The 53,117-nt window shown below is 70.8% G+C and carries 58 protein-coding genes (1 of these 58 running past the window's edge); 25 read left to right on the top strand and 33 right to left on the bottom strand.

Annotated elements, in window-relative coordinates; translation table 11 throughout:
* From murJ to AC2D80_RS15120, 5 genes are all read left to right on the top strand, one after another.
* Positions 1–754, top strand: partial view of a murein biosynthesis integral membrane protein MurJ gene (gene murJ, locus AC2D80_RS15140; RefSeq protein WP_484633870.1) — the 3' portion only. The gene continues 812 nt to the left of window position 1, outside the view; only the last 754 of its 1,566 coding nucleotides appear in the window; the start codon falls outside the window, past its left edge; it ends in the stop codon at positions 752–754.
* A gap of 25 nt (positions 755–779) precedes the next feature.
* Positions 780–1,640 (top strand): SirB1 family protein, encoded by an 861-nt coding sequence (locus tag AC2D80_RS15135; RefSeq protein ID WP_484633869.1) that lies wholly within the window; start codon positions 780–782, stop codon positions 1,638–1,640.
* A gap of 127 nt (positions 1,641–1,767) precedes the next feature.
* The gene (locus tag AC2D80_RS15130) at positions 1,768–2,160 is read left to right on the top strand and encodes a PA2779 family protein (RefSeq protein WP_484633868.1); all 393 of its coding nucleotides are present in this window, start codon (positions 1,768–1,770) and stop codon (positions 2,158–2,160) included.
* On the top strand, positions 2,157–3,107 hold the full coding sequence (locus AC2D80_RS15125; protein ID WP_484633867.1) for a PA2778 family cysteine peptidase: 951 nt from the start codon (positions 2,157–2,159) through the stop codon (positions 3,105–3,107). The genes AC2D80_RS15130 and AC2D80_RS15125 overlap by 4 nt, the downstream gene beginning before the upstream one ends.
* Before the next feature lie 47 nt (positions 3,108–3,154).
* The gene (locus tag AC2D80_RS15120; RefSeq protein WP_484633912.1) at positions 3,155–3,733 is read left to right on the top strand and encodes a Rossmann-fold NAD(P)-binding domain-containing protein; all 579 of its coding nucleotides are present in this window, start codon (positions 3,155–3,157) and stop codon (positions 3,731–3,733) included.
* A 31-nt stretch (positions 3,734–3,764) separates the two neighbouring features.
* On the opposite strand, the gene purM is transcribed toward AC2D80_RS15120, so the two are convergent.
* Positions 3,765–4,802 carry a phosphoribosylformylglycinamidine cyclo-ligase gene (gene purM, locus AC2D80_RS15115; RefSeq protein ID WP_484633866.1) on the bottom strand — a complete coding sequence of 346 codons (1,038 nt, stop codon included), beginning with the start codon at positions 4,800–4,802 and terminating at the stop codon, positions 3,765–3,767.
* A 124-nt stretch (positions 4,803–4,926) separates the two neighbouring features.
* On the opposite strand from purM, the gene AC2D80_RS15110 reads away from it, so the two are divergent.
* The 8 genes from AC2D80_RS15110 to AC2D80_RS15075 all read left to right on the top strand — a co-directional run bounded on the left by AC2D80_RS15110 (position 4,927) and on the right by AC2D80_RS15075 (position 12,708).
* Complete coding sequence (locus AC2D80_RS15110) at positions 4,927–6,057, top strand: AI-2E family transporter (RefSeq protein ID WP_484633865.1); 1,131 nt, start codon at positions 4,927–4,929, stop codon at positions 6,055–6,057.
* Positions 6,054–6,740, top strand: coding sequence for a DnaA regulatory inactivator Hda (gene hda / locus AC2D80_RS15105; protein WP_484633864.1), 687 nt, complete (start codon positions 6,054–6,056; stop codon positions 6,738–6,740). Before AC2D80_RS15110 ends, hda begins: the two co-directional genes overlap by 4 nt.
* Positions 6,737–7,402 (top strand): histidinol-phosphatase, encoded by a 666-nt coding sequence (locus tag AC2D80_RS15100; RefSeq protein ID WP_484633863.1) that lies wholly within the window; start codon positions 6,737–6,739, stop codon positions 7,400–7,402. Before hda ends, AC2D80_RS15100 begins: the two co-directional genes overlap by 4 nt.
* 106 nt (positions 7,403–7,508) lie before the next feature.
* On the top strand, positions 7,509–9,164 hold the full coding sequence (pcnB, locus tag AC2D80_RS15095; protein ID WP_484633862.1) for a polynucleotide adenylyltransferase PcnB: 1,656 nt from the start codon (positions 7,509–7,511) through the stop codon (positions 9,162–9,164).
* Between the two features lie 16 nt (positions 9,165–9,180).
* On the top strand, positions 9,181–9,684 hold the full coding sequence (gene folK, locus AC2D80_RS15090) for a 2-amino-4-hydroxy-6-hydroxymethyldihydropteridine diphosphokinase (RefSeq protein WP_484633861.1): 504 nt from the start codon (positions 9,181–9,183) through the stop codon (positions 9,682–9,684).
* Positions 9,685–9,755: 71 nt separating this feature from the next.
* Positions 9,756–10,436, top strand: a complete 681-nt coding sequence (locus AC2D80_RS15085; protein WP_484633860.1) for an SDR family oxidoreductase — start codon at positions 9,756–9,758, stop codon at positions 10,434–10,436.
* A gap of 129 nt (positions 10,437–10,565) precedes the next feature.
* The gene (locus tag AC2D80_RS15080) at positions 10,566–11,846 is read left to right on the top strand and encodes a hypothetical protein (RefSeq protein WP_484633859.1); all 1,281 of its coding nucleotides are present in this window, start codon (positions 10,566–10,568) and stop codon (positions 11,844–11,846) included.
* A 67-nt stretch (positions 11,847–11,913) separates the two neighbouring features.
* Positions 11,914–12,708 carry a hypothetical protein gene (locus tag AC2D80_RS15075; protein WP_484633858.1) on the top strand — a complete coding sequence of 265 codons (795 nt, stop codon included), beginning with the start codon at positions 11,914–11,916 and terminating at the stop codon, positions 12,706–12,708.
* Positions 12,709–12,773: 65 nt separating this feature from the next.
* Here AC2D80_RS15075 and pdxH read toward each other — a convergent pair whose 3' ends face one another.
* Together pdxH and AC2D80_RS15065 are read right to left on the bottom strand one after the other, a co-directional pair.
* Complete coding sequence (pdxH, locus tag AC2D80_RS15070; protein WP_484633857.1) at positions 12,774–13,415, bottom strand: pyridoxamine 5'-phosphate oxidase; 642 nt, start codon at positions 13,413–13,415, stop codon at positions 12,774–12,776.
* Between the two features lie 9 nt (positions 13,416–13,424).
* Entirely contained in the window at positions 13,425–14,066 is a 642-nt protein-coding gene (locus AC2D80_RS15065) for a gamma-glutamylcyclotransferase (protein ID WP_484633856.1), read from the bottom strand.
* On the opposite strand from AC2D80_RS15065, the gene AC2D80_RS15060 reads away from it, so the two are divergent.
* Positions 14,065–14,565 (top strand): OmpA family protein, encoded by a 501-nt coding sequence (locus AC2D80_RS15060; protein ID WP_484633855.1) that lies wholly within the window; start codon positions 14,065–14,067, stop codon positions 14,563–14,565. The two genes, AC2D80_RS15065 and AC2D80_RS15060, sit on opposite strands and share 2 nt — an antisense overlap.
* A 15-nt stretch (positions 14,566–14,580) precedes the next feature.
* On the opposite strand, the gene AC2D80_RS15055 is transcribed toward AC2D80_RS15060, so the two are convergent.
* From AC2D80_RS15055 to AC2D80_RS15045, 3 genes are all read right to left on the bottom strand, one after another.
* Entirely contained in the window at positions 14,581–15,945 is a 1,365-nt protein-coding gene (locus AC2D80_RS15055; RefSeq protein WP_484633854.1) for an ATP-binding protein, read from the bottom strand.
* On the bottom strand, positions 15,939–16,490 hold the full coding sequence (locus AC2D80_RS15050) for a heme NO-binding domain-containing protein (RefSeq protein ID WP_484633853.1): 552 nt from the start codon (positions 16,488–16,490) through the stop codon (positions 15,939–15,941). The genes AC2D80_RS15055 and AC2D80_RS15050 overlap by 7 nt, the downstream gene beginning before the upstream one ends.
* A 180-nt stretch (positions 16,491–16,670) precedes the next feature.
* Positions 16,671–17,210, bottom strand: coding sequence for a PaaI family thioesterase (locus AC2D80_RS15045; protein ID WP_484633852.1), 540 nt, complete (start codon positions 17,208–17,210; stop codon positions 16,671–16,673).
* Positions 17,211–17,336: 126 nt separating this feature from the next.
* Here AC2D80_RS15045 and AC2D80_RS15040 point away from each other — a divergent pair, with 126 nt between their 5' ends.
* Positions 17,337–17,729: a MarR family winged helix-turn-helix transcriptional regulator gene (locus AC2D80_RS15040; protein WP_484633851.1), complete on the top strand. Its 393-nt coding sequence runs from the start codon at positions 17,337–17,339 to the stop codon at positions 17,727–17,729.
* A gap of 80 nt (positions 17,730–17,809) precedes the next feature.
* On the opposite strand, the gene AC2D80_RS15035 is transcribed toward AC2D80_RS15040, so the two are convergent.
* The 3 genes from AC2D80_RS15035 to AC2D80_RS15025 all read right to left on the bottom strand — a co-directional run bounded on the left by AC2D80_RS15035 (position 17,810) and on the right by AC2D80_RS15025 (position 20,322).
* Positions 17,810–19,288, bottom strand: coding sequence for a sensor histidine kinase (locus tag AC2D80_RS15035; RefSeq protein ID WP_484633850.1), 1,479 nt, complete (start codon positions 19,286–19,288; stop codon positions 17,810–17,812).
* The gene (locus tag AC2D80_RS15030; RefSeq protein WP_484633849.1) at positions 19,285–19,950 is read right to left on the bottom strand and encodes a response regulator; all 666 of its coding nucleotides are present in this window, start codon (positions 19,948–19,950) and stop codon (positions 19,285–19,287) included. Before AC2D80_RS15030 ends, AC2D80_RS15035 begins: the two co-directional genes overlap by 4 nt.
* Positions 19,951–20,052: 102 nt before the next feature.
* The gene (locus AC2D80_RS15025; RefSeq protein WP_484633848.1) at positions 20,053–20,322 is read right to left on the bottom strand and encodes a hypothetical protein; all 270 of its coding nucleotides are present in this window, start codon (positions 20,320–20,322) and stop codon (positions 20,053–20,055) included.
* 205 nt (positions 20,323–20,527) lie between these two features.
* On the opposite strand from AC2D80_RS15025, the gene AC2D80_RS15020 reads away from it, so the two are divergent.
* Positions 20,528–20,911, top strand: coding sequence for a cupin domain-containing protein (locus AC2D80_RS15020; protein ID WP_484633847.1), 384 nt, complete (start codon positions 20,528–20,530; stop codon positions 20,909–20,911).
* A 34-nt stretch (positions 20,912–20,945) separates the two neighbouring features.
* On the opposite strand, the gene AC2D80_RS15015 is transcribed toward AC2D80_RS15020, so the two are convergent.
* Positions 20,946–22,679 carry a DEAD/DEAH box helicase gene (locus AC2D80_RS15015; RefSeq protein WP_484633846.1) on the bottom strand — a complete coding sequence of 578 codons (1,734 nt, stop codon included), beginning with the start codon at positions 22,677–22,679 and terminating at the stop codon, positions 20,946–20,948.
* Positions 22,680–22,933: 254 nt separating this feature from the next.
* On the opposite strand from AC2D80_RS15015, the gene ettA reads away from it, so the two are divergent.
* The 3 genes from ettA (at position 22,934) to AC2D80_RS15000 (ending at position 27,290) form a co-directional block, all read left to right on the top strand.
* The gene (gene ettA / locus AC2D80_RS15010; protein WP_484633845.1) at positions 22,934–24,595 is read left to right on the top strand and encodes an energy-dependent translational throttle protein EttA; all 1,662 of its coding nucleotides are present in this window, start codon (positions 22,934–22,936) and stop codon (positions 24,593–24,595) included.
* The gene (locus AC2D80_RS15005) at positions 24,595–25,137 is read left to right on the top strand and encodes a DUF1415 domain-containing protein (RefSeq protein WP_484633844.1); all 543 of its coding nucleotides are present in this window, start codon (positions 24,595–24,597) and stop codon (positions 25,135–25,137) included. The genes ettA and AC2D80_RS15005 overlap by 1 nt, the downstream gene beginning before the upstream one ends.
* A 101-nt stretch (positions 25,138–25,238) precedes the next feature.
* Complete coding sequence (locus tag AC2D80_RS15000) at positions 25,239–27,290, top strand: DUF1631 family protein (RefSeq protein ID WP_484633843.1); 2,052 nt, start codon at positions 25,239–25,241, stop codon at positions 27,288–27,290.
* 6 nt (positions 27,291–27,296) lie between these two features.
* On the opposite strand, the gene AC2D80_RS14995 is transcribed toward AC2D80_RS15000, so the two are convergent.
* The 14 genes from AC2D80_RS14995 to AC2D80_RS14930 all read right to left on the bottom strand — a co-directional run bounded on the left by AC2D80_RS14995 (position 27,297) and on the right by AC2D80_RS14930 (position 39,946).
* Positions 27,297–28,664: a TAXI family TRAP transporter solute-binding subunit gene (locus AC2D80_RS14995; RefSeq protein WP_484633842.1), complete on the bottom strand. Its 1,368-nt coding sequence runs from the start codon at positions 28,662–28,664 to the stop codon at positions 27,297–27,299.
* 101 nt (positions 28,665–28,765) lie between these two features.
* Complete coding sequence (locus AC2D80_RS14990; RefSeq protein ID WP_484633841.1) at positions 28,766–30,352, bottom strand: methyl-accepting chemotaxis protein; 1,587 nt, start codon at positions 30,350–30,352, stop codon at positions 28,766–28,768.
* Between the two features lie 172 nt (positions 30,353–30,524).
* The gene (locus AC2D80_RS14985) at positions 30,525–30,830 is read right to left on the bottom strand and encodes a copper-binding protein (protein ID WP_484633840.1); all 306 of its coding nucleotides are present in this window, start codon (positions 30,828–30,830) and stop codon (positions 30,525–30,527) included.
* 14 nt (positions 30,831–30,844) lie between these two features.
* Complete coding sequence (locus tag AC2D80_RS14980; RefSeq protein ID WP_484633839.1) at positions 30,845–31,345, bottom strand: DUF411 domain-containing protein; 501 nt, start codon at positions 31,343–31,345, stop codon at positions 30,845–30,847.
* On the bottom strand, positions 31,342–31,893 hold the full coding sequence (locus AC2D80_RS14975) for a cupredoxin domain-containing protein (protein ID WP_484633838.1): 552 nt from the start codon (positions 31,891–31,893) through the stop codon (positions 31,342–31,344). Before AC2D80_RS14975 ends, AC2D80_RS14980 begins: the two co-directional genes overlap by 4 nt.
* 15 nt (positions 31,894–31,908) lie before the next feature.
* A complete protein-coding gene (locus AC2D80_RS14970; RefSeq protein WP_484633837.1) occupies positions 31,909–33,336 on the bottom strand; it encodes a multicopper oxidase family protein in 1,428 nt (475 codons plus the stop codon).
* A 1-nt stretch (position 33,337) separates the two neighbouring features.
* Positions 33,338–34,834, bottom strand: a complete 1,497-nt coding sequence (locus tag AC2D80_RS14965; protein WP_484633836.1) for a hypothetical protein — start codon at positions 34,832–34,834, stop codon at positions 33,338–33,340.
* A gap of 80 nt (positions 34,835–34,914) precedes the next feature.
* Complete coding sequence (locus AC2D80_RS14960; protein WP_484633835.1) at positions 34,915–35,274, bottom strand: hypothetical protein; 360 nt, start codon at positions 35,272–35,274, stop codon at positions 34,915–34,917.
* Positions 35,275–35,329: 55 nt separating this feature from the next.
* The gene (locus AC2D80_RS14955; RefSeq protein ID WP_484633834.1) at positions 35,330–35,599 is read right to left on the bottom strand and encodes a hypothetical protein; all 270 of its coding nucleotides are present in this window, start codon (positions 35,597–35,599) and stop codon (positions 35,330–35,332) included.
* Between the two features lie 10 nt (positions 35,600–35,609).
* On the bottom strand, positions 35,610–36,707 hold the full coding sequence (locus tag AC2D80_RS14950; RefSeq protein ID WP_484633833.1) for a glycerophosphodiester phosphodiesterase: 1,098 nt from the start codon (positions 36,705–36,707) through the stop codon (positions 35,610–35,612).
* Between the two features lie 62 nt (positions 36,708–36,769).
* Positions 36,770–37,507 (bottom strand): amino acid ABC transporter ATP-binding protein, encoded by a 738-nt coding sequence (locus tag AC2D80_RS14945; RefSeq protein ID WP_484633832.1) that lies wholly within the window; start codon positions 37,505–37,507, stop codon positions 36,770–36,772.
* 20 nt (positions 37,508–37,527) lie between these two features.
* Positions 37,528–38,196, bottom strand: a complete 669-nt coding sequence (locus AC2D80_RS14940) for an amino acid ABC transporter permease (protein ID WP_484633831.1) — start codon at positions 38,194–38,196, stop codon at positions 37,528–37,530.
* A gap of 1 nt (position 38,197) precedes the next feature.
* Entirely contained in the window at positions 38,198–38,917 is a 720-nt protein-coding gene (locus AC2D80_RS14935) for an amino acid ABC transporter permease (protein ID WP_484633830.1), read from the bottom strand.
* 129 nt (positions 38,918–39,046) lie between these two features.
* Complete coding sequence (locus AC2D80_RS14930) at positions 39,047–39,946, bottom strand: amino acid ABC transporter substrate-binding protein (RefSeq protein ID WP_484633829.1); 900 nt, start codon at positions 39,944–39,946, stop codon at positions 39,047–39,049.
* A 354-nt stretch (positions 39,947–40,300) separates the two neighbouring features.
* Between AC2D80_RS14930 and AC2D80_RS14925 the strand changes: the two genes are divergently transcribed.
* From AC2D80_RS14925 to acuI, 3 genes are read left to right on the top strand one after another with little or no spacing between them, the layout of a single operon-like run.
* Positions 40,301–42,013 carry a long-chain fatty acid--CoA ligase gene (locus AC2D80_RS14925; RefSeq protein ID WP_484633828.1) on the top strand — a complete coding sequence of 571 codons (1,713 nt, stop codon included), beginning with the start codon at positions 40,301–40,303 and terminating at the stop codon, positions 42,011–42,013.
* Positions 42,014–42,041: 28 nt separating this feature from the next.
* Complete coding sequence (locus AC2D80_RS14920) at positions 42,042–42,293, top strand: hypothetical protein (protein WP_484633827.1); 252 nt, start codon at positions 42,042–42,044, stop codon at positions 42,291–42,293.
* On the top strand, positions 42,290–43,291 hold the full coding sequence (gene acuI, locus AC2D80_RS14915) for an acrylyl-CoA reductase (NADPH) (protein WP_484633826.1): 1,002 nt from the start codon (positions 42,290–42,292) through the stop codon (positions 43,289–43,291). Before AC2D80_RS14920 ends, acuI begins: the two co-directional genes overlap by 4 nt.
* A 29-nt stretch (positions 43,292–43,320) precedes the next feature.
* Here the strand turns inward: acuI and AC2D80_RS14910 are convergent, their stop codons facing one another.
* Positions 43,321–43,827 carry a RidA family protein gene (locus AC2D80_RS14910; protein ID WP_484633825.1) on the bottom strand — a complete coding sequence of 169 codons (507 nt, stop codon included), beginning with the start codon at positions 43,825–43,827 and terminating at the stop codon, positions 43,321–43,323.
* Positions 43,824–44,153 (bottom strand): YnfA family protein, encoded by a 330-nt coding sequence (locus tag AC2D80_RS14905; RefSeq protein ID WP_484633824.1) that lies wholly within the window; start codon positions 44,151–44,153, stop codon positions 43,824–43,826. The genes AC2D80_RS14910 and AC2D80_RS14905 overlap by 4 nt, the downstream gene beginning before the upstream one ends.
* A gap of 113 nt (positions 44,154–44,266) precedes the next feature.
* Between AC2D80_RS14905 and AC2D80_RS14900 the strand changes: the two genes are divergently transcribed.
* Positions 44,267–44,629, top strand: coding sequence for a hypothetical protein (locus AC2D80_RS14900; protein ID WP_484633823.1), 363 nt, complete (start codon positions 44,267–44,269; stop codon positions 44,627–44,629).
* Between the two features lie 41 nt (positions 44,630–44,670).
* On the opposite strand, the gene AC2D80_RS14895 is transcribed toward AC2D80_RS14900, so the two are convergent.
* Entirely contained in the window at positions 44,671–45,471 is an 801-nt protein-coding gene (locus tag AC2D80_RS14895) for a DUF2189 domain-containing protein (RefSeq protein WP_484633822.1), read from the bottom strand.
* 86 nt (positions 45,472–45,557) lie between these two features.
* On the opposite strand from AC2D80_RS14895, the gene AC2D80_RS14890 reads away from it, so the two are divergent.
* Positions 45,558–46,298 carry a 2OG-Fe dioxygenase family protein gene (locus AC2D80_RS14890; protein WP_484633821.1) on the top strand — a complete coding sequence of 247 codons (741 nt, stop codon included), beginning with the start codon at positions 45,558–45,560 and terminating at the stop codon, positions 46,296–46,298.
* 30 nt (positions 46,299–46,328) lie between these two features.
* Here AC2D80_RS14890 and AC2D80_RS14885 read toward each other — a convergent pair whose 3' ends face one another.
* Entirely contained in the window at positions 46,329–46,904 is a 576-nt protein-coding gene (locus tag AC2D80_RS14885; protein ID WP_484633820.1) for a cupin domain-containing protein, read from the bottom strand.
* A 136-nt stretch (positions 46,905–47,040) separates the two neighbouring features.
* On the opposite strand from AC2D80_RS14885, the gene AC2D80_RS14880 reads away from it, so the two are divergent.
* The gene (locus AC2D80_RS14880; protein WP_484633819.1) at positions 47,041–47,568 is read left to right on the top strand and encodes a DUF2889 domain-containing protein; all 528 of its coding nucleotides are present in this window, start codon (positions 47,041–47,043) and stop codon (positions 47,566–47,568) included.
* Positions 47,569–47,580: 12 nt separating this feature from the next.
* Here AC2D80_RS14880 and AC2D80_RS14875 read toward each other — a convergent pair whose 3' ends face one another.
* The 5 genes from AC2D80_RS14875 to AC2D80_RS14855 form a co-directional block, all read right to left on the bottom strand.
* Positions 47,581–47,970, bottom strand: coding sequence for a dihydroneopterin aldolase (locus tag AC2D80_RS14875; RefSeq protein WP_484633818.1), 390 nt, complete (start codon positions 47,968–47,970; stop codon positions 47,581–47,583).
* 3 nt (positions 47,971–47,973) lie between these two features.
* Positions 47,974–49,119, bottom strand: coding sequence for a serine hydrolase domain-containing protein (locus AC2D80_RS14870; protein WP_484633817.1), 1,146 nt, complete (start codon positions 49,117–49,119; stop codon positions 47,974–47,976).
* Positions 49,116–50,144 (bottom strand): methionine synthase, encoded by a 1,029-nt coding sequence (locus AC2D80_RS14865; protein ID WP_484633911.1) that lies wholly within the window; start codon positions 50,142–50,144, stop codon positions 49,116–49,118. Before AC2D80_RS14865 ends, AC2D80_RS14870 begins: the two co-directional genes overlap by 4 nt.
* Before the next feature lie 87 nt (positions 50,145–50,231).
* Positions 50,232–51,677 (bottom strand): VWA domain-containing protein, encoded by a 1,446-nt coding sequence (locus AC2D80_RS14860; protein WP_484633816.1) that lies wholly within the window; start codon positions 51,675–51,677, stop codon positions 50,232–50,234.
* Positions 51,674–53,038 (bottom strand): AAA family ATPase, encoded by a 1,365-nt coding sequence (locus AC2D80_RS14855; RefSeq protein WP_484633815.1) that lies wholly within the window; start codon positions 53,036–53,038, stop codon positions 51,674–51,676. The genes AC2D80_RS14860 and AC2D80_RS14855 overlap by 4 nt, the downstream gene beginning before the upstream one ends.
* Positions 53,039–53,117 lie beyond the last annotated feature (79 nt).

Below are 53,117 nucleotides of genomic sequence, written 5' to 3'. Positions count from 1 at the left end.
CAGCGTCAGCTGGCTCACCTACGCCGACCGGCTGATGGAGTTTCCGACCGCCTTGCTGGGTGTGGCGCTGGGCGTGGTGTTGCTGCCGCAGCTGGCGGCGGCCCAGGCGGCGGGTGACACCGACCGCTACAGCGGCCTGCTCGACTGGGGCCTGCGGCTGGTGGTGCTGCTGGCGGTGCCGGCGGCGGTGGCGCTGCTGACTTTCGCCGCGCCGCTGGTGGCGGTGCTGTACCACTACGGCCGATTCTCGGCCGCCGACGTGCAGCAGACCGCGGTGGCGCTCATGGGCTACGGCGCCGGTCTGCTGGGCCTGATCGCCATCAAGGTGCTCGCGCCGGGGTTCTACGCCCGGCAGGACATCCGCACGCCGGTGAAGATCGCCATCGGCGTGCTCATCCTCACCCAGGTGCTCAATCTCGTCCTGGTGCCGGTGCTGGCCCACGCCGGGCTGGCGCTGGCCATTGGCCTGGGTGCGCTGGTCAATGCCTTGCTGCTGCTGGTCGGTCTGGTGCGCCGCGGCGCGTACCGCCCGGCCCCAGGCTGGGCGCGGTTTGGCCTGCAGGTGCTGGCCGCCAGCGCCTTGCTGGCGGTGTTTCTGATGTGGGCGGCCGCGCAGGTGAACTGGACCGCTTTCGACGGCGGCGCGTTCCTGCGTATCGGCCTGCTGGCGGTGTGCGTGCTGGGCGCGGGGGTGGTGTATTTCGGTGCCTTGCTCCTCAGCGGCTTGCAACTGCGCCAGTTCGTCCGACAATGAGGCTCCGCGCCCACCGCCCGCTGCCATGCCCATCGGCCTGAACTTCTCTGCGCCCAGCCCGCTGGATTACTTCACGTCGCTCGTGCGGGACGACGACAGCCTGCCGCTGTTCGAGGCCGCCGTGGCCGTGGCGCAGGACGAATACCCCGACCTTGATGTCCAGCAGGTTCTGGGCGACGTGGATCAGATGCTCGCCCGCCTGCGCCGGCGCTGCCCGTCCGACGCGGGGCCGTTGCAGCGGCTGCGCGCCCTCAACCAGTTTTTCTTCCGCGACATGGGGTTTGGCGGCAACGTCAACAACTACTACGACCCCGACAACAGCTACCTCAACGCGGTGCTGCGCACCCGCCGCGGCATTCCCATCACGCTGGCGATGTTGTGGCTCGAACTGGCCCACGGCCTGGGGCTCAAGGCCCGCGGCGTGAACTTTCCCGGCCACTTCATGGTGAAGGTCAACCTGCCCAACGGCCAGGTGGTGATCGACCCCTTCACCGGGCAGTCCCTCAGCCGCGAAGATCTGTCCGAGCGGCTGGAGCCCTACAAGCGCCGCAACGGCCTCGTCGATGATTTCGACGTGCCGGTCGGCCTGTATCTGCAGGCCGCCACGCCACGGGACATCCTGGCCCGGCTGCTGCGCAACCTCAAGGAAATTCATCGCACGCAGGAAGACTGGGCGCGCCTGATCGCGGTGCAGGACCGGCTGGTCGTGCTCCTGCCAGACGCCTGGGTCGAGCGCCGCGACCGCGGCCTGGCGTGGGCCGAACTCGGCCAGGCCCGCCGCGCGGTGGACGATCTGGAGGTTTACGTCGCCCACACCGACGACGCGCTGGACCGCGACGCCATCGCCCAGCGGCTGCAGGAACTGCGCCGCGCGCTCAATGGCTGAGTGGCCGCCCAGCCTGCTGGCCGCTGGCGTGTCCCGGTTTTCACCGCCTGTTTCCTCATGTAAGCGCGGTTGACGCCGCGTCCCCGGCTGGCCACCATCCCCGGCTTTTCAACCCCCTCAGCACACCATGAACAAGACCTTCGCCCGCGCCGTGGCCACCGCCCTGATCCCCTGCATGACCCTGGCCAGCGTGCCCCTGACCGCGCAGGCCGGCATCGTCTCCACCGAGCAGGCCATGGTCACGCCCGCGGGCCAGGCCGACCGGGATCGCGTGAGCGCGTTCCTCGCCCGCGACGACGTGCGCGCCGCGCTGGTGCAGCAGGGCGTGAACACCGATGACGCGATCGCCCGCGTGCAGGCCATGTCCGACGCCGAAGTCGCCGAGCTGGCCCAGCGCGTGGACCGCGCCCCGGCCGGGGCTGGCGTGGTCGGCGTGCTGTTCACCGTGTTCCTGATCCTGCTGGTCACCGACATCCTGGGCTTCACCAAGGTCTACCCGTTCACCCGTCCGATCCGATGATCGTCACGCGCCGACGCGCGCTCGCGCTGGGCGCCGGCGCGACGGCCAGCGCGCTGCTGGGCGGCTGCGCCACACCCGCGGCCGTCACGGCCCTGCAGACCGACTGGCCGCCGGGACTGCCGCCCCGCGTGATGCTCGACGGCGTGCCCTTCTTTCCCCAAGACGACCTGCTGTGCGGCCCGGCCACGCTGGCCACGGTGGCTCAGGCCGCCGGTCGCCGCGTCACGCCCGCGGAGCTCACCCCGCAGGTCTATTTGCCCGGGCGACAGGGCTCCCTGCAGACCGAAATGCTGGCCGCCGCCCGGCGGCAGGGGCTGGTGGCCTACCCGATTGCGCCGCGGCTGCCGGTCCTGCTGGCCGAGCTGGCCGATGGGGCGCCGGTGCTGGTGCTGCAGAACCTGGCCCTGCCCATCGCGCCTCAGTGGCACTACGCCGTGGCGGTGGGTTTTGACCGCGACCGCGCCGAGCTGTACCTGCACTCGGGCACCACGCCCCGCCTGCCCACGGCGCTGCGCACATTCGAGTTCACCTGGGCGCGCGCCGAGCATTGGGCGCTGCGCGTCACCGCCCCGTCCCGGGTGCCGGTCACCGCCGAGGCCGACGGGTGGGCCCGTGCCGTGGCTGCGCTGGAGCGCAGCGATGTGGCCGCGGCCGAGGTGGCGTACCGCAGCGGGCTGGCCCGCTGGCCAACGCACCGTTTCCTGCTGCTGGGCGCGGGCAACACCGCCCATGCCCAGGGCCGTCTGACCCAGGCGGCCGACGCCTATGAGCGCACCGTGATCCAGCACCCCGACTTCGCCGACGCCTGGCACAACCTGGCCCAGACCCGCCTTGACCTGCGCCAGCGCGACGCCGCTCGCCGGGCCGCCGCCCGCGCGGTGGCGCTGGGTGGCCCGCGGCAGGCCGACTACCGCGCACTGCTGGCCCGGGCGGAGGCCGCGCGGTGACGCGCCTGTTGATCGCCGGTGCCACCGGCCTGGTCGGCAGCCACGCGATGGCCCTGGCGCTCGCCGACCCGCGGGTCAGCGCGGTGGTGGCCCCCACCCGCCGCGCCCTCGATCCCCGGCCCGGGCTGGTCAACCCGGTCGTGGATTTCGCGCGCTTGCCGCAAGACGCCGACTGGTGGGCGGTGGACGCGGTGGTGTGCACCTTGGGCACCACCCGGCGCCAGGCCGGCTCGGCGGCCGCTTTTGTCCGCGTGGACCACGACTTTCCGCTCGAAGTCGCCTACCTCGCCCGGCGGCACGGTGCCCGTGTCTACGCCTTCAATTCGGCGCTCGGTGCCGACGCGTCATCGCCGGTGCTCTATTCGCGCACCAAGGGCGAAACCGAACGCGACCTGCAGGCCGTGGGCTACCCGTCGCTCACGCTGGTGCGCCCCGGCCTGATCGGCGGCGCGCGCGCCGAGAGCCGGCCGCTGGAGCAGGCCGCGGTGCGGGTGTCGGGTTGGGTGCAGCCGCTGTTGCCGCGGCGCTGGCGGGTCGTACCGGCCGAGCGGATTGCGCGCTGTCTGCTCGACGCCGCCCTGGGCGGTGCACCGGGCGTTCACGTGATTCCGTCCGAAGCCATCTGAGCGGCGTCGGCGCGGCAACTGGTGGGCGGGCTCAGGCCACCACGACCGGCGCGCCGTTGCCACGCGGCGCGATCACACCGATCTCGTGCACCGTCTCGCCCAGCGCGCGCAGCGTGGCGGCGCAGGCGGCGGCCTGGTCGGCGGCGATCACGACCACCATGCCGATACCGTTGTTGAAGGTGCGGTTCATCTCGATGTCATCGATGCCGGCCGTCTTTTGCAGCCAGGCAAACAGCTCGGTCTGCGGCCAGCTGCCCTGGCTCAGGTGGGCCGCCGTGCCCTCGGGCAGCACGCGCGGGATGTTCTCCAGCAGGCCGCCGCCGGTGATGTGGGCCAGCGCCTTGATCGGATGCGCCGCCAGCGCGGCCAGCACGTTTTTCACGTACAGGCGCGTCGGCTTCATGATGGCCTCGCGGAACGGCTGGCCGTCCAGCGTGGCGGGCAGGTTCGCGCCGGCGCGCTCGATGCATTTGCGCACCAGCGAGAAGCCGTTGGAGTGCACCCCGTGCGAGGCCAGCCCCAGCACCACGTCGCCCGCGACCACGTTCTGGCCGGTGAGGATCTTCGACTTTTCGACCGCGCCCACGCAGAAGCCCGCGAGGTCGTACTCGCCCGGCGGATACATGCCGGGCATCTCGGCGGTCTCACCGCCGATCAGCGCGCAGCCGCTGAGTTCGCAGCCCTTGGCGATGCCGCCCACCACGGCCGCGGCCGTGTCCACATCAAGCTTGCCGCAGGCAAAGTAGTCGAGGAAGAACAGCGGTTCGGCGCCCTGCACCAGCACATCGTTGACGCTCATGGCCACCAGGTCGATGCCCACGGTGTCGTGCATGTTCCATTCAAAGGCGAGCTTGAGCTTGGTGCCCACGCCGTCGGTGCCGCTCACCAGCACCGGCTCCTGGTAGCGCTTGGGCACCTCGAACAGCGCGCCAAAGCCACCAATGCCGGCCAGCACGCCTTCGCGCATCGTCTTTTTGGCGAGCGGTTTGATGCGCTCGACCAGCGCGTCTCCGGCGTCGATGTCGACGCCGGCGTCTTTGTACGAGAGGGGGGTGGCGTTGGAGCTCATGGGGGCGGCCCGGGGCGGGCGGTGGGGGCAGGGGAGGGGCGGTCGGATACCCCCGGGGGGGCCGACTAAAATTTGGGCGGATTTTACGGGTTTGCCCTTGACCGGCCCCGTGCCCCCAACCCACATGACATTCACCCCCACCCAGACCCGCGCCGCCGCGTGGGCTGCCATCGCGCTGGCTTTCTGGCTGCTGCTCACGCTGCTGGCCCCGGTCCTCACGCCCTTCGTGCTGGCGCTGGCCATGGCCTACGCCCTGCACCCGCCGGTGGAACGCTGGGCCGCGCGCGGGGTGCCGCGCTGGCTGGGCGCCGGGCTGGCGATCTCGATGCTCATGCTGGTGTTGCTGGCGGTGGTCCTGCTCATCGTGCCCGTGATCACGCGGCAGGTGCCGCTGCTGCGCGAACAGGTGCCGCTGCTGCTCGACCGGGTCAACGAGCACCTGGTGCCGCTGGCGGCCCGGTTTGGCTTTGACCTGCAGATCGACACCGCCGCGGTGCGTGGCTGGCTGCGCAACCTCATCAGTGGACATGAGGGGCAACTCATCGACGGACTGCTGTCCTCGCTGCGCATCGGCGGCAGCGCCCTGGCCGCGCTCGCTGGCAACCTGGTGCTCATGCCCATCGTGGCGTTCTATCTGCTGCTCGACTGGGATGGGCTGGTCGCGCGCCTGAAGCGCCTGATTCCGCCCCGCTTCGCCGCTGGGGTGGACGGTTTCCTCGGCGAGACCGACGAGGTGCTGGGCCAGTACCTGCGCGGCCAGCTGCTGGTGATGGCGGTGCTGGCCGTGTTCTACACGGTGGCGCTGGCGGCGGTGGGGCTGAAGCTCGCGCTGCCCATCGGGGTGTTCACCGGGCTGGCGGTGTTTGTGCCGTACCTCGGGTTTGGTCTGGGTCTGGTGATGGCGCTGATGGCCGCGCTGTTGCAGTTCCAGACGCTGACCGGCGTGTTGCTGGTGGGAGTGGTGTACGCCGTGGGCCAGCTGGTGGAGAGCCTGTACCTCACGCCGCGTCTGCTGGGCGAGCGGATCGGCCTGCACCCGATCGCGGTCATCTTCGCGTTGCTGGCGTTCGGTCACCTGTTCGGCTTTGTCGGGGTGCTGATCGCGCTGCCGGTGAGTGCCGTGCTGCTGGTGGCGGTGCGCCGCGTGCAGGCGCGGTACCTGGCCAGTCGCCTGTACACCGAGGGCGCGTCCGCTGCCCCCGCCGCCGAGGCCGGTCCCACATCCTCCCCGACCGATCCGAAGGCCGACGCATGAAGCAGCTCGCCCTGGACATCGGCCTGGCGCCGCTGCCCACGCTCGACAACTTCGTGCCGGTCGGCAACGAGGCGGCGCTCGATCACCTGCGGCTGTGGACCCGCAACCCCCATCGCTCGCCCGTGCCCACGTTCCTGTGGGGTGAGGGCGGCAGCGGCAAAACGCACCTGCTGCGCGCGGTGCGGGAGGCCTTGCGCGAGGGCGGCGCACGCGTGGGCTGGCTCGACGCCAGCGTGCTCGACCCCGGCGAGTTCGACGAAGGCTGGGAGGCGGTGGTCATGGACGACTGCCACCTCTACACCGCCACGCAGCAGGCAGCGGCCTTCAACTGGTTCGTCAACGCCCAGACACCCGCCAGCGGACCGGCGCGCTGGGTGCTCGCCGCCGCCGCCCAGCCGCCGGCCGATCTGCGCCTGCGCGACGACCTGCGCACCCGGCTGGGCTGGGGGCATGTGTTCCAGCTGCGCGCGCTGGGCGAGACCGAGCGCCGCGCGGTGCTGCGCCGCGCCGCTGACGAGCGCGGCGTGTTCCTCGGCGACGAGGTGATGGACTTCATGCTCAACCGCTTTTCGCGCGACCTCTCCAGCCTCATGCTTCTGCTCGACCAGCTCGACGCGTACGCGCTGCGCACCCAGCGCGCCATCACCATTCCCCTCATCAAGTCCATGCTGGAAAGCGAATGAAGCTGGCCCTGTTCGACCTCGATCACACGCTGATCCCCCTCGACTCCGACCACGCCTGGGGCGAGTTCACCGTGCGTCTGGGCTGGCGCGATGCCGACGCTTTCCGCCGCGCCAACGATGGCTTCTACCAGGCCTACAAGGCCGGCACGCTGGACATCCACACCTATGTGCGCTTCGCCATCGACGCCGTGCGCGAACATGGGCAGGTGGCGGCCGAGACCGCCCACCGCCGCTTCATGGACGAGGTCATCCGGCCGGCCATCACCGAGCGGGCCCGAGCGCTCGTGCGGGCCCACCAGGACGCGGGCGACACCGTGGTGATCGTCACCGCCACCAATGAATTCGTCACGCGCCCGATCGCGCAGGCCTTTGGCGTGGAGCACCTGATTGCCATCGAGCTCGAACGCGACGAGACCGGGCTGCCCACCGGCGCCATCCGTGGCGTCCCGTCCTTCCGCGAGGGCAAGGTCGCGCGTGTGGAACAATGGCTCGCCGGGCGCGGCCTGCGTTGGGCCGACCTGGCGCACAGCGTCTTCTACAGCGACTCGCCCAACGACCTGCCGTTGCTGGAGAAGGTGCACGAACCGGTGGCCACCAACCCCGACGACCGCCTGGGCGAGATCGCCCGCCAGCGCGGCTGGCGCGTCCTCCATCTCTTCTGAGATCGGCCCAGCCGCCTTGAAGCCGATGCCCCGCGGAACCCCGGCGCCTTCCGCCTGAGCCCCCATCACCCTCTGACCGCGGCGCCGCCGCGGTGAAACTGGTCCCATGATCAAGAAACTCATCGACAAACTGCTCGGCAAGAAAACCGCAGACCCGGCCCGGCCGGCCTCGCGGTTCGGCCAGCGCGAGGACGTGCCGGCCAGCGTGCACCGCATCGACCCGCAACTGGTGGACCCGCGGGCGGTGGAGGTGGTGCGCACGCTGCAGCACGCCGGCTTCCAGGCCTACATCGTTGGCGGCGCGGTTCGCGATCTGCTGCTGGGCCTGCGCCCCAAGGACTTCGACGTCGCCACCAACGCCACGCCCGAGCAGGTCAAGGGCCTGTTCCGCCGCGCGTTCATCATCGGCCGGCGGTTCCGCATCGTGCACGTGGTGCACGGCCGCGGCCGCGAGCACGAGGTGATCGAGGTGTCGACCTTCCGCGCCTACCTCGACAGCGCCGATGCCGAGCAGGTGGCGGGCAACGAGCGCACCAGCAAGGGCGAACTCGCCGGGATGAAGCACGCGGTGGACGCCAGCGGGCGGGTGCTGCGCGACAACGTGTGGGGACCCATCGAACACGACGCCGCCCGCCGCGATTTCACCGTCAACGCCATGTACTACGACCCGCAGACGCAGGTCGTCGTCGACTTCCACCACGGCATCCGCGACGCCCAGAAAAAAACGCTGCGCATGATTGGTGACCCGGCCACCCGTTACCGCGAAGACCCGGTGCGGCTGATCCGCGCGGTGCGCTTCGCCGCCAAGCTCAGCGCGCTGGGGTTCTCGCTCGACGCCAAGACCCGTGCGCCGATGCAGGCCGCGCTGCCGCTGCTGGCCGACGTGCCGCAAAGCCGCCTGTTCGACGAGATGCTCAAGCTCCTGCAGACCGGCCACGCGCTGGCCAGCGTGGCGCAGCTCAAGACCACCGGCATGGACCGCGGCATCTACCCGCTGCTGGACGTGATCGTCCAGCGCGCCGACGACCCGCTGGTGCGCGCGGCCCTGCAGGACACCGACCGCCGCGTGGGCGAGGGCAAGCCGGTGGCGCCGAGTTTCCTGCTGGCTTGCGTGCTGTGGCCCGACGTGCGCCAGGGGTGGGAGCAACGGCTGCAGTCCCGCCCGTCCCACAAGCCGGTCCCGCCCTTCGCGGCCTTGCAGGAGGCGGTGGACGAGGCGTTTGACGCCCGCATCGGCGACGTCTCCGGCCGCGGCAAGCTCGGCGCCGACATGCGCGAGATCTGGCTCATGCAGCCGCGCTTTGAGAAGCGCACCGGCAGCTCGGTGTTCAGCCTGCTGGACCAGCCGCGCTTCCGCGCCGGCTTCGATTTCCTGCGCCTGCGCGCCACGTCCGGCGAGATCGACGATGCCCTGGCCAGCTGGTGGGAGACCTTCAGCACCGCCAGCGACGGGCAGCGCCACGAGATGGTCGAGGAGCAGCGTCGCCAGACCCAGGGCCGCGCCAGCGGCGCGCGCCGCGTGCGCCGCGTCGATGCCCCGCCGACGCCAGGCGTGGCCGGCGAGACGCCGACCGACGATCCGCGCTGGCGCTCCGTGGACCCCGCCGCCGGCGACACCGCTGACACCGCCGACGATGGTCCCGAGGGCGGCGAGCCGCCCGCCGCCGACGCCCCCGCGCGCAAACGCCGTCGCCGGCGCCGCAAGCCGGGCGGCGGCTCGGGGGGTGCCGGACCCGACGGCGGAGCCAGCGGCGCGGACTGACCCGCGGACTGGCATGGTGTCAGCGCGCGAACGCCCAGAAGTCACCGCTTACGTGGCGCTGGGCGCCAACCTCGGCGATGCGGCCGCCACGCTGCGCGATGCGCTGCAGCGTCTCAATCGCACGCCCGGCTTGCGATGTCTCAAGGTCTCCGGCCTCTACCGCACGGCGCCCATCGATGCGAGCGGCCCCGACTACCTCAACGCCGTGGCCGAGGTCGGCACCACGCTCACCGCACCGGCCCTGCTCGTCGCCCTGCAGGCCATCGAAACCGCCCACGGCCGCGAACGCCCCTACCGCAACGCCCCGCGCACGCTCGACCTCGACCTGCTGCGCTACGGCGACGCGCGCATCGACTCCCCCCGCCTGACCGTGCCCCACCCGCGGATGATGGAGCGGGCTTTTGTGCTGGTGCCGCTGGCGGAAATCGCGCCCCACCTCGTCGATGCCGCTCGCCTGCAGGCCGTGGCCGATCAGCCGGTGTCCCGCTGCGGCGATGGGCGCCTGCCCCCGCCGGCTTGACGGCCGCCGCGCCCCCGGCGATCCTGCGGCGCACGCCCCACCACGCACGCCCCACCACGCACGCCGCTGCCATGCACGATTTGCTCACCGGACAACGCGTCCTGATCACCCAGGCCGACGACTTCATGGGGCCCGCGCTGTGCGCGGTGTTTGCCGAGCAGGGCGCCACGGTCGTCGCCAGCCGTGAGCCGCTGTCGCCGCGCGGCGCGCCCGAGGCCGTGGTGTCGGCCGCGGGCGACATCGACGTGCTGGTGGCCAACCTGGCCCATCTCGCGCCCAGCACGCCGGCGCCGGCCGTGGACGAGGCCGAGTGGCGCTCGGTGTTCGCGGCGCTGGTCGACCCGCTGCCCCGCCTTCTGGCCGCCGTCGGTCCCCGCATGACAGCGCGCCGGCGCGGCAAGGTGCTGGTGATCGGAAGCGCGGCGGCGCTGCGCGGGATGAAGCGTGCCTCCACCTACAGCGCCGCGCGCGGCGCGCAGCTGGCCTGGGTGCAGGCGGTCGGCGTGGAACTCGCGCCCCACGGCGTGCAGGTCAACGCCATCGCGCAGAACTTTGTCGACAACCCCACCTACTTCCCGCCCGAGGTGCAGGCCAACCCGCGCTTCCAGGAGCGTCTGGCCCGTGAGGTGCCGCTGGGCCGGCTGGTGTCCGCCCGCGAAGACGCCCTGTTCGCGGCCTACCTCTGCAGCCCGGCCGCCGATTGCTTCGTGGGCCAGGTGTTCCCGGTCTGCGGTGGCTGGGTCGGCCGCTGACGCGCGGCCCCGGTCAACCGACTCGCATACCCCGGCCGGTGTCGGCCGCCTTGCCCGCGTCCACTGTGCGGTGGCCGGCGCGCCCGCAACGGGTGGCGCGCGCTGTGTGCCAGACGCCGGGGAGGCTGTGTGCACAAAGACCTGGAATTGGTGTGTGGGGCGTTGGACTCGCTGGCCAAGGTGACGTTGGCGGGCTGGTCGGGGGATCAAACCTTTGCCGACGCGTGGGGGTGGAACTGCCCTTCGCTCACCCGGCACGATCTGGCGGCTCTGCCTGCCGCGCTGGCGCGGGACATCCGTGATGCGGGCCCGGACACGCTGTCGGAAGCCCAGCAGCGACTCGTGCTGGACATCCCGCGACGCTTGCAGTACGTCGGCAGCCACACGGTTCCCAACCTGTGGGGAGGCAACAACGGCGCGGCGGTGGCGGCCTACACCACGACCCTGGCCGCCTTGCGCGAATCGCTGGCGCCTGTGATCGGCTGGCAACGCGCGCCGGATCTCAAGACTTTGCCCGCGGCGCTGGTTCGCAAGTTGCGCACCTTGCAAAGCGAGATCGAGCAGCTGGTGCCCGACAAAGAGCGCCTGGCCAGTCAGGTGGCCGACATCATCGCCGCCCACGAGGCCGCCGAGTCCTTGCCGGTGGACATGGAGCGCTTGAAGGATGCGCGCAAAGACACGGCCGCTGCGTCCGCCGACGCCGCTGCGTCGCGCAAGGCGGCCGAGGCCCATGCCGCCGAAGCAGCCGATCATCTCAAGGACATCCTCGCGCGCCAGACCGAAGCGCAGCGGTTGGTAGCGCAATGCGAAGAGGCTTACCGCATCACCACCACCAAGGGCCTTGCGGCGGCGTTTGACCAGCGGGCAGTTCAACTGACGCAATCGCTTTGGATCTGGGTGTTGGGCTTGATGGCGTCACTGGTGATCGGTGCTCTGCTGGGAGCGGAACGAATCCATCAGTTGTCCTTTCTGCTCGGCAACCCCTCCCCCTCGTGGGGTGCGGTGTGGATGAACCTGCTGTTGTCGCTCGCGGCGGTTGGCGCGCCGGTCTGGTTCGCGTGGATCGCCACGCGGCAGATCGGTCAGCGTTTTCGCCTGGCCGAGGACTACGCCTTCAAGGCCTCGGTGGCCAAGGCGTACGAGGGCTACCGCCGCGAGGCTGCGCGCCTGGACGAGGCGCTGGAGCAGCGCCTGTTCAGCTCCGCGCTGACCCGCCTGGAAGAGGCGCCGCTGCGGCTGGTCGAGTCCGAGACACCCGGCAGCCCGTGGCACGAGTTCGTGCAATCGCCCGCCTTCCAGAAAGCCGCCCAAGCCGTGCCCGAGCTGTGGCAGGCCGCTGGCCGATTTCTGGGGTCGGTTCGCCCCTCGCCGGCGGCCCTTGATCAGCGGGCGTCTGATCGGCCGTCCTGACCAGGCCAGTCGAGTACACGCCCGCCGGTCCTTCCCCGCCCCCACGCCAACCGCACCAGGAGCCACCATGCCATTCAATCTGGACGCCGCCAGCAAATTCCTCACAGTCTGCTCCCTCGCCATCGCTGTCGTTGCGGCCGGCAAGGCGCTTCCGCTCGATGCCGAGCTGAAGAAACTAGCCTCCGAGACGCAGCGGCTCGACAACGAGTTGAAGCTGGCATCGGCCAGGCTGCAGGAGGCCGAAGCGCAGCTCAAGCAAGCCGAGTCCGGCCGAAAGCTCTCCTTTGACCTCTATCAGGAAGTCAAAAAAGTGCTGGAGAAAAAAGAACGATCGGCCCGAGATGAAGAGGCCTTGCGGGTGTTGATCGAGTCGCTGGCGGAGGACCCATTCCGCTACAAGCTGCTTTCCGTCTTGGCCGTGGGCTCGGCCACGGACAGCGTCAAGCAATTGGCGGCCGAAAGCTCGCGCTTCTATCAGGAAGAAGCGGCCCTGGCGTCGCTTGAGAAGTTGACCAGCCGCACCGCTGCCCCTGCAGCGGGTGGGCGATCGCTTACCAACTACGACGTGGACATCTTTTTCTGTGTGCAGAAAAGAGAAACGTCGGAACCCGTGGCCAAGCAGTTGATCGCGCTGAGGCGACTGGACGAGTCGGGCCGGTGGCGGCTGCGCGCCCTGCCTGAGACCATCAACCAGCAGCCCGGTTACGGCGTCCGCTCGACCGAGATCCGCTACAACGCCCCGGACGAGGCGCCTCAGGCACAGGTCTTGGTCGACCGGCTGGCAGGCGCGGGCGTTCAGGCGGCGCTGCGGGTGTCATCGCAGTCGACACCGTGGTATCTCAGCGTCTTCGTCTGTCAGTAAGGCTGGCGCTGCCCGACGACGGCCGCGGACCGCCGGGGTCAAGGTGTCTCGTGTCGGCAGCCGCCTCAGGGCGCCAGCCGCTCCCGCGTCCAGCCCGCACCGTCCTGCGGGGTGTAGCGCAGGCGGTCGTGCAGGCGGCTTTTGCGGCCCTGCCAGAACTCCCACCGGTCGGGCACGAGCCGAAAGCCGCCCCAGTGCGGCGGGCGGGGCGGGTTGAGCAGGAACTGGGCGCCGTATTTGGCGGCGTTGGTCACCAGGACGGTGCGGCTGTCGATGACCTCGCTCTGCGGGCTGGCCCAGGCGCCGATGCGGCTGTCCAGTGGGCGGCTGTGGAAGTAGGCGTCGCTCTCCGCGTCGCTCACCTTCTCCACGCGACCCTCGATGCGCACGACGCGCTCGAGTTCGACCCAGTGGAACTGCAGCGCGGCGAACGGGTTGCCCGCGAGCTCGCGGCCTTTGCGGCTCTGGTAGTTCGTGTACCACACGATGCCGCGCTCGTCGTAGCCCTTGATGAGCACCACGCGCGTGCTCGGCCTGAGATCGGGGCCGACGGTGGCCAGCGTCATGGCGTTGGGCTCGGGGAGGTCGGCGCGAATGGCTTCTTGCAGCCATTGGTCGAACTGGCGCAGCGGGTCGCCGTGGGACGCGTCTTCGCTGAGTTCGGCCTTTTCGTAGCTTTTGCGCAGGTCGGCGATGGAGGAGTTCATGGCGTGAGTCTAGGCGGGCGGAGCGCCGGGATCGGCCAGCCGCAGCAGCCGCCCCAGAGCGCGGTCGTGTATGCCGTGGGCGCGCAGGCCGTCGAAGGTTTGACGGGCGTAGTCGAGTGTCGTGCCGTAGCGGCCGCAAGCCCGGGCGAAGATCGCCCGGTAGTCGTCCACGCTGAGCTCGCCGGTGTGGCTGGGGCTGCGGCGTGAGAGGGTGAAGGCCAGCGCCCGCACGTCGCCCTGCGGCGTGCGGCAGCGCAGCCACTTCGGGTCGTAGACCGGGTTGGGCATTTCGCGCGCCCACAGCGCGGGCATGGCGGCTTCCACCGCGTCGTGAGGCAGGCGCAGGGCGAGTCCGTCGCAGCTGCCGCCGGGCAGCAGCGCGAACACCAGACCCGGGCAATCGGGTGTGCCGCGGTTGACGCGGCTCCACATGCGCAGGCTGCGGTGGTGGCCATGCACACGCGCCGGGCGCCGTTCGGCCGCTTCGAACTCCGGGCGCCACACCAGCGACGCGTAGGCAAACACCCAGAGGTCGGCTCGCGGGCCCTGCGCGCGCCACTCGCGCAGCGTGCGCTCGAGGAGCACGGCGCCATCGCGCTGCGTAGAATCCGGCGGTTTTGCCTTAACACCTTGAACGGAGAACAAGCCCATGGCTTCGCAGGATAACGAACAGGAATTGCGTGTGGTGGCGGCGGTGGTGATCGCGCTGCTGGTGCTGGTGGTGGGCAGCGTGATCGGCTTCGGGGTGCATCGCGCCGGTGCCGAGCGCCCCGCGGCGCCGGCGACGGCGGTGGTGGCGCCCGCCGTGGTGGTGTCCGATGACGCCAGCGTCATCGTCGAGAACGGTGTGGTGAAGTTCTATTTCGCCACCGGCAAGGCGGAGCTGGCCCAGGGCGCGGCGTCGGCGCTGGCCGACCCGATCGCCGCTGCGCTGGGGGGCAAGAAGCTGGCGATCTCTGGCTTCCACGACGCCACCGGCAGCGCCGACGCCAACGCCGAGCTGGCCAAGCAGCGGGCCCTGGCGGTGCGGCAGGTCCTGATGGCCGCGGGCGTGGCCGAGGCCGCCCTGGAATTGCGCAAACCCGAGGTCACCACCGGCAGCGGCAACAACGCCGAAGCGCGCCGCGTCGAAGTGGTCGTGCTGCCCTGATCCCCGATCGCCGGATCACCGCCCGCCGCTGCCGGCGGGCTCCGGCAGCCACACCGCGAGGCGCTGCCGCAAGCCGGTGAGCCGCATGGGCTTGGTCATGAAGTCGTCCATGCCGGCCGCCAGGCACCGGGCCCGGTCGGTGTCGAATGCGTTCGCGGTGAGGGCGACGATCACCGGCTGGCGCTCAAGCCCCAGCGCCCGGATGGCCCGGGTGGCCTCCAGGCCGTCCAGGCCGGGCAGCTGAACGTCCATCAACACCAGGTCCACCGCGGGCCGCGCCGCCACGCGCTCGACCGCCGCGCGCCCGTCGCCGACCGTTTCGGCGAGGTGGCCCAGTTTGGCCAGCATCGCCTCACCCAGCCGCCGGTTGACCGGGTCGTCGTCAACGAGCAGCACCCGCGCCTGTCGGCCTGGCGCCGGCAGCGAGGCGGCGCCGCTGGGGTCGGCGGCGGCGGGGCTGGGCGGGATCGTCGTCACGCCCGGCAGGGGCAGGATCACGGTGAAGCAGGAGCCGGCGCCTTCGGCGCTGGTCGCTGCGATGGAGCCCCCCATGGCCTCGCACAGGCGGTGGCAGATCATCAGCCCCAGGCCACTGCCGCCATGGCGGCGGGCCACCGCCGCGTCCGCCTGGGCATAGGGCTGAAAAAGGCGCTCCAGGACGGCCGCGGTCATGCCGGTGCCGGTGTCGGTGACCGTCAGCCGCAGCCGCGGTGACGCGCCGTCGGTGAGGCGGTCGGCGCGCAGCGTGACCGCGCCGGCCGGGGTGAACTTCAGGGCGTTGGACAGCAGGTTGCCGACCACCTGCCGGAGCCGGTGGCTGTCGCCGCGGGTGAGGTCCGGCACACCGTCATCAATGGACAGCACAAGGTCCAGACCGCGGTTCTCCGCCTGCGGGCGAAACAGCGCCACCGTGTGGGCCAGCGCGTCACGTAGCGCATAGGGTTCGTCGGCCAGCGGCATCTGGCGCGCGTCGAGGCGTGAAAGGTCGAGGATGTCGTTGATCAGCACGAGCAGGCCGTCACCGCTGCGCCGCAGCGTCTCGACATAGCCTCGTTGTTCTGCGGTGAGCGCAGTGGTTGCCAGCAGTTCGGCCGTGCCCAGCACGCCGTGCAGCGGTGTGCGGATTTCATGGCTCATCATGGCAAGAAACTCACCCATCGCCGCGGTCAGCTGGGCCGCCCGTTCGGCCTCCCGCTGCCAGGCGGCGGTCCGTTCCGTCACCTGACGCTCGAGGTCGCGGGCCTGGGCTTGAAGCGCCAGATGGGCGTCAAACAGCGCGCGGCTGCGTTCCTCCAGCAGCCGCTCGGCCTCGGTCCGGGCACGACGCTCGCGCGCCAGTGCGCGGGCCAGCAGGTCGGGGGAGGCGGGGTGGGTCAGCACGAGGGCACCCGCCGGATGTCGAAACGCTGGGCGCCCTCGGGGTCGCCCGCGACCGGCTCGCGCTGCACCGTCAAGTCTTCACCGTGGTGTTCGGCGCAGCCGGCGATCAGTCCTTCAGCCAGCACCTCCATGTGGCGGGCCGAGCGGTAGACGAGCACCAGACGATCGGGCTCCCGGTGCTCGACCTCGAAGCGGGGAAGTTGGGCATCGGGGTACAGACGCAGCACCTCGCGGTGGATCACCGACTCGATGCGCGCCAGGAACTCGAGCGCGCCGCCGCTGGCGGGCAGCAGGCCGCTGTGGGTGGCGGCAAACCGATGGAACAGGTGCCGGCCAAAGGCGCGGAGCAGCTCGGCCACGGGGGTCCCGGTGGCGGCTGAGAGGGCCTGCACGAGCGCGACCATTTCCCCGTGCGGGTAGCTGCCCACCGCCGTATAGGCGCCGCCCGAGGCCGGCCGGGCGCGCTCGATCACGCCCTCGACCATGGCCAGCGAGTGCTGCTGCTCGACCATGTCGAGAAACTCGGTGAAAACGACGCCTTTCATCACTCCGCCTCAGGGCATCGGCCCTTCGCTGGCGGATTGTCCCCCGACGATGGGAAGTCGAAGCCGTGAAATGCGTCGCGCACCGGCCGCATTTCTGACCCGGGGCTGCTGCGCGCCGGTCCTCGCGGCTGGCTGTGCCAGGCTGTTCGTGGGCAGCCCGACGCCAGGTTCAGCGCAGGTTCAGCGCAGGTCAAACACGAGGCAGGTGGTGGTGGCGTGGGCGTAGAGCGTGCCGTCCGGGCCCTCCAGGCGGGCTTCTGCGGTGGCCAGTTGCCGGCCGGCGTGGAGCACCCGGCCATGGGCGCGCACGCGCGGCACCTTCGGCGTGAGCGCCCGCACGATGTTCACGCTGAGTTCGGCCGTGGTGTAGCCCCGGCCCGGGGTCATCCTGGTGTGGACCGCGCAGCCCATGGCCGAGTCGAGCAGGGTGGCGAACCAGCCGCCGTGCACCGTGCCCATCGGGTTGAAGTGCTGGGGGCCCGGGGTGCCCTGAAACACCGCCTCGCCATCGGCCACGCCGACCAAGAGGAAGTCGAGGGTCTGGGCGATGGCCGCGTAAGGCAGTTCGCCCCGCAGCATGGCCTGCATCATCGCGAGACCGTCGAGCCCGGCGATCTGGTCCGGCCGCGCCACGCCGGGGCCAGGGCCGGCCTCCAGCGCGCGGCGGACGGCGGATTCCTCGGTCAACCAGCGATCCAGGGTGTCGGTGGCGGTGGTCATGGGCGTACCTTTCTGAAATAAGTTGCGTATGCAATGAGTGTATATACAATTAAAAAGATGCGCCCTGCTCCCACCGAAACGCCCGCCCCACCCCAGCCACAGGGGTGCACCAACCTCAAGTTGCGCATGCTGGGCCGGCGCGTGGCGGCCGTGTACGACGCTGAGGTCGGCCAGACCGGCCTGAAGGGCACGCAGTACTCGCTGCTGTCCCATGTGGTGCGGCTTGGTCCGGTGCCGGGTGGGGAGCTGGCGCGGCTCATGTCGCTCAGCCCGTCCTCGCTGTCGCGCAGTCTGCGACCGCTGATCGAGGCGGGTTGGGTGCGTCTGGGCACGGGTGCGGACGAGCGCACCCGGCCGGTGGAGGCCACGGAGGCCGGTCGGGCCAAGCGGGCTGAGGCGCAGCGCCGCTGGCGCGTGGCGCAGGAAGCGATCAACCGCCGGCTGGGGCCGGAGCGTGTGATCGCGCTGCATGCGCTGCTCGACGAAGCGATGGTGTGCCTCGACGACACGCCCGGCTGACAGCGGCGATCGACGCGGCGCGCGCGCCGTGCCGCGGCCGTAGATCGCAGAGCCGACGGCCTTCGGGCCGCGGTGCCGCCTCAGGGCGAGCCAGAGGCCGTCGCGGCGGCAGCCGGGTCGGCGGGCGCGACCTCACGGACCGGGCTGGGGGTGGCGGCCGGCGCCGCTTCGGCCTCGGCCGGTGCCAGGGGCCATTCCACCACGACGCTCAGGCCGCCGCCTGGTGTGTCCTGCAGGCGCAGCTGCCCCAACGACTGCGTGACGATGCTGGCCACGATGGCCAGGCCCAGGCCGCTGCCCGTGCTGTCGTCCGGGTTGAGCCGCACGAAGCGCTGCAACACGCGCTCGCGGTCCTCGGCGGGGATGCCGCGGCCGTTGTCGCACACCCGGAGGCGGGCGTGCGAGGCATCGCGTTCGACCCGCACGTCCACCCGGCTGCCGCGCGGGCAATAGCGGGTGGCGTTGTCCACCAGGTTGTCGAGCAGCACGCGAAGCTCCGCCGGATCGGCCCACACCAGGGCCGCTTCGCTGCTGTCCAGGCCAAGGTCGATGTCGCGGGCTTCGGCTTGTGCTGAGAACGCACCGACCACCCGGGCCGCCAGCGTGTCGAGCCGCACCGCGCGGGGCTGGCGCTCGCGCACATCGGGCTCCAGGCGCGCCATCTGCAGCAGCTGGGCCACAAGGTGCGTGGCACGTTCGATGCCTTGGTCGAGCTCGTCGAGCGCCGCGCTGCGCTGGGAGTCGCTGGCGCGGCGCGCCAGCTGGGCCTGCAGCTTGACCGCAGCCAGCGGGGTGTTCAGTTCGTGGGCGGCGTCGGCCAGCAGCTGGCGTTGGGTGGTGAGCAGGCCATCCACCCGCGCCAGCAGTTCGTTGAGCGCCTCGGCCAGGGGTTCGAGCTCCTCGGGCAGGTCGTCGCGGGGCATCGCGCGCAGGTCGCGTGTGTCGCGCCGGCGGATCTCGCGGCCCATGGCATTGAGCGGCGCCAGCGCACTGCCCACGGCCGTGTGGATGATCAGACCGAGCAGCAGCACCAGCAGTCCCAGCGGCGCGAGCAGCCACGGGGCAAGCTCGGCGAAGCTCGCCGCACGGTCTGACGACGTGACGGCGACCTGCACCACCTGGCCGCGCTCGGCCAGCGCATAGACGCGCCAGAGCTCGCCGTCCCACTCCACGATGTGCAGCCCGGGGGTTTGCAGCGGCGGACCAATGCTGTCCAGTGAGCTGTAGACGAGGTTGCCGCCGGGCGTCCAGATCTGACTGACAAACTGTCCGAGGTCTTCGTAGGGCTCCTCGTCGGGTGGGTTTTCCTCCCGTCCCTCGCCGTCGGCGACCGTTTCGCTGCTGTCATTGGCCGCGGCCGGTGGCGGTGCCGCCCGCGGCGGGGTGGTGGGCCGAACGCCGTGGCGCAGCACGGAGTAAGCGATCTGCTGCAGGCCATAGTCCCGCACCCGGTTGAAGCCGTTCCACGCCAGCGTGTAGGTCAACACGCTCACCAGCACCGCGGTCACGATGAGCGCGCCGATCTGCCAGAGCAGCAGGCGCTGCCGGATCGATTTCACGCGCTGGCCTCGACGATCTTGTAGCCCACGCCGCGCACGTTCTTGATCCGCTCCGGGCCGAGTTTTCGCCGGAGGTGGTGCAGATGCACCTCGATGGCGTTGCTGGTGACTTCGGTTTGCCAGCCGTACAGCCGGTTTTCCAGTTGCTCGCGCGACAGCACCACGCCCGGTCGCTCCATCAGCGCGGCCAGCAGGTCAAACTCCCGCGGTGGCAGGCTCAGCGGCTCGCCGCCCAGCGTGACCTCGCGGCGTTGCGGGTCCAGCACGAGGTCGCCGAGGCGCAGCTCGGGTTGGGCGCGCCCCTGGCGCCGGCGCGCCAGCGCGTGCACCCGCGCGATCAGCTCGTCGAGGTCGAAGGGCTTCGTCAGGTAATCGTCGGCGCCCAGGTTCAGGCCGCGCACGCGATCGCCCACCGCGTCGCGGGCCGACACCACCAGCACCGCCACGCTGGAGCCCGACTCGCGCAGCCACTGCAGCAGTTGCAAACCGTCCTCGCGCGGAAGGCCGATGTCGAGCAGCACCACGTCGTGTTGCCCGGTTTCCAGGGCGCGGCGGGCGGCGGTGCCGTCTCGCACCCACACCACGGTGAACCCGGCCATGCGCAAGCCGCGTTCCATGCCTTGGCCCAGCATCAGATCGTCTTCGGCAAGCAGCAGCTTCATGGCAGGGAGAGTGTGCGACAAAAAGAGGCGGCGGGGTCAGGCCCCGCCGGGACGCGGCCGGGGTTCCCGGCCACGCTCAGATTCCAACGACGTCGTGAAAGCTCAGGCTTTCTTTTCTTCTTTTTTGGCCTTCTTGGCTTTCTTCTCGTCCTTGGCCTTCGGTGCCGCGTCCTTCTTGGCGTCGGCGGGGGCGGCTTTCTTCACCTCGGGCGTCGCCGGGGTGGCTGCCACCGCGGGCGTCGCGGGCGCAGCGGCCACGGGTTTCGCGGCCGGGGTGGCCGGCACCGCCGGGGTGGCGGGCGTGGCGGTCTGGGCGAAAGCGGCGCCAGACACGGCGAGGGCAGCGATCAGGGTAGCGAGGCTTTTTTGCATGGTGTTCACTTCCAAGGACAGTGGGTTGGCTTGTCGACCGCGCCATTCGCTGCCGACGGAAGTGATTCTGGGGAGGCAGGCTTAGGGCCGGTTTAACGCTTTCGGTATCGGTTTGTGACCGCGCTGAAGCGCGTCCATCGAGGCCGCGTCCGAGTCCATCGTCGGGTGACGCGACCGCAGCGCACAACGCCGCCACAATCGCGTCATGACCCAACTGACCACGTGTGTGTTGTTCACCGACGCCGACGGTGTGGCGCGCTTTCGCGACGAACCCGTTGCCCTGGACCAAGGCACGCCTCAGGCGCGCCTCTCCGCTGCGCAGGCGGCCCAAAGTCTGGTGTGGCGCGAGAGCCCGGTGGGGTTTCGCAGCGACTTCCATTGCACGACCACGCCGCAATGGCTGTTCGTGCTGCGGGGCGTGATGGAGATTGGGCTGCGGGACGGCAGCAGCCGCCGTTTCGGACCGGGCGAGGGCTTCTTCTCGGCCGATACCGTGCCGGCTGGCGAAGAGTTTGATCCCACCCGCCACGGCCATTGCAGCCGGCAGGTGGGTGATGAGCCGTTGGTGACGGTGTTCGTTCGCGTTTGAACGTCACCGTCGGCGGGGCAGGGCGCCCCGCCGGTCAGATGCGACCGTAATTGGTGCGCAGCGGGTCCACGCCACCGCCACCGCCGCCTGCCCCGCCGCCGCCACCGCGCGGGCCTTTTTTCTTGTGGCGGTTGCCGGTGCGCATGGCGTCGATGCCGGTGCGCAGCGGATCGGGCTGGCCGCCGCTCATGGCCGGACGCGGTTTCGGATCGCGGATGCGCAGGCTGCCGAGGTGGGCGTTCGGCCCGGGCTGGCGCTCGTGGCCTTCACCGTCGAAACGTTCGCCGCGGTCGGCGCGTTCCGGGCGGTCACCACCGCGCGGGCCGGGACGGTCCTGCCGCGGCGGACGCTGGCGCTGCGGACCCTGGCCCGGTTGGCCGCCAGGCGCGCCGTGGCGGGCCTGCGTCGGCTGACCGCGACGGCCCTCGCCCGGCTGGGCAGCACCCACGCCCTGGCCGCCGCGGCGCTCGCCGCCTTCGCCCGCCTTGCGTTCGCGCATGCGCTGCATCATGTCCTGACGCGCGGCCTTGGCCGCGGCCGCCATGACCTCGCGGCTCGGCGGCTTGCCCGCGCCACCCCAGATGGTCTGGCGACCCATGGCGATCGGTTCGGCTTTCTCGCCCGGCTCCGGCATGAACTCGGGAAAGATCTGCACGGCGATCTGCTGCTTGGTGAAGCGCTCGATCTCCATCATGAAGCCTTCTTCGTCCAGGCTCACGAGGTTCACCGCCTGCCCTTCGCGCCCGGCGCGGCCGGTGCGGCCGATGCGGTGGACGTAGTCTTCGCACACGTTGGGGATCTCATAGTTCACCACGTGCGGCAGATCGTCGATGTCGATGCCGCGGGCGGCGATGTCGGTGGCCACCAGCGCGCGGATGTCGCCGCTCTTGAAGCCGGCCAGCGCCTGGGTGCGCGCGCCCTGGCTCTTGTTGCCGTGCAGCGCCATGGCCGTGATGCCGTTCTTGTTCAGGTAGTCGGCCACGTTGTTGGCACCGAACTTGGTGCGGGTGAACACCAGCACCTGGCTCCAGTTGTGCTGCTGGATGATGTGCACCAGCAAGGCTTTTTTCTTGCCGCGGCCCACCGGGTGGATCACCTGGGTGATGCGCTGCACGGTGGTGTTGCGCGGGGTGACCTGAATGTGCTGCGGGTCGCGCAGCAAGCCGCTGGCGAGGTCGCGGATCTCGTCGCTGAAGGTCGCGGAGAACAGCAGGCTCTGCTTGCTGTGCGGCAGCAGCGCGAGGACCTTCTTCACGTCGTGGATGAAGCCCATGTCGAGCATGCGGTCGGCTTCGTCGAGCACCAGCACCTCCACCGTGGACAGGTCGAGAAAGCCCTGGCCCTGCAGGTCGAGCAGGCGGCCTGGCGTGGCCACCAGGATGTCCACGCCGCGCTTCATGGCCTGGATCTGCGGGTTCATGCCCACGCCGCCGAACACGACGGTGGAGGTCAGGCTCAGGTGCTGGCCGTAGACGCGCACCGATTCCTCGACCTGGGCGGCGAGTTCGCGGGTGGGCGTCAGCACAAGCGCGCGGATGCCGATGCCGCCGAAGCGGCTGGCCGGACGCTGGCCTTGCGAGAGGCGGTGCAGCAGGGGCAGGGTGAACGCGGCGGTTTTGCCGGTGCCGGTCTGGGCGCCGGCCAGCAGGTCGCGGCCGGCCAGGACGGCGGGAATCGCCTCGGCCTGAATGGGGGTGGGTTGGGTATAGCCTTGCTCGCGCACGGCTTGCACGATGGCCGGGGCCAGGTTCAGTTCGTCAAAGGTCATGTGAGTGGCGCCCGTCCAGGGCGCTGGGACAGCGGTCGTTCCGGGGCGCCTTCGGGGCGCCGGGCCGGTCAGTCGGGACCGCTGGATTGGGGGATCGGGCGACGCCGTTCCGGGGAACCCGGTAGACACACACCCCCAGCCAAGTGCTGGTGTCGGGCCAACTGAGGTGCACCGACAGGCCGTATTGTGGCATGCCCCGATAATTCGCGGGTTCGGGCCACTCTTCGGCCCCCGTTTTCTCCCCTCGGAACCCCATGGCCCAATACGTTTACACCATGAACCGGGTCGGCAAGATCGTGCCGCCCAAACGCCAGATCCTCAAGGACATCTCCCTGTCCTTCTTCCCCGGCGCCAAGATCGGCGTGCTCGGTCTCAACGGTTCGGGCAAGTCGACCCTGCTGAAGATCATGGCCGGCATCGACAAGGAGATCGAGGGCGAAGCCATCCCGATGCCGGGCATCCGCATCGGCTACCTGCCGCAGGAGCCGCAGCTCGATCCCGAAAAGACGGTGCGCGAGACGGTGGAAGACAGCATGGGCGAGGTGCGGGCCGCCCAGAAGCGCCTGGAAGAGGTGTACGCCGCGTACGCGGAGCCGGACGCCGATTTCGACGCGCTGGCTGCCGAGCAGGCCAAACTGGAAGCCATCATCGCCACCGCCGGCACCGACTCCGAGCACCAGATCGAGATCGCCGCCGACGCCCTTCGTCTGCCGCCGTGGGACGCCAAGATCGGCGTGCTGTCCGGTGGCGAGAAGCGCCGTGTGGCGCTGTGCTGCCTGCTGCTGTCCAAGCCCGACATGCTGCTGCTCGACGAGCCGACCAACCACCTGGACGCCGAATCGGTGGACTGGCTGGAGGTGTTCCTGCAGCGCTTCTCCGGCACCGTGGTGGCCATCACCCACGACCGCTACTTCCTGGACAACGCCGCCGAGTGGATTCTTGAACTCGACCGCGGCCACGGCATCCCCTACAAGGGCAACTACTCCAGCTGGCTGGAACAGAAAGAGGCCCGCCTGGCGCAGGAACAGCGCACCGAGGACGCGCGCCGCAAGGCCATGAAGAAGGAGCTGGAGTGGGTGCGGCAGAACCCCAAGGGACGCCAGGCCAAGAGCAAGGCCCGACTGGCCCGCTTCGAGGAGTTGAGCGACGTCGAGTACCAGAAGCGCAACGAGACGAACGAAATCTTCATCCCGGTGGCTGAGCGCCTGGGCAACGAAGTGATCGAGTTCAAGGGCGTGAGCAAGAGCTACGGCGACCGTCTGCTCATCGACAACCTGAGCTTCAGCGTGCCCGCGGGCGCCATCGTGGGCATCATCGGTCCCAACGGCGCCGGCAAGTCCACGCTGTTCCGCATGATCACCGGCAAAGAGCAGCCCGACAGCGGCACCATCAAGATCGGCCAGACCGTGAAGGTGGCCGCGGTGGACCAGAGCCGCGACGGCCTCGCCGGCGACAAGACGGTCTGGGAAGACATCTCTGGCGGCCTGGACATGATCACGGTGGGCAAGTTCCAGATGGCCAGCCGAGCCTACTGCGGCCGCTTCAACTTCTCCGGCGGCGACCAGCAGAAGCTGGTGAAAAACCTCTCCGGTGGCGAGCGTGGCCGGCTGCACCTGGCCAAGATGCTCAGCGAGGGCGGCAACGTCCTGCTGCTGGACGAACCCTCCAACGACCTCGACGTGGAAACCCTGCGCGCGCTGGAAGAGGCGCTGCTGGAGTTCGCCGGTTCCGCGCTGGTGGTGAGCCACGACCGCTGGTTCCTCGACCGTATCTGCACGCACATCCTCGCGGCCGAAGGCGACAGCCAGTGGACCTTCTTCAACGGCAACTACCAGGAGTACGAAGCCGACAAGAAGGCGCGGTTGGGCGAGGAGGGCGCCGCCCCGAAGCGCACCCGCTTCAAGAGCCTGGCCTGATGAGCGACGAGGAGGTCATCGCGAGCACCCGCACCTGGGTGGAGAAGGCCGTGATTGGCCTGAACCTCTGCCCGTTTGCGCGGGCGGTGTGGGTGCGTGACCAGGTCCGCATCGTGGTGAGTCGCGCCCGCCACATCGACGGCTTTCTCGATGACCTGGACCGCGAGCTGGACTTGCTGGCGAGCACCCCGGCCGAGGAGGTGGACACCACCTTGCTCGTGCACCCTGGCCTGTTTCCGGATTTCCTGGCGTTCAACGATTTCCTGGATGTGGCCGACGAGGTGGTGGCCGAGCACGACCTGGAGGGGGTGATCCAGATCGCGCCCTTTCACCCGGATTTCCAGTTTGAGGGCACGGCGGCCGACGACGTGACCAACTGCACCAACCGGTCCCCGTTTCCCACGCTGCATCTGCTGCGGGAAGACAGCGTCGCGCGCGCCATTGCCAGCCCGGGCGGTGACGCTGACGCGATCGTGGAACGCAACCAGCAGACCCTGCGTGATCTGGGTCACGACGGCTGGCAACGTCTGCTGCGGTCCTGAGAACTGAAGTCCTTTTCAGGACTTATTTCCTCGGTTACTCCGTGGGGTAACCAACACAATCGTCACCAACGTCCCCCCATTGGGGGTCAGCCGCGACGATTGTGAACACCAATGCCCTCTCCCATTCCGCGTTTGACGCCTGCCTGTCCGAGGCCCTGAGCCAGACCCGGCAGTGGCTGCCGCGCTGGCTCGACCACGTGGGCATGGCGCTGCGCGAGCGCGAGCAGGGCGCGGGCAGTGCCGTGGAGCGGCAGGCATTCATTCAGGCGCGCCTGCAGCTCGACCGGCAGCGAGAGGGTTTGCAGCAACGCTATGTGCTCACGCTGTCCGAGTCGGTGCAGGCCGCGCTCGCCTCGGTGGCGCCCAAGGGCGGCGCGCGGGCGGCGGTGAAGTTTGACGAGCTCGAGCTGATGGGGGACGACCAGGTGCAGGAGGCGGTGGAGATCGCCCGGCTGCAGCAGGTGGTTGCGATGGCGCTGGAAGACCAGCAAACCAGCCTCACCTCGCTGCTCTGCGGCGCCCTGGGGCTGTCCACCGTGTCGGCCGACGCCAACCCGTTGCGCGGCGAGACCTTCGTGCAGGCGCTCATGGCCACGATCAAGGGCCTCGGGGTGGAGCCGTCGGTGCGCGCCCGCTGGCTGCAGGCCGGCGCCTCGGCCTTGGGCAAGGAGCTCGCTGGCCTGTTTGCCCATCTGGTGCGCTTCATGAACGAACAGGGCGTACGCCCCGCGGCGCTGCGTGTGACGCAGACCGGCGGCTCGTCGGGCCGTACCCGACTCGGCGAGAGCGACACGCGCACGATGGAGGCGACCGAGTCGCTGCTCACGCTGGACCACCTCCATCAGTTACTGGTGGGCAACCTCGAGTCCGCCGGCAACGGTCAGGGCGGTGACGGCATGGTGCGGAGTCTGGCCACGGAAGTGGTCACGCTGATGCTGGAGAACATCGCCTCCGATGAGCGATTGCTGCGCCCGGTGCGCGACATGATTCTCGGCATGAAGCCGGCCTTGTTGGACGTGGCTCGGGCCGACCCGCGCTTCTTCGCCGACCGCCACAACCCTGCACGTCGGCTGCTCGACGCCATCACCGAGCGCAGCCTGGCTTACACGGGCGAAACCGACGAGGGCTACGCCGCTTTCGCCACCGAACTGCGCGGCATCCAGCGTTACCTGCTGGCCGAGGGCGACGACCGGCCCGCGCGCTTCCCCGACCTGCTGGGCCGCATCCACCGCTTTCAGCACGAGGCGCTCGAACCCGGGCAGTTGCAGGCCCGCGGCCTGGCCGTGCACACGCTGGTCCGCGTGGAGCAGCGGCAGTTGCTGGCCGAGCGCGTGGTGGAGGAGTTCCGCGCGCGCCCCGACTACGCGAAGGCGCCCGGTGTGGTCCGGCGCTTTCTCACCGGGCCATGGGCGCTGGTGGTCGCCGAGGCCCGGCTCACCGACAGCGCTGACGCCGCGGCCACACTGGCCCCCAACGCCAAGTCGCTTCGCTACACCGACATCCTGGGCGACCTGCTCTGGTCGTGTCAGCTGGCGCAGGCCAGCCTGAACCGTCCCCGTCTGGTGAAGATCATCCCGGGGCTCTTGCGCACGCTGCGCGAGGGCCTGGACGACATCGACTACCCGCGCGAGCGGGCGGAGGCCTTCTTTCAGGCGCTGATGGGTCTGCATGAAGCCGCCTACCGCACGCAGCGGCCGACGGCGGCAGCGCCGGCCGACGACGTCGGCAGCCGCCAGAACCCGGAGGACGCCGAGTTGTGGATGCAGGGCGAGGAGGCGCGCGCTGCCGGCTTCGTGCCCAGCGCGGCGATGGCCGTTCCCACCGCGTTTCAGGAAACCCGCCCGATGCTGCGCGAGTGGGCCGAGCCGCCCCAGGCTCAGCGCGCCACCACCGCCGCGGATCTGCGCGTGGGCGCCTGGTTCGACATGTGGCGCGAGGGGCTGACGTTGCGCTGCCAGCTCACCTGGGCCAGCCCACACGGCACGCTGTTCCTGTTCAACACCGCGGACGGCCGCTCGCTGTCGATGACGCTGCGTGGTCTGACGCGTCTGATGGACGACGACAAGCTGCGCGTGATTGCCGACCACAGCGTGGTCGACGAAGCGCTGGACGCCGTGGCCGAGCAGGCGCTGGTGAACTCGGGCAAGGCCTGAGTCCAGTCACCCCCCTGCGGCCACCGCTGGCGCGGCATCGGGGGCCTGGGCGCCACGCCGCTGCAGTCGCTGGCGCACGAGCTGGATGTTGCCGCGCAGCGCGTACAGCTCGTCGGTGTAGCTCAGCGGCACCACCACCTTTTCCACTTTCGCGTCGAGCGCGTCGAGCCGTTCGATCAGTTCGCCAGCGTCCCGTCCGGGCTCCTCGCCCAGGTGTTCGATCTCCCGCAGTTCGGCGTACCACCGAAACACGCGTGAGCGGATGCGGAAGGTGTAGAGCGGCGGCACCACGCGCGACAGCGGCAGCGCGAGTGCCAGCACGAGGCCCAGCGCCAGCCACATGCGCTCGATCAGGTTGGCCAGCCAGAAGGGCAGATGCCGCTGCAGGAAGGGCACGCCCCCGGTGAAGGCGCGGCGCGCTTCGTCGGCGACCGGCAGTTCGGCGTGCTGCAGGTTGGGGTACTCGCGCGAGCGGCTGAACCAGCCTGCGCCACCGTGCAGCGTCACCGCGGTCTGCGCGAACAATTGCAGGACCGCGGGGTGGGTGTCGGCCTGGGCGATCAGCCCCGTGGTGGGGGCCACCAGCCGTGTGCTGCGCGCGGGGATGTTGCGCGCGAGATCCACCACGCCCTGGGGCAGCACCACCGGCGTGAGGTAGGCGAAACGTCGGCTGTAGGCCTCGCTTTGCGGGAAGTCGAGCAGCTTGACGCCCGGGCTCTGCAACAGCATCTGCACGATCAGCGACTCGGGCGCGGAGGCGAAGACCAGCGCGTCGATCTCGCCATTGAGGAAAGCGACGGTGGCCGGCGTCTGGTCAAGCTGGCTCAGGCGCAGGTCGCGCGGGCTCAGCCGGTTGGCGTCGAGCAGGGTGTCGAACAGGCGCGGCACGCCGCTGCCCGCGGTGCCCACGTTGACCCGCCAGCCGCGCAGGTCGGCCAGGGTGTTGACCGTGCCGCTGCGGTGCTGCTCGCGGGCGCGTGCTTCGCGGTAGAACAGCCACAGCGGCTCGACAAACAGGCTCCCGAGCGAGGTCAGCCGCTCCGCGTCGTCGGCCACGATGCCGCCACTGCCGCCCTGCACGAAGCCCAGATCGACCGCGCCATCGCGCAGCAGGCTCAGGTTTTCCGACGATCCCTCGGTGGTCCGCAACTCGACCTCGATGCCCTGCACCTTGAGTGCCTCGGCGTAGCGCTGGCCGAAGGCTTCGTAGGCGCTCTGGGCGGGCCCGGTGGCCAGCACCACGCGCGCCGGCGGCGTCGGCTTGAGCCACCAGTAGGTCAGCACGAGGGCCGCCACGGTGATCAGCACCAGCGGGCTGCCGGAAAGCAGCATCTCGCGCAGCGAGATGAGCGTGTAACGCAGGGTCTTGGGCATGCCGGCACGTTAGCACGCGGCCTGTCTGCCCACCAGACGCCAAGGGCCGGTCGCGTTGCCGCGCCGGCCCGGATGCGGGTGCCGGATCGAACGGACCGGACTCAGGCCGGCTGCAGGCTGCCGCGCCGCTCCAGCCGGAAGATGCGAACCGCCTCGTGCATCACCTGCGCCTGCGCCTGCAGTGAGCTGGCGGCGGCGGCGAGCTCCTCGACCATGGCCGAGTTCTGCTGCGTCACCGAGTCGAGCTGGCCGACCGCCTGGTTGATCTGGGCGATGCCCATGCTCTGTTCCTGGGTCGCGCCGGTGATGTCGCCGATCAGCGCGTTGACCTGTTGCACGGCGGTCACCACGTTGCCCATGGTCTGACCGGCGTTGTGCACCAGGGTGCTGCCCTCGGCGACCTTGCTGGACGATTCATCGATCAGCACCTTGATTTCCTTGGCCGCGGCCAGCGTGCGCTGCGCGAGGTTGCGCACCTCGCCGGCCACCACCGCGAAGCCCCGACCCTGCTCACCGGCGCGGGCGGCTTCCACCGCGGCGTTGAGCGCCAGGATGTTGGTCTGGAAGGAAATGCCGTCGATCACCTGGATGATCTCGCCGATGCGCGCCGAGCTGCGGCTGATGTCGTCCATGGTGTGCACCACACGGCCCATGGCCTCGTTGCCCTGGCGGGCCACGGTGGCCGCCCGTTCGCTCAGCTGCGCGGCCTCGCGGGAGGTGTTGGCGCTTTGCTGCACGGTGCTCGTGAGCTGTTCCATGCTGGCCGCGGTTTCTTCCAGGCTGCTGGCCTGGGCTTCGGTGCGGGAGGAGAGATCCTGGTTGCCGCTGGCGATCTGGTTGCTGGCCACCTGCACACCTTCAACCTCGTGGCGCACGTCCGACACCACCGCCTGCAGGTTCACGTTGAGCTGGTTGAGCGCCTTGTTGAGCTCGCCGAACTCACCCGAGCCGGTGCTCTTGAGTCGCGCCGACAGGTCACCGGCGGCCATCTGGTTGGCGAAGGTGATGGCCTGCTCCAGGGGGGCGACCGCCTGGCGGCGCAGCCAGGCCGAGGCTGCCAGGGACAGCACCACCAGCGCGGCCCCAGCCACACCATGGCCGACCCAGCCTTGACCGGCGGCCAGTTCGCCGATGCCCACGCCGGCCAGGGCCACGCCCAGCGTGGTCAGCGCGATCTGGCGGCCCACCGTCATCCGCAGCCCGCGCTGGAGCGAGCCGACCAGGCCGGTGCGGACCACGCGCCCGCGGTGCAACGCGATGCTGATCTGGCCGGTTTCCCGCTCCTGTCGCATGCGGGCGTACAGGGCCTCGGCGGACTGCACCTGTTCGCGCGTCGGCTTCGTGCGCACGGACATGTAGCCCACGGCGGCGCCGTTTTCCATGATGGGCGTGGCGTTGGCCACCACCCAGTAGTGGTCACCGTTTTTCCGGCGGTTCTTGACCAGGGCCGACCACGGCGAACCGCTCTTGAGCGTCTCCCACATGTCGCGGAAGGCCTCGGGCGGCATGTCGGGGTGCCGCACCAGGTTGTGTGGCTGACCCAGCAGCTCGTCGCGGTCGTAGCCGCTCACCGCAATGAAGGCCGGGTTGCAATAGGTGATGTGGCTTTGCAGGTCGGTCGTCGAGACGAGCGTCACGCCGTCGGGGATCACGTATTCGCGCTGGGTGACGGGCAGGTTGGTGCGCATCGGGTTCTCCTGGTGGGCAGCCCCCGTGGGGCTTCCTTGCAGTATCGGCATTGCCCATGCGCGCTAAAGGGGAAATGTGGCAGGGAAACACCCACCTCATGCTGTCACCAAAGCTTGACGCAGATCAAAACCCGGCGGGCGACGGGGTCGTCCGTCACCCGCCGGCGGTGCGTCAGCGTGCGGCCTCGATGTGGGTCACGGTGTAGGCGCCATTGACCTTGTCGGCGGTGAAACGCACGGCGTCGCCGGGCTTCAGGCCCTCAAGCTGCGCCTTGTCCCGGACCTGGAACACCATGGTCATGGGGGGCATGTCCAGCGACCGGATCTCGCCGTGCTTGAGCGTGATCTTGCCCGCGGCGGGATCGATGCGGCGGACCTCGGCGCTGGCCAGGTCTTGCGGGGCGGGCGTTTGCGCGGCGCTGGTGCCGAATTGCAGGGCCAGCAGGAGCGCCCCCCAAAGTTGTGGTCGGGTCATCATGGGCGGTGCTCCGTTCAGGTGCGGAAATAGGAGGCGTAGACGCGCGACGTGCCGTCGCGCATCACCAGCAGCACGTCGTACGGATCGCGGCGGTTGCCGTACACCTCGCCGTCCATGCCCGGGCTGCCCACCGGCATGCCCGGGACCGCCAGCCCCAGGGCGTTGGGTCGTTCGGTGATCAGGCGGCGGATCTCCCGCGCGTTGACGTGGCCTTCGATCACGTAGCCGGCGATCAGGCCGGTGTGGCAGGAGCCGTACTTCGCCGGCAGGCCCAGCCGCTGACGGATGGCGGTGTTGCCCACGTCGTTGACCTGCACGGTGAAACCGTCGGCACGCAGGTATTCCACCCAGTCGCCGCAGCAACCGCAGTTGGGGTCTTTCCACACCTGCAGCGGCGGCAGCGCGCCGGGGCGCAGGGGCGACTGGGCGAAGGCCGGCGCGAGCGCGGCGCTGCCCAGCAGGGCGGTGGCGGAGGTGGTGGCCAGTCCGGCCAGCCAGTGGCGTCGTTGCATCATGGTGTTGATCCTCGGCGGGGGGTGACGCGCAGCGTGCCGCGCATGCCAGCCTCGAAATGGCCGGCGATCAGGCAGGCGAACTCAAAGTCGCCAGCCCGGTTGAAGGTCCACACGATGTCCCCGGTCTTGCCGGGCTCGACGTGGGCCATGTAGGGCTCGTCGTGCTCCATGCCGGGGTGCTTTTTCATGAGTTCGGCGTGGGCGACGAGTTCCTCGCGGGTGCCGATCACGATCTCGTGCATCACGCCGCCGGCATTCACCGCGCGCAGCCGCAGGGTCTCGCCCTGCGCCACCTCGATGTGGTTCGGCGTGAGCTTCATGTCGTCGGTCATGCGGACCGTGATGGTGCGGCGCACCGCGGCGCTGTCGCCGGCAATGCCCCAGGGCTTCTGCTCTTTCACGACCGGTCCGCTGCCGTGCGGCTTGGCGCCGTGGGCGTGGGCGGGGCGGGCGGTCCAGGCGGTGATCCCGGGGACCAGGGTGAGCGCGGTGAGCGCTGGCAGGGCGAGCAGCGCGTGTCGTCGTGGGGGATGTCGCTGATTCAGCATCGGGGTCTCCTCGGGTCAGTGCTGGTGTCCGCCGGCTGCCGGCTTGGTGGCGCTGCCGGCCGGCGTGGGCGGTGATCCGGATGGGGTGGCGGGCGCGGGCGCCCGGGTCGTGGGCGGGGCGTTGCCCACCTCCACCGGGCGGGCCTGTGTACCGGGTGGCATGGCGTAGTCGCCGGGGTCGCGGTAGTCGTTGGCGCCCAGGCCGGCCCGCACCTTGAGCGTGGTGAACATGCCGCCCATCTCGATCGGGCCGTAGGGGCCGGTGCCGGTCATCATCGGGAAGGTGTTGCGGGGCAGCTCCATCTGCATCTCGCCCATGTCGGCCATGCCGCGCTCACCCATGACCATGTAGTCCGGGTTGGCGCGCATCAGGGGCCGCACCAGCCCGCTGTGGTCCACCCCGATCATGGTGGGCACGCCGTGGCCCATCGCGCCCATGGTGTGGTGGCTCTTGTGGCAATGCATGGCCCAGTCGCCGGGTTCATCGGCGATGAATTCGAGCTGGCGCATCTGCCCCACGGCGATGTCGGTCGTCACTTCCGGCCAGCGCGCGGTGGCCGGTACCGGGCCACCGTCGGTGCCGGTGACCTCGAATTCGATGCCGTGGATGTGGATCGGGTGGTTGGTCATGGTGAGGTTGCCCACGCGCACCCGCACGCGGTCGCCCAGCCGGGCCACCAGCGGGCTGATGCCAGGGAAGACGCGGCTGTTCCACGCCCAGATGTTGAAGTCCAGCATCGTGTTGACCTGCGGCGTCATGGCGCCGGGCTTGATGTCGAACGCGTTGAGCAGGAAGGCGTAGTCGCGCTGCACGTTGGCGATGTGGGGGTGGCGGGCGCGCGGGTGGGTGATCCACAGGCCCATCATGCCCATCGCCATCTGCACCATCTCGTCGGCGTGCGGGTGGTACATGAAGGTGCCCGGGCGCTTGGCAGTGAACTCGTAGACAAAGGTCTTGCCGGCCGGGATCTGCGGCTGGTTGAGACCGCCCACGCCATCCATGCCATTGGGCAGCCGCTGGCCGTGCCAGTGGATCGTGGTGTGTTCGGGCAGGCGGTTGGTGACGAAGATCCGCACCCGGTCGCCTTCGACCACCTCGATGGTGGGCCCCGGGCTCTGGCCGTTGTAGCCCCACATGTTCACGAAGAAGCCGGGCGCCATTTCGCGCACCACCGGCTCGGCCACCAGGTGGAACTCCTTGACGCCGTTGTTCAGGCGCCAGGGCAGGGTCCAGCCGTTGAGCGTGACGACGGGCTGGTAGGGCCGGCCGGCGCCCGTGACGCCGGGTGGCGTCCAGGGAGCCGCGGTGTCGGCGCTGGTCTGTTGGGGCGCTTCGGGCAGCGCGGCCAGCGCCACGCGGCTCACGCCGGCGGCAGCCACGGCCGTGGCGGCGCCCGCGAGCCAGCGGCGCCGGCTGGGGGTGGAGGGAGCGTTGGATTTCATGTCAGTGCGGGGCGCCGCCGGCCGCGGCCGGGCTGCCCAGGGAAGGGGTGGAGGACACAGAGGGGGCGTCGCTGGCGCCGGCCAGCAGCGCCTGCCAGCGGGCTTCGGCGCGCCAGTAGCGGGAGCGGGCGGCCACCGCCGCGTCCAGCGCCGCCAGCCGCTCGCGCGCGCTGGCCAACAGGTCCCAGGTGCTCTGCAGCATGCCGTTGTAGCGCAGCAGCGTTTCCTGCTCCAGCCGCGTTTGCAGTCGGGTGATGACCTCGTCGTGCAGGCGCGCGGTGGCATGGGCATCGTGCAGTTCGGCCCAGGCTTCGCGCGCCACGCGGCGGCGGTTCAGCGCCTCGTCGCGCAGCTCGACCTCGGCCGCCAGCGTGTGCTGCAGGGCGCGGTCGTTGAGCAGCGTGGTGTCGTCGATCGCGGGCGGCCGTGGGGTCGCCTGGGCCGGGTCACGGGCGGCATCGATGGACGCGTCGATGGCGGCGTCGTGGGCGGTGCGCCACGCCGCCAGACGCGCCGGTGGCAGGCCGCGCCGCTCTTGGGCGAGCGCCTGCCGCTTGAGCGCCAGGTGCGGATCGGCGGCGACCGCGTCGGCGAGGGCCCGCGCGCTGTCGTCTGCGGCGGTGGCCCGCGGGGGCAGTGCGGGCAGCTCCGTCGGGAGTTGTGCGGCCAGGGCTTGCAGGTCCGCCGGTTCCCACAGGCCCAGCCGCGCGCCCAGGTCGGCCACGGCCAGATCGGCGGCGCGGCGCGCCGCGGCGGCGGCGGTCCACGCGCTGGCCTCGGCGAGCTGCTCGCGCTGGTGCTGGGCCTCGCTCCAGTTGCCCGCCAGCACCATGCGACGGCCCAGCTCGGCGCCGGTCCGCTGCGCATCCAGCGAGGCGTCGGCCAGCCGCGCGCGGGCTTGCGCGCTCACGGCCTCCACCCAGGCGCTGGCCACGGCACGCCGGTGGGCGGCCCACGCGGCCTGCACCGCGGCCCGGTCGGCGGCACCCAGGCCGGGGCGCAGCAGGAGGTCGGGGCGGGTGCGCAGCGAGGCACGCAGGGCGTCGGCCGCGCTCAGGGTGCCGCGCGGCGCAGTGCGGTCGGCGCTGGCCGCGGGCTCGGGCGGCTCGGCCTTGAGCAGGTCGATGTGGCCGCGCGGGAAGCGGGCGACCCGCTCGTTGGCGGCGCGCCAGATGGCGCGGGCCTCGGCGAGGTCGGCCGGCACCGCCGGGGCCTCGGCCCGCACGGCGGCGGGCAGGGCACTGGGCTGCCAGGCATCGGGCGTCGCCGGGTCGGCGGCCAGCAGCGCGTCCCCGGGCCGTGGCAGCGTGCCGGGGCTGGCGGTCGGGGCCGCCGCGGCGGGGCCCGTGGACGGCTTGGCGCCGTGGGGGTGATGGTGGTGGTGATGGTGTTGGGCTGGGCGCGGCGGGTCGCCGGGTGTGGCCCAGGCGGTGGCGCACAGCAGGCCGGCGGCCCAGGCCGTGGCCCGAAGCGCACGGGCCCCAGAGATGAATGGCATGAAAAACTCCTGAAAACCGGTCGGGGAAGGCGCCCTGCCGCCGGATCGGGCCGGCGGCGGACGCACCACGGGTGCGGAAGTCAGGCGATGGGCGGCTTGTGGCCAGGGCGCGGGTCGAGGCTGGCGAAACGCTCGGCGCCCGCGGCGCGGGCCGATGGCGCGGCCTGCGGATCGGCGCTGCCGGTCACGGCGCTGGCGAGGGCCGGGCCGTTGCACAGGTCGCAGGCCAGGTGGCTGTGGTGGTCGCTGGGCGTGCTGACGTCGGTCGAGGAACCGTGATCAGCGTGCAATGCCTCGTCCGCCGCCGCCGTCACCGCCGTCTCATGGCAGGACGCGGCCGCGGTCTGGGGCGCGGTGAAAGCGCCCAGCGCCATGGCGTCGCCCACCCAGCCGCGCAAGGGCAGCAGGGCCATCATCAGGACGATCAACCAGAAACGCATAGTTCCAATGATACGAAACCGGGGTACGGTGTTCCCGCGGGGCGCCGAACGGGGCTCAGGCCGCCAGCCGCGCGCGGGCCTTGTCGATCCACAGTTGCAGGCTGTCGAGCAGGTCGCGCTGGCTGAACGAGCAGCTCTCCGCGTCGAACAGCGCGCTGGACTCGAGTCGGTCGAGCAGGGGGTGGAGCACCTCGCCGAACCGGGGCGGCAGCCGCGCGGTGAGGTCGGCGCTGTCGCGCAGGCGGGTGGCGACGGCGTAGGCGCCGGTTTCGCCGCGGCGCAGCGCTTGCAGGGCGGATTCCATGTCGTCGAGGGTGAGGCTCATGGCGGTGGCGTCAGCGGGGTGGGGCGGTGTCCGGGCCGGGTGAGGCCGGTCGGCGCGGCAGGGGCACGGCGGGCGGCAGCGGCATGCTGCGCTGGTCCATCACGGCACGCAGTCTGTCGGGGCGGTCGGTGATCAGGCCGTCCACGCCCCAGTCGATCAGGCGCTCCATGTCGGCGGTGTCGTTGACGGTCCACGGGATGACGCGCAGACCCAGCGCGTGCGCGCGGGCGACCAGCGCCGGGCTGAGGTTGGCGTGGTGCGGTGACCAGACCTGCCCGCCGGCGGCAGCGACGAGCGACGGCGCGTCGTCGTGGTCGCCGAGCCGGTGCTGACCGGTCCACGCGCCGCTGCTGAGGTTGTCGGCGTTCGGGCGCTGCACGGTGAGGTGCACGCGCGGCACATCGGGGGCCAGTCGGCGGGCGGCCTGCAGCGTGCGCCAGTCGAAGCTCTGCAGGCTGATGCGGTCGAGCGATTGGTGTTGGCGGGCCACGCGCAGCACCGCGCGGGCGAGCGCCTCCGGGCTCGGCGATTCATCGGGCCGCGTCGGGTTGATCTTGGTCTCCAGGTTGAAGCGCACATGATGCGCCCCCAGCGCCCGCACTTCGCGGAACACGGCCGCCAGCGTGGGAATCCGCTCGCCGTCGACCGGTACCTGGTCGGGAAACTCGCGGGCGTAGCGGCTGCCGGGGTGAATGCGGCCCACGTCGAAGGCGCGGATGTCCCGCGCGGTCAGTTGGGCAAACGGACGCCCGCGCGCCTGCAGCCAGCGCCCGCGCGCGTCGCGGGTGATGTCGGGGTTGGGGGTGGTGTCGTGGGACAGCACCGGCACGCCGTCGGCACTGAGCACCACATCGAGTTCCAGCGTGGTCACGCCGATGGCCAGGGCCTGGCGGATGCCGGCCAGCGTGTTTTCCGGCGCGAGTCCGCGCGCACCGCGGTGGCCTTGCAGGTCAAACGCCAGCGCGGTCACGGCCGCTCCCCCGGCCAGCCAGCCTACCGCCAGCGCACGCAACGCCGCCCACCCGGCGGCGATGGTCGGCGACGGCAGGCGGCTATCGGAGCGGTGGGCCGTCCGGACGGCGGCGTGAAGGATGGAGGGCGGGGTCATGGGCAGCGGCGCATTCTGACAGCGCCGCCTGACGCCGGCCACCCCGTGCCGGCGCGCCGTGCTCAGTGAGCCAGGATCTTCGAGAGGAATTCCCGCGTGCGGGGCTGGCGGTTCTCCGGGTGGGCGAAGAACTCTTCCTTGGAGCAATCCTCCAGGATGCGTCCGCCGACGTCGATGAAGATCACCCGGTTGGCCACCTTGCGGGCGAAGCCCATCTCGTGGGTGACGACCATCATCGTCATGCCTTCCTTGGCCAGCGTGACCATCACGTCCAGCACCTCGCCGACCATTTCCGGGTCGAGCGCGGAAGTGGGTTCGTCGAACAGCATCACCACCGGGTCCATCGACAGCGCGCGCGCGATCGCCACGCGCTGCTGCTGGCCGCCGGATAGCTGACCGGGGAACTTGTCCTTGTGGGCCATCAGGCCCACGCGGTCGAGCATCTTGAGTCCACGTGCCTTGGCCTCGTCGGGCTGGCGGCCCAGCACCTTGATCTGGGCGATGGTGAGGTTCTCGGTCACGCTGAGGTGCGGGAACAGCTCGAAGTGCTGGAACACCATGCCCACGCGGCTGCGCAGCTGCGGCAGGTTGGTCTTGGGATCGTTCACCGCCGTGCCGTTGACGAAGATCTCGCCCTTCTGGATCGGCTCCAGGCCGTTGACGGTCTTGATCAGCGTGGACTTGCCGGACCCCGACGGGCCGCACACCACGACCACATCGCCCTTGTTGATGGACACCGAGCAGTCGTTGAGCACCTGCACCGGCCCGTACCACTTGGAGACGTTCTTGATTTCAATCATGTTGTTCACCGGGAAGACGTTCAGCGAATGATGGCGATGCGGGCCTGCAGGCGTTTGACCACCCAGGACAGCGAGAAGCAGATGACGAAGTACACGACGGCCGCGAGCAGGTACACCTCCTCGGGGCGGCCGTAAATCTTGCCGGCCGTCACGAAGCCCTTGAGCATGTCGTAGGCGCCGATCGCGTACACGAGCGAGGTGTCCTGGAAGAGGATGATCACCTGCGTGAGCAACACGGGCAGCATGTTGCGGAAGGCCTGCGGCAGCACCACCAGACGCATGTTCTGGCCGTAGCTCATGCCCAGCGCCTGGCCGGCAAACACCTGGCCGCGCGGAATCGACTGGATGCCCGCACGCATGATCTCGGCGAAGTAGGCCGCCTCGAACGCGATGAAGGTGATGGCGGCCGACATCTCGGCGCCGATCGGCCGGCCGATGAGGGTGGGCACCAGCAGGTAGAACCACAGAATCACCATCACCAGCGGGATGCTGCGCATGCCGTTGACATAGATCGTGGCCGGCACGGCGAGCAGCGGGTTGCCCGAGAGCCGCATCAGCGCCAGCACCGTGCCGAGCAGGATGCCGCCGATGGTGGCGACGATGGTCAGCTGGATGCTGAACCACAGCCCGCTGAGGACGAATTTGCTGATGACGTCCCAATTGAAGAAGGAAAGGTCGAGGCCGCCCATGTCAGTGGCCTCCCGTGGCACCGGCCGCGATCAGGCCGGGGATGCGCGCGCGCCGTTCGATGAAGGCGAACACGCGGTTGATGGCGAAGGCCGACGCGGCATACAGGGCGGTCACGGCCAGGTAGATCTCGACGCCGCGGGACGTCTCCTCCTGCGCCTGCATGGCGAACATGGTGAGCTCGGCGATCGAGACCGCGAAGGCCACCGACGAGTTCTTCAGCAGGTTCATCGACTCGCTGGTCAGGGGCGGCAGCACGATGCGCAGCGCCATCGGCAGGATCACGTAGCGGTAGGTCTGCGGCGTGGTGAAGCCCATGGCCATCGCGGCATAACGCTGACCGCGCGGCAGCGACTGGATGCCCGCGCGCACCTGCTCGGCGATGCGCGCCGACGTGAAGAAGCCCAGCGCCAGCACCACCAGCATGAAGCCCGAGAGCTGCTGCATCACCGGGAAAATCTTCGGCAGCACGAAGTACCACAGGAAAATCTGCACCAGCAGGGGGATGTTGCGGAACAGTTCGACCCAGGCGTTGCCCAGGCGCACCAGCCAGGGGCTGTTGGGCAGGGTGCGCAGGGTGCCGATCAGGGCGCCCATCACCATCGCCACCACCCAGGCCCCGGCCGCCACCGACAGCGTCCAGCCCCAGGCTTCAAACATCCATTCGAGATACGTGCGGCCGCTGCCGTCGTCGTTGAGAAAAACCTGCCAGTCCCAGTTCATGGGATCACCTCTTGAGTGCGTGATGCAAAAGCGGGCGGACGCCCGGCCGGGTGGGCCGGGCCGCCCTCAAAGGAGAAACCCCGCCGGCGGGGGTGCGCTGCGGGGTTTCCGACACGGGTCAGACCCGGGTCACTTCTTGGCGTATTCCTCAACCGGCTTGTCGTTCGGGGTCGCCCAGGCGGCCTTGGTCGCCTCGGTGGCCGGCAGGCCGACGCGGGTGTTGGACGGCGGGATCGGCTGCACGAACCACTTGTCGTAGAGCTTGGCGATCTCGCCGGACTTCATCATCGCCTTGATGCTGTCGTCCACGGCCTTCTTGAAGGCCGGATCGTCCTTGCGGAACATGATCGCGATCGGCTCGACCGACAGCACCTCACCCACGATCTTGAAGTCCGCCGGGGCCTTGGACTTGGCGATGTTGCCCGCCAGGATCTGGCCGTCCATGACGAAGGCGTCCGCGCGGCCCGACTCCAGCAGCAGGAAGCTCTCGGCGTGGTCCTTGCCAAACACCTCTTCGAAGTTCACGCCACCGGCGCGCTCGTGGCGGCGCAGCAGCTGCACCGAGGTGGTGCCGGTGGTGGTGGCCACTTTCTTGCCGTTGAGCTGGGCGATGGAGGTGATGCCCGAGTTGGCCTTCACCGCGATGCGCACCTCTTCCACGTAGGTGGTCACGGCAAACGCCACGTCGCGCTGGCGGGCGGTGTTGTTGGTGGTGGAGCCGCACTCGATGTCCACGGTGCCGTTCTGCACCAGCGGGATGCGGTTCTGCGAGGTCACCGACACGTACTTGATGTCGAGCTTGGGCAGGGCCAGGCTTTTCTGCACGTCGGCCAGCACGCGCTGGCAGATTTCCACGTGGTAGCCGGCGTACTTGCCGTCGCCCAGCGTGTACGACAGGGCGCCGGAGGAGTCGCGCACGCCCATGGTCACGGCACCGGAGGCCTTGATCTTGGCCAGGGTGTCATTGGCTTGCGCGAAGGCGCCGGTGGCGACGACGGCCAGGGCCAGCGCCAGTGCGGATTTTTTCATTGTGATGCTCCGTAGAACGAGGGTGACAAAACGAAAAGCCGGGAGTGTAGAGGCCCCGGCCAGCGCCTCCGCCCGGTTCGCCGGGGTGGGCCCTGAAGTCAGCGCAGACTGTAGGGGGTACACCAACCGGCGGGATCGGGGTTTTCCTTGCCATTTCATGCAAAAAGAACATGGAGTGATGGCGTGGGCCGAGGTTCCCGGGGTGCGCCGGAGGCACGCAGTTTTTGTGCCACGGTCCCGGCGGCGACAAGGTGATGCTGGCGTTTCGCCCGCCGATCCGTAGGATGGCCCGCACACCCACGCGCCGCGGCGGCGGCGCGCCACCCGACCGCGACAAGACGGAGACAAGACCCCATGAGCACCGCCACGCCCAGCGCGACCCGCGCGCACCACCGCGTCTGGCCCAAGCGCCTGCCCCACCGGCTCACGCCGCCGGCCACCTCGCTGTGGCCCAACCTCGTGGTCAGCGCCATGCGCTACCCCGACAAGCCGGCGCTGGTGTTTTTTGACCGGACGACAACCTACCGCGACCTGCTGGCGCAGGCCGAACGCCTGGCGGCGCACCTGCGCGCCCAGGGCGTCCAAGACGGGGACCGCGTGATCGTGTTCATGCAGAACTGCCCGCAGTGGGTGGTGGCCTGCTACGCGATCTTTCGCGCCAACGCGGTGGTCGTGCCGGTCAACCCGATGAACAAGGCCGACGAGCTCACCCACTACATCACCGACGCCGACGCGCGCGTGGCCATCTGCGCGGCCGATCTCGCGGGCGAGCTGGCGCGGGCCAACGAGCAGGTCCCGGCCGACCAGCGCCTGCGCCACCTCGTGGTCACCCACTACGCCGACGCCATGGGCCCGGCCGCCGAGGTGCCGCCCGCCTGGGCCGACTGGCTTGGCGCCCGCCACGCCGCGCCCGCGCTGCCCGATGGGGCCACGGTGGCCGACTGGACCACCGCGCTGGCCTGCAACGGCCCGCTGCCCGAACACCGCCGCGGCCCGGCCGACCTCGCCGTGCTGCCCTACACCAGCGGCACCACCGGTCTGCCCAAGGGCTGCATGCATCCGCACCGCAGCCTGATGCACAACGCCGTCGCCAGCACGCTGTGGGGCAATGCCACGCCGGAGACCGTGTCGCTGGTGGTGGTGCCGCTGTTCCACATCACCGGCCACGTCACCGGCATGCACGCCGGCCTGTACGCCGGCGGCACCATCGTGCTCATGCCGCGCTGGGATCGCGAACTCGCCGGCCGGCTGATCTCGCGCTGGCGCGTCACCAGCTGGACCAACATCCCCACCATGGTGATCGACCTGCTGGCCAGTCCCAGCTTCGACCAGTACGACCTGTCGAGTCTGGTCTACATCGGTGGCGGCGGCGCGGCCATGCCCGCGGCCGTGGCGCAGCGCCTGTTTGAGCAGTTCGGCCTGCGCTATTCCGAGGGCTATGGCCTGACCGAAACCGCCGCGCCCTCCCACAGCAACCCACCCGACGCGCCCAAGCAGCAGTGCCTGGGGGTGCCGTTCATGAGCACCGACGCGCGCGTCATCGACCCGGAGACGCTGCAGGAGCTGCCGGTGGGGGAGGCCGGCGAGATCGTGATCCACGGCCCCGAGGTGTTCGATGGCTACTGGAAGCGGCCGGAGGCCACCGCCGCGGCCTTCCTGGAGATCGACGGCAAGCGATTTTTCCGCTCGGGCGATCTCGGGCGCGTGGACGAGGAGGGCTACTTCTTCATCACCGACCGGCTCAAGCGCATGATCAACGCCAGCGGCTTCAAGGTGTGGCCTGCCGAGGTGGAGGCGCTGATGTTCAAGCACCCGGCCATCGCCGAGGCCTGCGTGATCGCCACGCGCGACGCCTATCGCGGCGAGAGCGTGAAGGCGGTGGTCGTGCTGCGGGCCGACGCGCGCGGACGCACCACCGAGCAGGACATCCTCGACTGGTGCCGCGAACACATGGCGGTCTACAAGGCGCCGCGCGCGGTGCAGTTCGTCGACGCGCTGCCCAAAAGCGGCAGCGGCAAGGTGATGTGGCGTCTCTTGCAGGAGCAGGAAGCCCGCACGCCGGCGTGAGCGCGGCCGGCGCCGCACAATCCGCGCCATGTCCACCGTTGCCAACGCTTTCCGCCGCTTGTGGCAGCCGCGCAAGGGCCTGTTCTGGCTCGCGCTCGGCTTCAACGCCCTGGCCTCGTTCATGAGCTTCTACCTGCAGACCCGCGAACCGCCGACCTCGCTGGCGCTGATGGTGGCGCTGCTGGCGCTGACCAACAGCCTGATCGGCGCCTGGCTCACCTGGCGCCTGTGGAACGACCCACCGGCCTCCGTCAACCCGTCATCCTCCGATTCCCCATGAGCACCTTCCGCGCCCTGCTGGTCACCAAGCCCGAGACCGGCTACCGCTGCGACCTGACCGACGTCGATGCCTCGGCGCTGCCCGCCGGCGACGTCAGCGTCGACGTGGCCTGGTCGACCATCAACTACAAGGACGGCCTGGCCATCACCGGGCAGTCGCCGGTGGTGCGCAGCTTCCCCCTGGTGCCGGGCATCGATTTCGCCGGCACCGTGACCCACAGCGAACACCCGCGCTGGCGCGTGGGCGACCGGGTCGTGCTCAACGGCTGGGGCGTGGGCGAAACGCACTGGGGCGGCCTTGCGCAGAAGGCGCGCGTCAAGGGCGACTGGCTGGTGGCCTTGCCCGGCGCCTTCAGCGAGCGCGATGCCATGGCCATCGGCACGGCCGGCTACACCGCGATGCTGTGCGTGCAGGCGCTGCAGCGCCACTGGGCGGCGCAGGGGGTGGCGCCCGGCAGCGGCGAGGTGCTGGTCACCGGCGCGGGCGGGGGGGTGGGCAGCGTGGCGATTGCGCTGCTGGCGGCGCTGGGCCACCGCGTGGTGGCGTCCACCGGGCGTCCGCAGGAGGCCGCCTACCTCGCCCAGCTCGGCGCGGCCGAGGTGATCGACCGGGCCAGCCTGTCGGCGCCGGGCAAACCGCTGCAGAAGGAGCGCTGGATCGGCGTGGTCGATTCGGTGGGCAGTCACACGCTGGCCAACGCCTGCGCCAGCACGCGCTACGGCGGCGCGGTGGCGGCCTGTGGCCTGGCGCAGGGCATGGACCTGCCGGCCAGCGTGGCGCCGTTCATCCTGCGCGGCGTGAGCCTGCTGGGCATCGACAGCGTGATGGCGCCGCGCGAGCGCCGGGAGGCCGCCTGGGCCGCGCTCGCCGAACACCTCGACCCCGCCCGGCTGGCCGCCATCACCCGCGAGATTCCGCTCGCCGACGCGTTGCAGGCCGGCCGCGACATCCTGGCCGGCCAGGTCCGCGGGCGGCTCGTGGTCAACGTGAACGCCTGATGCCCGCCGGGTGGCCCGCGCGACGGCGCTCAGGCGCCGTCCGCCACCCGGGCCACGAGATCCAGTTCCACCGCCGCCCCCTTGGGCAGTTGCGCCACGCCCACCGAGGTGCGGCTGTGGCGGCCCGCGTCACCCAGCACCGCCACCAGCAGATCCGACGCCGCGTCGGCGACCTCGCTCTGGCCGGTGAAGTCTGGCGCGCTGCGCACGTAGACCGTCACCCGCAGCACGCTGGCCACCGCCCGCAAGCTGCCCAACTCGGCCTGCAGCAGGCACAGCGCGCGCAGCGCACACACCCGGGCCGCGTGTCGGGCGCGCTCCCGATCGACGGTGTCGCCCACCGCGCCGGTCACGACCACCGTGTCCCGCACCCGCGGCACCTGGCCGCTCACCCAGCAGTCGCGGCCGTCGCGCCGCACCGCCGTGTAGCGCCCGCCGATCTGGATCGGCTCACCCAGCGGGAAGTCCAGCGCGTCGGCCGCCTGGGCCAGGGCGGTGTCGGGGTCGTGGGAGGCGTGCGTGTGCGTGTGCGTCATGAGCGCCACCCCACGACGATGATGCCCATGCCCAGCAGCGCCACGGCCGCGCCCAGCCAGTCGGTGGGTGCGAGCCGCACACCGTCGACCGCGCGCAGCCACAGCAAGGCCATCACCACGTACACCCCGCCATAGGCCGCGTAGACCCGGCCGCTGGCCGCCGGGTGCAGGCTCAGCAGCCACACAAACAGGGCCAGACTCGCCGCAGCGGGCAGCAACAGCCACGCGCTGCCGCCCTGCCGCAGCCACAGCCAGGGCAGGTAGCAGCCCACGATCTCGGCGAGCGCCGTCGCGGCGAACAAGGCAGTGGTGCGCAGCAGTTCCATGGCGCCGATGGTAGGTGGCTGGAGCCGACCGTGGCCGCTCCGGTGTTTACGATGGGTTACAAAATGGCCGCGATGTGATGCAATCGCGGTATTGCTTTTGTTAGCGGAACCCAGTGAAGCAATTCATCACCTCCCTTTTTGACACCGTCACCCAGCGCCTGCACCAGGACACGGTCCCGGTGGACGATCCGGTCCGGTTGCGGCAGGTGCGCCGCGCGATGGTGGATCTGGTGGGCGACGACGAGTCGTGGGAGGCCGAGCAGCTGCGCCACCGCCTGCTGGTGGCCGAGTCGGCCCGCGCGCTGTGGTTCATGCGCCCGGAGGTGTTGCAGTGGCTGTGCCGTACGCAGGACGAGCGCGATGCCATGGTGCGCGTGCTCGCCCTGCAGCCGCTCTTTGAAGGCCTGATCGAACCGGCGCTGCTCGGCGCCTCGCCCGGTCGCCGGCGCCGCCACGGGCCGTTTCACGGGGCATGAATCACGGCGCCTGACCCAAGCGCCGGACCAGGCCTCAGGCCTCAGGCCGCTGCCGGCGGCGGCACGATCTGCCGGTAGGCATGCCAGGTGGCGTGGCCGATCACCGGGCCGGCGACCAGAAGCCCCACGAACGCCGGCAGCATGGCCAGCGCGATCAGCCCGGTGATGAGCGCGCCCCACAGCAGCATCACGCCAGGGTTGTTCAGGCAGGCGCGGATGCTCGTCAGGCCGGCGGAAATCGCGTCGGTCTGGCGGTCCAGGATCATGGGGATGCTGATGGCGCTGGTGACGAAGATCAGCCCGGCGAACACGCCGCCGACCGCGGTGTAGGTGATGAGGAACTCCAGGTTCTCCAGGCTCACCAGGCGGGCAAGCAGGTTCTCGGTGCTGGGCATGGTGTTGAAGGTCACCGCGAACACGACCAGCGAGGCCCGGCCCCAGAGCAGCTCCAGGATCAGCAGCACGCCCGCGAACAGCGCCATGGAGCCCTTCGTGGGTCGCCAGGCCACGAGCGAGTCGCGCAGGCTGGGGCGCTCGCCGCGGCCGAGCGCCCGGCTGGCGTGGTAGAGCCCCAGACACAGAAACGGCCCGAGCAGCAGGAAGCCGGCGGACAGCGCCATCACATACGCCGGCGCGGCGCGGAACACGGCCAGCAGGGCGTGGCCCATGAGCGCAAAGCACAAGCCGTAAAACAGTCCGATGCGCGGCGCGGCGCGGAAATCGCGCCAGCCCGCCGCGAGCCAGCGCAGCGGGTCGCCGGCGCGCAGCGTGGCCAGCGGCAGGTCGAAAACGGACGGCCCCCGCTCGGGCGGGGCCGGCGGCAGGCTGGTGCTGTCGTTCATGGGGGCTCCTCGGTTCTCCTGCGTGGCATTGGGCCATGCGCGCGCTGCCCCGGGCACCGGGTGTTCCCCCACTACACTGGCCGGCCATGACGCGCCCGTTCCAGCCCCCGTACACCGCCCCTTCGGCCCTGGAAGGCCACCTGGCCGATCGTGGCTTTGCCCTGCTCGACGCCGCCGGGGTCGCGCAGTGGCTGCCCGCCAACGCGGCCGAACTCGCCGCGCTGCAGGCCGGCTGGGACGACCTCGCCCCCGACGCCTATCTCAAGGACGGTGGCCGCTACCGCCGCCGCCGCCACAGCTGCTTCGTGGTCGACGGCACCGCGGTCCGCCCGGTGCCGCACCGCGCCCACTGGCAGCCGGTGGAATACAACGCCCTGCACGGCGGCATGCAGCGCTGGTTTGAACCCATGGCCGCGGCGCAGGTGGCGCTGCCCGTGTGGACGCGCCTGCTGGTCGCGCTCGGCCGCGCCGCCAGCGCGCTGCGCGGCGAACGCCCGTGGTTCGTCGAGGCCCACCCCTTCCGCATCGACACCACCGACGGCATCGGCCGGCCCACGCCCGAGGGCGCGCACCGCGACGGCGTGGACCTGGTGGCCGTGTTCCTGGTGGCGCGCCACGGCATCAAGGGCGGCGAGAGCCGCGTGTTCGACGCCGACGGCCCCGGCGGCCAGCGCTTCACGCTCGACCAGCCCTGGTCGCTGCTGCTGCTCGACGACGCCCGCGTCATCCACGAGACCACGCCGATCCAGCCGGCCAGCGCCGACGCCCTCGGCTGGCGCGACACGCTCGTGGTCACCCTGCGCGGGGGCGGCTTCCAGGGCGACTGAAATCCACGCGGTCGCGCTGCCGCGCGGCGCTCACACCCCGCCGGTGGGGTGCGTCGGGTCCACCCACAACACCGTCTGCGGCTTCTCCACCGGCTCGATGTCCAGGTTCACGGCCACGGCCTGCCCATCGCTGCGGCACAACACGCATTCGAGCACCTCGGTGGCGCTGGCGTTGATTTCCTGGTGCGGCACATACGGCGGCACATAGATGAAGTCCCCCGGCCCGGCCTCGGCGGTGAATTCCAGCCGTTCGCCCCAGCGCATGCGCGCGCGCCCGCGCACCACGTAGATCACGCTTTCCAGCGGCCCGTGGTGGTGGGCGCCGGTCTTGGCGTCGGGGTGGATGGTCACCGTGCCGGCCCAGAGCTTCTGCGCGCCCACGCGCGCGAACGTGATGGCCGCTTTGCGGTCCATGCCCGGCGTGGACGGCACGTTCGGATCGAGCTGGTGGCCCGGGATCACGCGCACGCCGTCGTGTTTCCAGGCCGGCGCGGCGTGATCCGGGTGCCCATGGTCGTGGTCGTGGTCGTGGTTGGGATCGTGATCGTGCGGATGATCGTGAGAGTGGTCCTGGGAGTGGTCCTGAGAGTGGTCGGGGTGGTTCATGGCAGACGCGGTCGTGACACCCGGCAGCGGTGGCGGGCTATTCGGCCAGTGTGCGCCCGCACCGGCTGGCGGAAAATCGGGGTTTGTCCCCCGGAGTCCCGCCTTGCCCCTGCCACCGCCCGCGCCCCGCACCCCCATGCACACCCGCCGCGTTGAATACCGCGGCTACCGCCGCGACGACGGCCTGTGGGACATCGAGGCCACGCTGCACGACAGCAAACCCCACGCGTTCGAGATCACCGGCGAGGGCCGCTGGGAGCCGGGCGAGCCGGTCCACCACATGCACCTGCGCGTGACGGTGGATGAGCGCATGGTGATCCGCGGCATCGATGCGGTGATGGACGCCCACCCGCACGACCCGTGTCCGCAGGCCCTGCCGCCGATGCAGCGTTTCCTGGGTGAAACCCTCGGCAAGGGCTGGCGCCACACCATCCAGCGCCACCTCGGGGGCGTGCAGGGCTGCACCCACCTGCGCGAGCTGCTGTTCAACCTCGCCACCGCGGCGTTCCAGACCCGCTCGGCCTCGTTCGCGCCGCCGCCGGACGGCCGCCCGCCGATGCATCTGGGCCAGTGCAAGGCCTGGGACTTCGATGGCTCGGTGGTGGAGAAGGTCTACCCGATGTTCTTCCGCTGGCGCGAGCCGGCGCGCCCGGCGCAGGACTGAGCCGCGCGGCGCTCAGGCGCGGCGCAGCGCGGTCAGTGCGTCGGCGTCGAGCGACAGACGCAGTCCCAGCGAGCCGCTGCCCCGCGCCACCGGCCCTTTGTGCAGGGCGATCTCGGCCGCGCGCACCGCCGGTTCTGCCGCGCAGACCGCGGCCAGCCGTGACATCAGGAACTCCTGCGTCTCGTACCGCCGCTCGCCGACCACACGCTCCACCGCGGCCCGCCAGGGGTCGTAGTCGAACACCAGCGCCATGCGGTCTTCAGCGATCAACACCTGCGCGGCGTCGATCGTCAGCGTGATGTCGAGCACGTGCGTCTCTGGCGCGGGCGCACCGTCCGGCCCGGTGCCGATGCGGATGTCCAGCGCGAGATCGCGCAGCTCGACGGTGGCGGTCGCTCCCACGGTTCAGTCCCGCAGGGCCGCGTAGGCCATGGTGCGGAACAGCGCGCGGTAGTGCTCGCGCTGGTTCGGGGCTTGGGCGAGGAAGATTCCGTAAAAATCCACGGTGGGATCGATGAAGAAACTCGTGCCGCCGATGCCGCTCCAGTGGCAGGTGCCCACGCTGCCCGGCACCGCGGCCAGACCCGGGGCGGTGCGCACCGCAAAGCCCAGACCGAAACCGTGCCCGGGCGGCAGCAGCGGATCGCCCGGCGCGGGCCGGATGTCGCCGAGGTGGTCGCTCATCATGAAGCGCACGGTGCGCGGCCCGAGCAGCCGCACGCCGTCGAGCGTGCCACCCTGCCGCAGGCATTGCAGGAAGCGGGCGTAGTCGGCCAGCGTGGACATCAGACCGCCCCCACCGGCCTCCATGGCCGGGGCTTCCAGCGGGTCGAAGAGGCGCATCACCACGCCACCGTCGGGATCGTGATCAAAGGGCTGGGCCAGGCGCGTCGCCTGGTCTGCCGGCACGCTGAAGGCGGTGTCGTGCATGCCCAGCGGCTCGAACACCCGCTCGCGCAGCAACGCACCCAGGGTCTGCCCGCTCACCGCTTCAAGCAGCGCACCGAGCACGTCGGTGGCCCGGCTGTAGGTCCATTGCGTGCCGGGCGGCACCAGCAGCGGCAGCCCCGCCATCGCTTCGGCGAAGGCCGCGTTGCGCCGCTCGCGCGAGCCGATGCGCGCGGCGCGGTAGGCCTGCTGCACCGGGTGGTCACCCAGGAATTCGTAGGTCATGCCGGCGGTGTGGCGCAGCAGGTCGTGCACCGTGATCGGCGGCAGCGCGGCGAATCCCGGGAGCCATGCCGATATCGGCTGGGCGAGCGCCAGCCGTCCGTCCTCGGCCAGCATCATCGCCGCCACGGACACCACCGGCTTGGTCATGGAGTAGATGCGAAAGATCGCGTCGGGTCGCATCGGCGCCTCGCGCGCCGGGTCGAGCCGGCCCACGGTGTCGAGCAGCGCCACGTGGCCGCGGCGCGCCAGCAGCACCGCCGCGCCCGGCAGGCGCCCGCGCGCCACGTCCTCGCGCAGGGTGTCCATCAGGCGGGCCAGCCGGGTCGGGCACAGGCCCAGGTCCGCGGGCTGCGCGCGGGGCAGGCCGTGCAGCGTCATGCCGCGCCGCCGAAACGCTGCCGCGCCAGCGCCGCGCCCTGGGCCAGTGCCTCCAGCTTGGCCATCGCCACCTCGCGGCTCATCGGCGCCAGGCCGCAGTTGGTGCAGGCGATCAGCTTGTCCGCGGGCACGTACTTCAGCGCCGTGCCGATGGTCTGCGCCACCTGCTCGGGCGTCTCGATCTCGTTGCTGGCCACATCGATCACGCCGACCATGACCTCCTTGCCCTGGAGCAGTGCCATCAGCTCGGGCGGCACGTGCGAGTGGAAGCACTCCAGGCTGACCTGGTCGATGCGGCTCTTGGCCAGCGCAGGGAACACCTGTTCGTACTGGCGCCACTCCTCGCCCAGGGTTTCCTTCCACTTCACGTTGGCCTCAATGCCATAGCCGTAGCAGATGTGCACCGCGGTCTTGCAAGTCAGCCCCTGCGCCGCGCGTTCGAGCGCTTTCACGCCCCAGTCTGCGGCCTCGGCCATGTACACGTTGAACGCCGGTTCGTCGAACTGGATGATGTCCACGCCGTCGGCCTGCAGGGCCAGCGCTTCCTGGTTGAGCAGCTCGGCAAAGGCCATCGCCATCTTGACCTTGTCGCCGTAGAAGCGGTCGGCCACCGTGTCCACGATGGTCATGGGGCCGGGCAGGGTGAACTTGAGCCGCTTCTTCGTGTGCCGGCGGGCGAGCTGCGCTTCAAAGGCGTGAACCCGGCCTTTGAGTTTCAGTGGCGCCACCACCTGCGGGACCATCGCGTCGTAGCGGTTGTTGCGGATGCCCATCTTGACCTTGTTCACAAAGTCGATGCCCTCCACCTGCTCCACGAAGCCGTGCACGAAGTGCTGCCGCGCCTGCTCGCCGTCGCCGATCACGTCGAGGCCGGCGTCTTCCTGGGCCTTGATCCACAACAGGGTGGCGTCGGCCTTGGCCTGGGCGAGCTCGGGGCCCTGGGCCTTCCATTGCGGCCAGAGTTTTTCGGTTTCGGCGAGCCACGACGGCTTGGGCAGGCTGCCGGCGATGGCGGTGGTGAACAGCATGGGCTTGTCTCCGGGAGGGGGCGAGGGGGCTGCCGGCGGTCTTGGCCGCGGCAGGGCAGATACCCCCCGAGCATCGCCGAAAAATCAGCGCCGGATGGCGTTGGGGAAATACAGCGCGGTCAGGCTGTGGCTGTGCACCGGCGAGAAATCGTCGTGCCGCGCGCTGGCTTCGTCGCCGTGGCGGCGCCAGTCGCGCACCCAGTGGAGGGCGTCGCACACCTCGACCAGACCGACGGTTTCGCGGTCGCCGATCAGGATGCCGTGCACCCGCAAGCCCAGCCGGGCCTTGGCGTCACGCAGCGCCGCGAGTGTCTCGTGGGTGACGCCAAACTCGCCGTCGCTGACGATCAGCACATCCGCGTCGTGCCAGCCCGCGCGGCCCACGCGCTCGATCGCCCGTTCCAGCGGCGTCTGCACGTCGGTGCCGCCGTCGAACGACTGGCCCATGCAGTCCAGCAGGTGCGACAGCCCGTCGGCGTCCATCGCCAGTTCGCGCTCCAGGACCTCGCCCGACCCGCCAAAGGCCAGCAGCGCACACGGTCGCCGCCCGGCGTGGGCGCTGCGCAGCGCCTGCAGCACGCAGGCCTTCGCCACGTTTTCCGGCGCGCCCCGCATGGAGCCCGAGGTGTCGAGGCACACGATCAGGGGCCCGCGGCCCAGCGGCGTCTCGCGGGAGGCAGCGGGTGCCGGCACCGGGTCGGGCCGCTGGCTGTGGTGGGGCGCGCGGTCGTCGTAGGTCAGCAGCTGCGCCTCGGCGAAGCGCGCGCGCCACAGGCGCCGGCCCACCGGGTGGCGCAGCAGCGCGCTGTCGGCGCCGGTCATGCGGGCCAGCGCGCGCGAGCGGTGCACGCCGTCCACGGCGTGGGGTTCGGGGCGGCGCTGCGCTTCGTCGGCCGGGTGCCGCGCGGCGCGCGCCCGGCCCGTGGGCTGCGCGACGGGCTGCGCCGCCGGCGCCGCCTTGGGCACCGGCGCGCGCCGGCCAACGCCGTCGATGAAGGCCGCCAGCCGCGGCAGGCGCTGCAGCCGTTCGCCGATGCGCCGCGCGTCCTGCCACTCGCGCCGGCTGAGCTGGCCCTGCAGCTCGTCCCAGCGCAGGTGCGCCAGATCGCCCAGCGACTGCAGCAGCGCCATCACCTCGTCCCAGCCCTGTCGCTGCAGGTCCCAGCTCGCTTCGAATTCCTCACAGACCCGCGCGAGGGCCGCATCGCGCGTCTCGCTGGCCGGGCGGTCGATCAGCCGGTCGGCGTGCCACAAGACGCTTTGCAACACCTGCCGCGCCAGCGCCGGGCTGCCGCGGGTGAGCGCGGTGAGTTCGAGCGATTGCACCAGCGCGCGCAGTCGCGGCAGGGCTTGCGGGTCGCCCCAGTCGTCCGCCGCGTCGGGCAGGGCGCCGTCGGCCAGGGCCGACTGCCAGCGGGCCAGGTGGGGCAGCCGGGCCGCCGGATCGCCGGCGCTGCACACCACCGCCCAGCGCCACAACTCGCGCGGCAACGCGTCCAGGCCGTGCCAGGGCGCGGCCGGGGGGCTCACGGGACGGCGTCCCAGGCCACGGGCGCGGGCGATTCGCCCGCGAGCGCCTCATCGACCGGGAGGGCGGCAAAGCCCGCCCGCGCTGCGGCCAGGCGCGCGCACCACGCGCTGGCCTGCCCCACCCGGGTGTCGTGCACCGCGCCGATCCGCGCGCGCCACGACGGCGGCAGCCAGTCGTGGGCCGCCATCGCGGCGCTCACACCCCCCGCGACCCGCTCCAGTTCATCGCGCAGCGAGATCAGCTGCGCGAGCAGCGCGTCGCACTGCGCGGTGCGCGCGGCGATGTGCACCGGGCTCCAGCGCCGCCCGGCCCGCTCGCTGGTGAGGCGCACCAGTTCGCTGTCGCGGTGGTCGGGTGCGGCGATCGCGCGGGCCAGGGCCAGTTTGCCGGCGCTTTCGTCCTGCTGCTCGGCCGGGGCACGGCGCTCGATGTCCAGCTGTTGCTCAAAGGCGGCCACCGCGCGGTCCACGCCGTCCAGGTCCAGCGGCGCCGTCTGGCCCACCCGGTGGTCGAACCAGGTCACCCACGCGGGCACGGGCTCGGCGGCGCTGGCCAGCACGAAAGGCAGCAGCCACAGGTCCCACGGACTCACCGCCGCCGCCCCCCGGCTGGCGGCCTGCAGCCGCAGCAGCGCGCCCAGCTGGCGCCAGCGGCGGTCCGACACCGGTTGCTCGGTGCGCCGCGCGTGCGCCCGGGCGTCGGCCAGCAGCGCAAGCACGTCATCGCCGAGCGTCACCGCCGGCGCTTCGGCGCGCAGGGCGGCCAGCGCGGTGGCGTCCAGCGCCGCGGCGCTGTCGGCCCGCGGTGGGTCGGCGGGAGCCAGGAGCGCGGCGAAGTGGTCATCGTCCACCGGCGCCACCGGCACCCGCAGCAGGAAGCGGTCGTGGAAGGCGAGCAGGCTGTCGTCCTGCGGCGGCTCGTTGCTGGCGCCGACCAGCGTGACCAGCGGCACCGGCTCGCGCTGGCGACCGTTGTCAAACAGGCGTTCGTGCAGCAGGCCCAGCAGCGTGTTGAGGATGGCCGAGTTGGCCTTGAACACCTCGTCCAGGAAAGCCACCTCGGCGCGCGGCAGGTAGCCCTCCGTCAGCCGCTCGTAGCGGTCCTCTTCCAGTGCCTGCAGCGACAGCGGCCCGAACAACTCCTCCGGCACCGTGAAGCGGGTCAGCAGTCGCTCGAAATAGCGCGCGCCCGGCAACAGCGAGCGCAGGCGCCGCGCCAGTTCGCTCTTGGCCGTGCCCGGCGGGCCCAGCAGCAGCACGTGCTCGCCCGCCAGCGCCGCCAGCAGCAGGCAGCGCGCGGCCACATCCCGCTGCAGCAGGCCTTGCTCCAGCGCGGCGATCGGGGCAGCCCAGCGGGACATCAGGCGTCCCATCCCGCAAGCGCCAGCGACGCAGCGGCGGAGCGTGGGGGCATCCCGTCCGGCCGCCGGGCCGTCCCCA

The organism is Hydrogenophaga sp. T66 (assembly GCF_057219855.1).
Note: the sequence above shows the minus strand (reverse complement) of the source record. Positions and strands in the feature narration are given on the sequence as shown.

What these genes read in the sequence shown, in the direction of transcription:
- AC2D80_RS15135 (WP_484633869.1), top strand. Translation starts at nt 780, where the DNA reads ATGCCCATCGGCCTGAACTTCTCTGCGCCCAGCCCGCTGGATTACTTC.
- AC2D80_RS15130 (WP_484633868.1), top strand. Translation starts at nt 1,768, where the DNA reads ATGAACAAGACCTTCGCCCGCGCCGTGGCCACCGCCCTGATCCCCTGC.
- AC2D80_RS15125 (WP_484633867.1), top strand. Translation starts at nt 2,157, where the DNA reads ATGATCGTCACGCGCCGACGCGCGCTCGCGCTGGGCGCCGGCGCGACG.
- AC2D80_RS15120 (WP_484633912.1), top strand. Translation starts at nt 3,155, where the DNA reads ATGGCCCTGGCGCTCGCCGACCCGCGGGTCAGCGCGGTGGTGGCCCCC.
- purM (WP_484633866.1), bottom strand. Translation starts at nt 4,802, where the DNA reads ATGAGCTCCAACGCCACCCCCCTCTCGTACAAAGACGCCGGCGTCGAC.
- AC2D80_RS15110 (WP_484633865.1), top strand. Translation starts at nt 4,927, where the DNA reads ATGACATTCACCCCCACCCAGACCCGCGCCGCCGCGTGGGCTGCCATC.
- hda (WP_484633864.1), top strand. Translation starts at nt 6,054, where the DNA reads ATGAAGCAGCTCGCCCTGGACATCGGCCTGGCGCCGCTGCCCACGCTC.
- AC2D80_RS15100 (WP_484633863.1), top strand. Translation starts at nt 6,737, where the DNA reads ATGAAGCTGGCCCTGTTCGACCTCGATCACACGCTGATCCCCCTCGAC.
- pcnB (WP_484633862.1), top strand. Translation starts at nt 7,509, where the DNA reads ATGATCAAGAAACTCATCGACAAACTGCTCGGCAAGAAAACCGCAGAC.
- AC2D80_RS15085 (WP_484633860.1), top strand. Translation starts at nt 9,756, where the DNA reads ATGCACGATTTGCTCACCGGACAACGCGTCCTGATCACCCAGGCCGAC.
- AC2D80_RS15075 (WP_484633858.1), top strand. Translation starts at nt 11,914, where the DNA reads ATGCCATTCAATCTGGACGCCGCCAGCAAATTCCTCACAGTCTGCTCC.
- pdxH (WP_484633857.1), bottom strand. Translation starts at nt 13,415, where the DNA reads ATGAACTCCTCCATCGCCGACCTGCGCAAAAGCTACGAAAAGGCCGAA.
- AC2D80_RS15060 (WP_484633855.1), top strand. Translation starts at nt 14,065, where the DNA reads ATGGCTTCGCAGGATAACGAACAGGAATTGCGTGTGGTGGCGGCGGTG.
- AC2D80_RS15065 (WP_484633856.1), bottom strand. Translation starts at nt 14,066, where the DNA reads ATGGGCTTGTTCTCCGTTCAAGGTGTTAAGGCAAAACCGCCGGATTCT.
- AC2D80_RS15050 (WP_484633853.1), bottom strand. Translation starts at nt 16,490, where the DNA reads ATGAAAGGCGTCGTTTTCACCGAGTTTCTCGACATGGTCGAGCAGCAG.
- AC2D80_RS15045 (WP_484633852.1), bottom strand. Translation starts at nt 17,210, where the DNA reads ATGACCACCGCCACCGACACCCTGGATCGCTGGTTGACCGAGGAATCC.
- AC2D80_RS15040 (WP_484633851.1), top strand. Translation starts at nt 17,337, where the DNA reads ATGCTGGGCCGGCGCGTGGCGGCCGTGTACGACGCTGAGGTCGGCCAG.
- AC2D80_RS15030 (WP_484633849.1), bottom strand. Translation starts at nt 19,950, where the DNA reads ATGAAGCTGCTGCTTGCCGAAGACGATCTGATGCTGGGCCAAGGCATG.
- AC2D80_RS15025 (WP_484633848.1), bottom strand. Translation starts at nt 20,322, where the DNA reads ATGCAAAAAAGCCTCGCTACCCTGATCGCTGCCCTCGCCGTGTCTGGC.
- AC2D80_RS15020 (WP_484633847.1), top strand. Translation starts at nt 20,528, where the DNA reads ATGACCCAACTGACCACGTGTGTGTTGTTCACCGACGCCGACGGTGTG.
- AC2D80_RS15015 (WP_484633846.1), bottom strand. Translation starts at nt 22,679, where the DNA reads ATGACCTTTGACGAACTGAACCTGGCCCCGGCCATCGTGCAAGCCGTG.
- ettA (WP_484633845.1), top strand. Translation starts at nt 22,934, where the DNA reads ATGGCCCAATACGTTTACACCATGAACCGGGTCGGCAAGATCGTGCCG.
- AC2D80_RS15005 (WP_484633844.1), top strand. Translation starts at nt 24,595, where the DNA reads ATGAGCGACGAGGAGGTCATCGCGAGCACCCGCACCTGGGTGGAGAAG.
- AC2D80_RS14995 (WP_484633842.1), bottom strand. Translation starts at nt 28,664, where the DNA reads ATGCCCAAGACCCTGCGTTACACGCTCATCTCGCTGCGCGAGATGCTG.
- AC2D80_RS14990 (WP_484633841.1), bottom strand. Translation starts at nt 30,352, where the DNA reads ATGCGCACCAACCTGCCCGTCACCCAGCGCGAATACGTGATCCCCGAC.
- AC2D80_RS14985 (WP_484633840.1), bottom strand. Translation starts at nt 30,830, where the DNA reads ATGATGACCCGACCACAACTTTGGGGGGCGCTCCTGCTGGCCCTGCAA.
- AC2D80_RS14980 (WP_484633839.1), bottom strand. Translation starts at nt 31,345, where the DNA reads ATGATGCAACGACGCCACTGGCTGGCCGGACTGGCCACCACCTCCGCC.
- AC2D80_RS14975 (WP_484633838.1), bottom strand. Translation starts at nt 31,893, where the DNA reads ATGCTGAATCAGCGACATCCCCCACGACGACACGCGCTGCTCGCCCTG.
- AC2D80_RS14970 (WP_484633837.1), bottom strand. Translation starts at nt 33,336, where the DNA reads ATGAAATCCAACGCTCCCTCCACCCCCAGCCGGCGCCGCTGGCTCGCG.
- AC2D80_RS14965 (WP_484633836.1), bottom strand. Translation starts at nt 34,834, where the DNA reads ATGCCATTCATCTCTGGGGCCCGTGCGCTTCGGGCCACGGCCTGGGCC.
- AC2D80_RS14960 (WP_484633835.1), bottom strand. Translation starts at nt 35,274, where the DNA reads ATGCGTTTCTGGTTGATCGTCCTGATGATGGCCCTGCTGCCCTTGCGC.
- AC2D80_RS14955 (WP_484633834.1), bottom strand. Translation starts at nt 35,599, where the DNA reads ATGAGCCTCACCCTCGACGACATGGAATCCGCCCTGCAAGCGCTGCGC.
- AC2D80_RS14950 (WP_484633833.1), bottom strand. Translation starts at nt 36,707, where the DNA reads ATGACCCCGCCCTCCATCCTTCACGCCGCCGTCCGGACGGCCCACCGC.
- AC2D80_RS14945 (WP_484633832.1), bottom strand. Translation starts at nt 37,507, where the DNA reads ATGATTGAAATCAAGAACGTCTCCAAGTGGTACGGGCCGGTGCAGGTG.
- AC2D80_RS14940 (WP_484633831.1), bottom strand. Translation starts at nt 38,196, where the DNA reads ATGGGCGGCCTCGACCTTTCCTTCTTCAATTGGGACGTCATCAGCAAA.
- AC2D80_RS14935 (WP_484633830.1), bottom strand. Translation starts at nt 38,917, where the DNA reads ATGAACTGGGACTGGCAGGTTTTTCTCAACGACGACGGCAGCGGCCGC.
- AC2D80_RS14930 (WP_484633829.1), bottom strand. Translation starts at nt 39,946, where the DNA reads ATGAAAAAATCCGCACTGGCGCTGGCCCTGGCCGTCGTCGCCACCGGC.
- AC2D80_RS14925 (WP_484633828.1), top strand. Translation starts at nt 40,301, where the DNA reads ATGAGCACCGCCACGCCCAGCGCGACCCGCGCGCACCACCGCGTCTGG.
- AC2D80_RS14920 (WP_484633827.1), top strand. Translation starts at nt 42,042, where the DNA reads ATGTCCACCGTTGCCAACGCTTTCCGCCGCTTGTGGCAGCCGCGCAAG.
- acuI (WP_484633826.1), top strand. Translation starts at nt 42,290, where the DNA reads ATGAGCACCTTCCGCGCCCTGCTGGTCACCAAGCCCGAGACCGGCTAC.
- AC2D80_RS14910 (WP_484633825.1), bottom strand. Translation starts at nt 43,827, where the DNA reads ATGACGCACACGCACACGCACGCCTCCCACGACCCCGACACCGCCCTG.
- AC2D80_RS14905 (WP_484633824.1), bottom strand. Translation starts at nt 44,153, where the DNA reads ATGGAACTGCTGCGCACCACTGCCTTGTTCGCCGCGACGGCGCTCGCC.
- AC2D80_RS14895 (WP_484633822.1), bottom strand. Translation starts at nt 45,471, where the DNA reads ATGAACGACAGCACCAGCCTGCCGCCGGCCCCGCCCGAGCGGGGGCCG.
- AC2D80_RS14890 (WP_484633821.1), top strand. Translation starts at nt 45,558, where the DNA reads ATGACGCGCCCGTTCCAGCCCCCGTACACCGCCCCTTCGGCCCTGGAA.
- AC2D80_RS14885 (WP_484633820.1), bottom strand. Translation starts at nt 46,904, where the DNA reads ATGAACCACCCCGACCACTCTCAGGACCACTCCCAGGACCACTCTCAC.
- AC2D80_RS14880 (WP_484633819.1), top strand. Translation starts at nt 47,041, where the DNA reads ATGCACACCCGCCGCGTTGAATACCGCGGCTACCGCCGCGACGACGGC.
- AC2D80_RS14870 (WP_484633817.1), bottom strand. Translation starts at nt 49,119, where the DNA reads ATGACGCTGCACGGCCTGCCCCGCGCGCAGCCCGCGGACCTGGGCCTG.
- AC2D80_RS14855 (WP_484633815.1), bottom strand. Translation starts at nt 53,038, where the DNA reads ATGTCCCGCTGGGCTGCCCCGATCGCCGCGCTGGAGCAAGGCCTGCTG.